Below are 55096 nucleotides of genomic sequence, written 5' to 3'. Positions count from 1 at the left end.
CTCCGTAGGGTAATTGAGAGACGTGACAGGAGGTGCGGGTGTGACCCGGCGGCGTGCACGCGGTGACGGGGGGCGGAGCCGCCGGACGGCACGCCGTCCCCGACCGCGCGCTTGCTAGGGTCGGGTGCATGGCACCGAGCAGCGCGAACCCTCCGGGACGGCTCCGGCGAGACGCGCAGCGCAACCGCGACCTGCTGCTCGCCGCCGCCCGCGACATGTTCTCCCGGCACGGCCTGGACGTGCCGCTGGACCAGATCGCCAAGGAGGCCGGCGTCGGCAACGCCACCCTCTACCGGCACTTCCCGACCCGCGAGGAACTGATCGGCGAGGTGTTCGCGGACGTCGGCGCCGGCCTGGCCGCCGCCGGGGAGGAAGCGCTCTCCGCCGAGGACGCCTGGACCGGCCTCGAACGGTACTTCGAGCAGATCTTCGCACTCGTCGCCGCCGACCAGGGCATCAACGACCTGGTCACCCAGGCCATTCCGGTCATCCCCGGCATGATCGAGATCAGTCGGCAGCACGCCACCACCGTCGGCGGCCTCATCGCCCGCGCCCAGGAACAGGGCACCATGCGCCGCGACGTGGGCACCATGGACCTGCTGTTCCTGCTGGGCCCGCTCTGCCGCGCCCTGCCCGCCACCACCGAGCTGCGCCCCGACCTCTGGCGCCGCTACCTCGCCCTCCTCCTCGACGGCTTCCGCACCCAGGCCACCCACCCGCTGCCGGTCCCGCCGATCGGCGAGGAACACCTCGACCGGATGTTCGCGGACCTCTGGGAGGCGGAGCCCCCGCAGGCCTGAGCGAGCGGCGTCCGGGGCGCGGTCCCCTCGGCACGGGGTTCTTCGGCGCGGCTTCCCTTGATGCGGGGTTCCTCGGCATCAGGGACGCGTACGGAACGGCAAGCTCCGCGTCAGGGCCTCGTCAACGGGCGGCGGGCGCGCGGTCGCGGGGCGTTTTGCTGAGGTGCGACGGAGCGCTCGCACGCGGATGGTCCGCCGGTCGGGCCGCTTCGACCGGTTCGGCCGCGGCGAGGGTGCGGCAGGAGAGGCAGGGGCGGGGCATGGCGGACAGCGCGGACGGCGTCGACAGCATGGCGGGCACGGCGGGCGTGGCCGGCGAGGCCGGCGGTGCGGACGAGGGCCGGTTCGTGGTCGGCCTCAGCGGCTCGCTCGGCAGCCTCGCCGCCCTCCACCACGCCGTCGCCGAGGCCCGGCGTACGGACTCCGAGGTGCTCGCGGTGCTCTGCTGGACGCCGCCGGGCGACGAACTCGGCTACCGCCGCACCCCTTGCCCGCCGGTCATCACCGCCGGTCGCGACGACGCCGTGGCCCGGCTGCGGCAGGCCCTCGACGAGGCCTTCGCCGGCCGGTACGCGGGTGTCCGACTCCGCTGCCAGGCCGTCCGGGGCGACACCGGCCACACCCTGGTGCGGTGCGCCGACCGCCCCGGCGACCTACTCGTCCTCGGCGCCGGGCGCGAACGCGGCCGCCTCGCCCGGCTGGTGCACCCCTCGGTCACCGCCTACTGCGTCCGGCACGCGACCTGCCCGGTGCTGGCGGTCCCGCACCCTCCGTTGCTCCGGGACCTGCGGACGCTGGAGCACGGGTACCGTCGGTGGGCGCCGGCGGCGCGGAACTGACCGGCGGGTGACGGCGGGTGGATCACAGCCGGTGGATCACAGCCGGTGACCCGCGATCCGCCGCAACGGCCGGAGCGGGCAGCCGTCCGTGCCGTACCCGCCGTCGCCCACCTCGCGGTGGCGGCGGACCAGCCGATCGTCCCGTCCGGCCACGACAGCCCCCCCGTGTCACGACAGACCGGCCGCCTCGGCGAGGACGGCGGCGGTGCGGCGGCCGGCCTCCAGGGTGTCGGCGTCAGTGGCGGGGAGGCAGCGCCGGGCCTCGGGGCTGTAGGCGGTCATCACCACGCCGGCGTGATCGGTGGGGAGTTCGAGCAGCGCGGCGGTCGGGACGGCAGCGGCCAGCTTGCGGGTGTGCTCGACGTCCACGATCTCGTCCGCCGTGCCGTGCACCAGCCAGATCGGGACCGGGGAGGGGCCCGAGGCCAGGTGGTCGATCGGGGCGTCGCCGGTGGTGACGGCCGGGTCGGTGTACTGCGAGGCGATGCCGACGGCGGCGCTGGGGCGGAGTTCGGCCGGGGTGTCCGGGTGGGTGGCGAGCGCGATCGCCTCCCGGCCGCCGAGCGACCAGCCGGCCAGCACGAGGCGCGCCGGATTCCCACCGAAATCGGCCGCGATACGGCGGGCATGGGCGAGGGAGGCGCGGAGTTCGGCGGCGCCGCCGTCCGCCTGCCGGCAACTCCAGTCCGGGACGAGCACCAGCAGCCCGCGGGCGGCGGCCTCCCGGGCCAACGGGCGCAGCACATCCCGCTCGTTCGGGCCGCTGCCGTGCCAGAGCAGGACGACGGGAGCCGGCCCGGCGGCACCCGTGGTCGGCCGGTGCACGTCCGACAACCGCCCGTGCGCGTACGGAACGACCTCGAATGGTGCGCTGTCCATGAAGGGTTTGCCTCCGATTCGGTGACTGATCACTGAGCTGGTACTGTACTTCCTGTCGCGAGGGAGATGATTTCTCGTCAGGCGTCAGTGGTGCTACCAGAGCACGTCCTACTTTCAGTAGGAAGAGTCCGTGCGATCCGGGCCTGGCGCTCTGCATTCGGATGGGGTTCGGTGCCTTTCAGGGGTGCCGGGCCCCATTCGTGCTTTCCGAGGGTGGGGTTTGCGGGTGGGTGTTTCCCGGGATTCCGTATTCGCTCGTCGGGGTGCTAATGTTTCTCCTGTCGCGAGGGAGATGATTCCTCGTCAGGCGTCAGTGGTGCTACCAGAGCACGTCCTACTTTCAGTAGGAAGAGTCCGTGCAATCCGGGCCTGGCGCTCTACATTCGGATGGGGTTCGGTGCCTTTCAGAGGTGCCGGGCCCCATTCGCGTTTTCCAGGCGGGCCAGTTCCTCGCTGCTGAGTACCAACTCCCCTGCGGTGGCCGAGTCGCGGATCGTCTCGGGGCGGCTGGCGCCGGGGATCGGGATGGTGACCGGGGAGGTGGCCAGCAGCCAGGCGAGGGCGACGCGCTGCGGGCTGACTCCGCGGTCGGCGGCGACGGCCGCGAATTCCCGGCCGGCCCCGCCGAGTTCGGCGGAGCGGCCGATGCCGCCGAGGGGGCTCCACGGGAGGAAGGCCAGGCCCAGTTCGGTGCACAGGTCCAGCACCGGCTGGTGCTTGCGGACGGCGGGGGAGTACTCGTTCTGGACGGAGACCAGGGCGTCGCCGAGGATCTCCCGGGCGAGCCGGACCTGCGCCACGTCGACGTTGGAGATGCCGGCCGCGCGGATCTTGCCCTCCTCGTAGAGCTCCCGGACGGCGCCGAGCGAATCGGCGTACGGGACGTTCCGGTCCGGGTGGTGCTGCTGGTAGAGGTCGATCGCCTCGACGCCGAGGCGGCGCAGTGAGCCCTCGCAGGCGCGCTTGAGGTGGGCCGGGTCGCCGTTGACGGTCCAGGTGCCGTCGCCGGGGCGGCCGCGGCCGCCCTTGGTGGCGACCAGGACCCGGTCGGCGTCCGGGCCGTAGGCGGCGAGGGCCCGGGCGATCAGTTCCTCGTTGTGGCCGTACTCGTCGGCGTGCCAGTGGTACGAGTCGGCGGTGTCGATGAGGGTGACGCCGGCGTCCAGCGCGGCGTGGACGGTGGCGATGGCGCGGGCCTCGTCGGGGCGGTTCTCGACGGAGAGCGGCATCGCGCCGAGGCCGATGGCGCTGGTCCGGACGGTGCCGAGGAGGCGGGTCGTCGTGGTGGTGGTCATGCGGGGAGCTCCTGTCCACGGGTGGCGGCGATCAGGCCGGGCAGCCAGTCGCGGGTGTGCGAGAGGGGGTGGCCGAGCCGGCGGGCCCGGGAGTTGTCCATGCCGTAGTAGTGGTCGAAGGAGAACGGCGAGGCCTGCTGCCCGGGTTCGGGTACGGCGGTGCGGTACGGGCGGCCGGCGGCGAGCAGGTCGCAGAGGTCGGTGGCGGTCAGTTCGCCGTCCGAGGCGAGGTTGACGGGGCCGGTGAACCGTTCGCCCGCCGCCCAGGCGAGGAAGGCGGCGGCCTCGTCCTCGTGGGTGTAGGACGAGGGCAGGTTCTCCGGGTGCACCAGTACGGGCAGGCCGGCCTCGATCCGTTCGGTGTAGTGGGCCAGCCGCCCGGTGAAGTCGGCGGTGCCGAGGACGTGCCCGAGCCGGACGGTGACGAACGGGAAGGGCGCGCCGCGGGTGAACACGGCCTCCGCCTGGCGCTTGCCCTCGCCGTACGAGGACTCGACGAACTCGGCTTCAGTCCAAGGGAGTTCGAGTCGGACCGGCCACTCGGCCGGGTCGACGGCGGACTCGGCGAGCGGGCGGTCCGCCGGGCGGGGCTCGCCGGTGTCGTAGACCTCGATCGTGGAGGTCATCAGGTAGCGGCCGGTCCGTCCGGCGAAGGCGCGGACGGCGAGTTCGGCCTGTTGCGGGGTGTAGCAGACCTGGTCGATCACCGTGTCGAAGTCCTGCCCGGCGAGTGCGCTGGTCAGCGCCGCCTCGTCCGTGCGGTCGGCGACGAGCCGGGTGACACCGGGAGGCGGCGGTGTCGAGCCCCGGTTGAGCACGCTGACCCGGACTCCGGAGTCGCGCAGCCGGGTGACCAACTGCCGTCCGAAGTAGCGGTTTCCCCCGATGACGAGCACGTTTTCCATGCCCACAAGTGTTATGGTGCGGCGCGGTTCGATGAAGGGGTGATCATGGGAGTTCAGGCGCTGCGACCGAAAGACCGACGGCAGTCCGGGGGTTCGGCCGACGATTCGTCGGTGGGCTCCCGGAGCGGCGTCGGCGGGGGTCTGGACGCGGTCGACCTGGGGCTGCTGGAGCTGCTCCAGTCCGACGGGCGGATCACGCTCAGCGAGCTGGGCCGGCGGGTCAACCTCAGCCCGGCCGCGGTCGGCGAGCGGGTGCGCCGGCTGGAGGCGAGCGGCACGATCACCGGCTACGCGGCCCTGGTCGCGCCGGAGCGGCTGGGCTACGGCATCCGCGCCTTCGTGCGGGTCTCGCCGCACGCCCGGATGACGGTGAAGTACCTGCGCAGTCAGGACCTGCTGAGCCGGCCGGAGGTGCTGGAGGTGCACCACGTGATCGGCGAGGACTGCTGGGTGTTCAAGGTCGCCGCCCGGGACACCGCCCACCTGGAGGAGCTGATCGAGGCGATCTCGGTGCTCGGCCGGACGACCACCTCGGTGATCCTGTCGTCGCCGGTGGACCAGCGGGCGCTGCTGCCTTCGGACTGACGGAGCGCCGGAGGGCACGCGTGAACGCGAGTGGGAACGCACGCGGGAACGCGCTCCGGAACACACGCGGGAACGCGAGCGAGGACGCGTTCACGACGGCTGCCGGTCGGAGCCCAGCTCGCGCGAGATCCGCAGGCCGACCTGCGCCACGACCGGCCCGAGCGCCCGCACCCGGGCGGCCGTCATCCGGGAGGTGAGCCCGGAGACGGAGAGCGCCGCCGTCACCTCCCCGGTGTGGTCGAAGATCGGCGCGGCGACGCACCGCACCTCGGGCTCGTTCTCCCGGTCGTCGATGGAGTAGCCGCGGGCGCGGATCCGGGCGAGGTCGGCGCGCAGCCGGCTCTCGTCCGAGATGGTCCAGGCGGTCATCGGGCGCAGGCCGGCCGTGACCACCTCGGTGACGGCCTCCTCCGGCAGCCAGGCGAGGATCGCCTTTCCGGTGGCGGTGCAGTAGGCCGGGGCCCGGCTGCCGACCCGGGAGGCCATCCGGACGTTGGTCTCGTCCTCGACCTTGTCCAGGTAGACGATCCCGGGCGCCTGCCAGACCGTCAGGTGGACGGTCTCGCCGGCCTCGCGCTGGAGCCGGCGCAGGTGTTCGGCGGCGACGCTGCGCAGGTCGAGGGTGGTCAGGTAGGCCTGGCCGAGCCGCAGGGAGCCGTGGCCGAGCCGGAACCAGCCGGTCTCGCGGTCGCGGTCGAGCAGGTGCTCGTCCAGCAGCGGACCGGCCAGTCGCAGCACGGTGCTCTTGTTGAGGCCGAGGGCTTCGGCGAGTTGGGCCAGCGGCACGCCGCGCCCGTCGCCGTGGTCGCGGACGTGGCCGAGGACGGCGAGCGCGCGGCGCAGCGAGGAGGACTGGTTGCGTTCGGTCGCGGGCTTCCTGGGTGCCGTCTCCGTCATGGGTCGTTTCCCTGCTGGTGTGTTCCCGGGTGTGTTCCCTGGTGGGTTCTGCCGCAGCTCCTCCGCCTTCCGTCGTCGGCGGCGCCGGCCGTGGCGGTGGTCAGAACGTACCCGTTGGCGGTCGGAACGCCGCATCCTCGACACAACGTTGTGCAGTGCAAAACTTTCGCCGACCCCCTCTTGTTGGCGCCGATCGCCCGCGCCTAACGTCCCTGCCATCGAGCAGGCGACGTCGCCCCACCCGAGCGCTGCGCCCTGCCCCACTCCCACCACTTCACCCACCATCGGCCCCGGTCAGGGCCTGCTTCGACGTGCCCGTCCCGCGGTCAGCGGTCCGCGGCGGCGCACGTCCCGGCGGCAGCTGTCGGGAGGGGAGGTCTCCACCATGCGACTCACCGGACGGACCGCAGTGGCCGCCGTGCTCGCCGCCGGTTGCCTGGCCGCCACCGCCTGCGCGCCGGGCACCGCCTCGTCGGCGGGCGACCGGGCCGGCGACGACCGGACGGGCACCCTGCAGGTCTGGCTGTACAACGAGGCGGGCAACGCGGCCAAGGAGGCCGTGATCGCCAAGGCGGTCGGCGAGTTCCAGTCCTCCCACCAGGGCGTCACCGTGAACGTCAGCTACATCGACACCGACGCCTCGGCCCGCGCCGCCAAGATGAAGGGCGCCTTCAACGACCCCGGCAGCGCCCCCGACCTGGTCGAGTTCGGCAACACCGACCTGCCCGGCTACGTCGCCGCCGGCGGTCTCGCCGAGATCGGCGCCGAGCTGGACCGGTGGAAGGACCGGGGCGACCTCGACCCGGCCATCGCGAAGACCGCCGTGGTGGACGGCAGGACCTACGGACTGCCGTGGTGGGTCGGCGTCCGGGCGCTGTACTACCGCACCGACCTGTTCACCGACGCCGGGCTCACCCCGCCGACCTCGTACGCCGAACTGGTCGCCGCCGCCCGGAAGATCCACGCCGCGCACCCGGACACCTTCGGCATCGCGCTCGGCGGCAAGTACACCTTCGGCGCGCTGCCCTTCGTCTGGGACGCGGGCGGCGACATCGCCGCCAAGGACGGCACCGCCTTCAAGGCGGCCATCGGCTCGCCCGCCTCGCAGGCCGGGATCAAGCGCTACACCGACCTGTTCGGCGCCGACGGCTGCCCCGCGCAGCAGTGCGCGGACCTGACCGGCGGCAAGACCGTCGACCTGTTCGCGGCCGGGAAGTCGGCGATGGCGATCCTGCTCAACTCCAACCGCGGCAAGGTGGACGCGGGCGCGGCCAAGGGGAAGTACGGCGTGGTGCCGCTGCCCGGCGAGAAGGCCGGCTCCATCGCCCCCGCCTTCGCCGGCGGCAACAACCTGGGCGTCATGAAGGCGGCCAGGCACCGCACGCTCGCCGTCGAGTTCGCCGAACTGCTGGCGGGTCCGGCCTACCAGGAGCAGATGTACGACGCGATGGGCAACCTGCCGACGCTGACGTCCGTCAGCGGCAGGGTCGCGGCCAAGGACGCGTTCCTGAAGCCGTTCACCGACACCATCGCGGCCGGCACCAGGTTCGTGCCGCTGGACCGGGCGTGGGCGCAGATCGACGCCCAGTCGGTGATCCCGACGCTGCTCCAGCAGGTCGTCACCGGCAAGGCGGACGTGGCCAGGGCCTCCGCCGACGCCGCGGCGCAGATCGACTCGGCCTTCGCCGCGCACTGACAGCCGCGCTGACAGTCGCGCGCCGACAGCCGAGCCATGGCAGCCGCGCCTTGACGGTCCCCCTACCGGTTCGTCACAGAGAGCAGGTCCGCACGTGTCCGCATCCACCACGACCGCGCCGCCGGTGCCGCCCTCCCCGCAGCGGCGGCGTGGGAGCAGAGCGTCGGCCGCACCCCCGGGTGGCCGGCGCCGCAGGCCCCCGTTGCTGCTGCTCCTGCCGGCCGCGGTGATCCTGATCCCGCTGGTCGGCTACCCGATCTACCAGCTCGGGCTGCTGTCCGTCCTGGACTTCGGGCAGCCCCAGGCGTCCGGCGGCGCACCGACCTCCTTCGTCGGCCTCGGTAACTACACGCAGATCCTGGAGGACGACCAGTTCTGGTCGGTGCTGCTGCAGACGGTCGGCTTCGCCGCGTTCTGCGTGCTCGCCACCCTGGCCGTCGGCGCCGCTCTCGCGGTGCTGCTCACCAAGGTCGGCCGGTGGCCGCGGCTGGTGCTGACCACCGCGGCGATGGCCGCCTGGGCGGCGCCGGCGATGACCGGCTCGACGGTGTGGAGCTTCCTGTTCGACACCAACCTGGGCCTGGTCAACCACACCCTGGAACGGATCGGGCTCTCGGGCTTTCACGAGTTCAACTGGTTCTACGACAAGTGGACAGCGTTCCTGGTCGTCGGCGCCGTGGTGGTGTGGCACTCCTTCCCGTTCGTGATGGTCACCCTCTACGCGGGCATCCGCGCCATCCCGGAGGAGGTCCTGGAGGCGGCCGCGCTGGACGGCGCCAACACCTGGACCACCTTCCGCCGGGTCACCGCGCCGATGCTGCGGCCGATCCTGACGATCGTGGTGATCCAGTCGGTGATCTGGGACTTCAAGGTCTTCACCCAGATCTACGTCATGACGGAAGGCGGCGGCATCGCCGGCCAGAACCTGGTGCTCAACGTGTACGCGTACCAGAAGGCGTTCGCCTCCTCGCAGTACGGGCTGGGCGCGGCGATCGGCGTGATCATGCTGTTGATCCTGGTGATCCCGACGGTCCTCTACATCCGCAGCCTGCGACGGACGGGGAACGAGCTGTGAACTCCCTTCGCAACGCCCGCAGTCGGTGGCGGCTCGGCGCTGACGCGGCCGCGGTCCTGCTGGCCGTCGTCACCGCCTTCCCGATCTACTGGATGGTGCTCTCGGCCTTCAAACCCAAGGGCGAGGTGCAGTCGCTGGACCCGAGGCCGTGGACCGCCCACCCCACGCTGCAGAGCTTCCGCCAGGTGCTCGGCGTGGACGGCTTCGGCCGGTACTTCGCGAACAGCCTGCTGGTGGCGCTGTCGGTGGTGGTGCTCTCGGCGGTCGTGGTGTTCCTGGCTGCGGTGGCCGTGACCCGCTTCAGGTTCAGGTTCCGCACCACCGTCATGGTGATGTTCCTGATCGCCCAGATGATCCCGGTCGAGGCGCTGACCATCCCGCTGTTCTTCATGTTCCGGGACGCCGGGCGGTTCGTCCCAGGCATCGGGCTGAACACCCTGGCCTCGCTGGTCCTGGTGCAGTTGGCGTTCTCCCTGCCGTTCGGGATCTGGATGATGCGCGGGTTCGTCGCCGCCGTCCCGGTCTCGATCGAGGAGGCCGCGCAGATCGACGGCGCCGGCCGCGCCCGCATCCTGTGGCGGATCCTGCTGCCGCTGGTGGCTCCGGGCCTCGCCGCGACCAGCGTGTTCTCCTTCATCACGGCGTGGAACGACTTCGTCTTCGCCAAGACGTTCATCATCAGCGCCACGCGGAACCAGACGCTGCCGTCGGCGCTGCTGGTCTTCTTCAAGCCGGACGAGAACGACTGGGGCGGCATCATGGCGGCGTCCACGCTGATGACCGTGCCGGTGCTGGTCTTCTTCGTCGCGGTGCAGCGGAGGCTGGTGTCGGGGCTGGCGGGGGCGGTGAAGGACTGATGCGCGCGGTGATGGGCCGCCGGCGGGCGGCGGGCTCAGCCCTCCCGGTGGACGAACGCGTACGCCTCGCGGGCGAGTCGGGACCAGGACAGCGGGGAGGCCGGGTCGAGGGCGAGCCACTCGCGCATCGGGCGGCCCTTGCCCGCGTCGAAGTTCGTGCCCTCGCCCGCCGCGACCAGCTCGTCCACCCGGGCCCGCGGCAGCTTGAGGACCAGGCGGCCGGCGGACAGCATCGCGAAGATGTGACCGTCCGCCTTCAGGGCGTCGGAGCCGAAGCGGCGGCCCGGAGCCGGCGTGGTGACACCGGGGAGGCCGGCCGTCTCCCGGACGAGGTCGGCGAAGCGGTGCTCGGGGTCGAGCTGGTCACCGGTCATCTCAGGCCGCCTCCGCGGACTCGTGGGAAGGGACGGAGACCAGGACGAACACCGCGTCGGTGTCGTCCCGGACCAGCGCGGCGCGGCCGTACGGCGTCGGCTCGGGTCCGGTGAGGACGGTTCCGCCGAGGGCGCGCAGCCGGTCGGCCGCGCGGTCGGTGTCGGTGGTGCCGAACTGGGCCAGCCAGCGTGCCCGGGTGGCGGTCGGGCCTGTCGGGCCTGTCGGGCCGGTCAGGTCGGTCAGGTCGGTCAGGTCGGTCAGGTCGGCCGGGTCGGCCGGGTCGGTCGGGTCCGCGCCGGCGGCGGACGGGCCGATGCTGCAGGCCGGATGGCCGGCGGCCCGGGCGAGGGTGTGGCCCGCCTTCGGCCGGTCGTAGGTGTAGCCGAAGACGCGGCGGTAGAAGGCGCGTGCGGTGTCGGGGTCGGGGGAGAGGTGCTCGTTCCAGGCGAGGGCGCCGGGCTCGTCCACCAGGCCGGCGCCCTCGATGGTGCCCGCCTGCCAGAGGCCGAAGGCGGCGCCGAGCGGGTCGACGGCCAGTGCGGCCCGGCCCTGGTCGGGCACCTCGTACGGCTCGCGGACGATCCGGCCGTCGGCGGCGCGGACGAGCGCGGTGGTGCGGTGCAGGTCGGCGCAGGCGAGGTGGGTGGTCCAGGCGGCGGGCCGGGCCCGGTCAGGGTCCTGTCCGACGGCCGCGACCTGGGCACCGTACCGGGTGGCGACCGACTCGGCGGGGCCGGTCGGGACGAACTCCCAGTCGAACAGCGCGCCGTAGAAGCGCTGCGCGCTCGCGGCGTCCGGGGTCGTCAGGACGACCCAGCACGGGACGCCCTCGCGGTACCTGCCCGCCTTCGGCATGCCGCCCTCCTGGTGCCACCGGTCCCACTGGTCAGCGTCCGCGCCGGGCAGGTGCGCGGCAACCGGAGGCGGACGGCGCCCGCGGCGGGGGCGGACGGACCGGGGGCTCCGGCGGACGGACGGTGCGCCGGGCCGACCGGGGGCTCAGGCGACTCCGTGCGGCCGGAACTGGATGCTGATCCGCGGACCCACCGGGCGGGCGGTCTTGGGGATCGCGTGCTCCCAGGTGCGCTGGCAGGAGCCGCCCATCACCACCAGGTCGCCGTGGCCGAGCGGGCGCCGGACGACCGTCGAGCCGCCGTACCGGGGCCGCAGTGCCAGGACGCGCGGCTCGCCGACGGACAGGATCGCCACCATGGTGTCCTCGCGCGCGCCGCGCCCGATCCGGTCGCCGTGCCAGGCCACGCTGTCCCGGCCGTCCCGGTAGTAGCAGAGCCCGAGGGTGCGGAACGGCTCGCCCAGTTCGTCGGCGTAGTGCCGGCTCAGCGCTGCCCGGGCCTGTCCGAGCACCGGGTGCGGCGGCTCGGCGTCCGCCGGGTACGAGGCCAGCAGGCGGGGGACGTCCACCGTCCGCTCGTACATCTCGCGGCGCTCGGCCCGCCAGGGCACGGTGGCGGCCAGCTGTTCGAACAACTCGTCCGCGCCGTGCAGCCAGCCCGGCAGCACGTCCAGCCAGGCGTCGTCGCCGAGCACCTGCCGCCGCAGGCCGTCGAGCGGGCCGAGGTGGACGCCCTCGCGGTCCGCGTCGTCGAACAGCGAGGGCTGGAGGGGGACGGTGCCGTGCATGGGGCCAGCGTACGCCTTCATTCGAACACATGCTCGAACCGATGGTTCCGGCGATCGCCTCGGGCCGTCGTCCCGGGTCGTAGCCTGCGGGTATGGCGATCAACGGCTTCGGGGTGACCGAGTTCCAGCTGGTCCTGCTGCGCCGGATGGCGGACTTCCGGCCGGGCTCGGTCGAGGACGCGGTGCGGCGGCTGGGCGCCGACCGGGCCTCGATGCGGGAGGCGAACAAGCGGTGGCAGGCGATGGTCCGGGCGCCCCGGTTCCCGCGCGGCGCGGCCCGCCACGCCGCCGTGCTCGGGCCGGCGGAGGCGAGCGTGCCGCGCCGGATCGGGGACCTCGCGTGCACCGCGCGGCAGTGGGCGCTGCCGCTCTGGCCGGAGCTGCGCTTCGAGGTCCTGCTCGGGCCGGCGGAGATCGGCTCACCGGTGCTGAACGAGTGGCTGGTGCGGGCGCCGGGCGTCCCGGCGCCCGAGCTGCGTACGGTGGCCGACCTGGTGCCGTGGGGCTGTGTGGTGGGGGACGTCGGAGCAGCGTTCCCGACGGCCGTACCGCGGGAGGGGAGTGCGCCGACCAGGTTCCGCCTGGACTTCGAGGCTCCGGACGCCGGCGGGCGGGTGCGGGCGTGGACGGCGGACTTCACCTGGGGGCTGCTCCAGGAGGTCCGGCGGGAGGACGGCGGGCCCGCGGAGTTTGCCGATCCTTCCGAATGATGCAAGGCGACATTCAGTTAATGCCTTCGATTTGCAGGCGAGCCCGAAAGCATGGCAGCATAATCGCAGACACTGTTGAGGCTTGACATCGGAAAGTGAAGGATCATGTCGGACGGCGCCCGCGTCATCGTCGGAGTCAACGGCTCGCTGCACAGCCTGACCGCCCTGCACCGAGCGGCGGAGGAGGCCCGGATCCGGCAGGCCGTGCTGGTCCCGGTGCTCGCCTGGACGCCGGTCGGCGGCGAGCGCAACTACCGCGCGCGGCCGTGCCCGCCGCTGCTGCGCGCCTGGCAGGACCTCGCCGACGCCCGGATGGCGGCCGTGCTGGAACAGGCCTTCGGCGGGCTCCCGATCGGGGTGCCGGTGCGCCCGCTGGTCGTGCGCGGCGAGGCCGGAGCGGTGCTGACCGAGCTGGCCGACCGCCCGGGCGACCTCCTGGTGATCAGCACCGGCGAGCAGGACGGCCTGCGGGCCCGGCTGCGCCGTATGACCGGGCGCTCGGTCGCCCGCCACTGCCTGGAGCAGGCGCGCTGCGGCGTGCTCGTCGTCCCGCCGTCCACCCTGCACGAGGACCTGCGTGCGCTGCACCGCGGCATCGACCTGCGGGAGCTGGTCGCTGCCTGACGAACAGTCAGGACAGGTGAACCGAAAGGCCGTTGACCACCGTACGGGTCGGCCGCAGGTCGCGCAGCGCCTCCACCGGGCAGTCCAGCGGGTCGAGCGGCCACACCGTGAGGTCGGCGAACGCCCCCGGTCGCAGGCTGCCGCGCACGGCGCTCTCGCCGGTCAGCCGGGCGGCGTTCACGGTGTGCAGCGCGACCGCCTCGGACCGGTCGATCGCGTGCTCCGGGCCGACGATCCCGGCCGTGGTGCCCCGGGTCGTCATGCCCCACACCGAGACCATCGCGCCGTACGGGCCGACCGGGAAGTCCGAGCCGCCGGTGAGCAGCGCGCCCTCGTCCAGCCACTCGCGCAGCGGGAAGAGCGCGGCCGTGCGCTCCTCGCCCCAGGCCCGCTGCTGGGTGAGCGCGCCGTCGTGCAGCAGCGGGTGCTGGACGGTCACCGGAATGCCGAGCGCGATCGCCCTGGCCCGCTGGTCGGGGCGGGCCAGGCCGCCGTGCTCGACCACCAGCGTGCCGGGCGGCAGGCCGGGGTGGCGCTTGAGCACCCGCTCGAAGACGTCCAGCAGCACGCGCAGACCGCGGTCGCCCCAGGCGTGCACGCCGACCCGCCAACCGCGCTCGACCACCCGGTCCACCGCCGCGAGCAGCTCGTCCGGTTCCCAGAGCAGCCGGCCGTGGTAGCAGGGCTGCCCCTGGTACGGCTCCTCCATCGCGCCCGCCTCGAAGCCGCCGTCGATGCCGAACTTGACGCCCCAGAGCCGGAGTCGGTCGTCGTCACGGCCGTCCGCGCGCCAGGCGTCCATCCGCTCCAGCAGGGCGTCGACCTGCTCGGGCGTCCGGGCGGCGAAGCCGGAGACCAGCGCCCGCATCCGGACGGCGAGGGCGCCCTCGGCCCGGGCCGCGTCCAGCACGTCGAGGTCCTCGACCGGGACGAGGCAGTCGCGGACGGTGCCGATCCCGGTGGCGGCGTAGTCCGCGGAGGCCGCGCGCAGGCCGTCGATCCGCTCGGCGAGGGTGGGGCTCGGCAGCACCGGCTCGACCAGCTCGATCGCCCGGTTGATCAGCCGACCGGTGAGCCGCCCCTGCTCGTCTCGCTCGATCACTCCGCCGGGCGGGGCCTCGGTGGCCTCGGTGATCCCGGCCAGCCGCAGCGCCGCCGAGTTGAGCACCATGTTGTAGGCGCCGCGGCGCACCAGCACCGGGTGCTCGGCGGTGGCGCCGTCCAACTCGCCGGTGGTGGGCATCCGTTGCTCCGCCAGCAGCACCTCCTGCCAGTTCACCGTGGTGTGGATCCACTGCCCGGCAGGGGTGCGGGCGGCGCGCTCGCGGATCAGGTCGAGGAATCCGGCCAGGTCACGGGCCCGGTGCACGGGCACCCCGTGGACGCTCTGGGCGGCCAGGATCAGATGGGTGTGGGTGTCGTCGAAGGCGGGCAGCACGGTCGAGCCCGGGGCGTCCACGACCTCGGTGGCCGGCCCGATCAGGGCGTCCAGGCCGTCGGGGGCGGGGGAGAGCGCGGTGATCCGTCCGTCGCTCACGGCGATCGCGCGCCGCGGCGGCTCGCCGGGGACGAGGGTGTGCACGGCGGCGGCCCGGATCAGCAGATCGGCGGGGGGCTGGGGGGTCATGACGGCTCCTGGGGGTGGGACAGACCGGTGACCTTCTCGACGTACCGCAGGCTGGGCTCGGCGAGCAGTCCGTGCAACTCGGCGAAGACCGCCCGGGCCGGGACGGCGTTCCAGTCGGCGGGCAGCAGTGGGGCGGGCAGCCCGGGGTCGAGGTAGGGCAGGCGGCGCCACTGGGTGAGCATCGGGACGTAGGCGCGGAACGCCTCGGCCGGGTCGATCCGAGGCCGGTCGCCTGCTCCCGCTGCCCGGGGCGGGCCGTCCGTGTCCGGTGTCATCGGCGGGCCGTCTGCTCCCGCTGCCCGCGGCGGGCCCGGCTCGCGCAGGTCCTCGGCCACCGGGCTCCAGGCGTCGGTGAAGGCCGCGTACTGCGCCTCGATCGCCGGGAGGTCCCACCAACCCGCCACCGCCGTCCGGAGATCGGCGAAGCCGGCGTACTCGGCGGACAGGAAGAGGTGGACGTAGGCGCTCAGCCCGAGGCGCTCCAGCAGGCGGCGGGCGTCCGGCAGCAGCCGGGCGGGGGCCAGCCAGACGCCGGGGGCGGCGTTGCCGAAGCCGAGCCAGCTCAGCCGGGAGCGCAGTTGGTGGCGGTGGGCGCGCTCGGACTCGGGCACCGAGAAGACCGCCACCACCCACCCGTCGGCGAGCTCGGCGGGTTCCAGGCTGTGGAAGATCCGGCGGTCGCCCTCCTCGAACACCGGCTCCATCGCGGGGGCGAGCCGGTAGCCGGTGCCCGCGCGGCGTTCCTGGTGAAGGGTGCCGGCCTTCTTCAGCCGGGACATCGCCGAGCGGACCGCCGGGCCGTCGACGTCCAGCTCGGCCATCAGCGCGATCAGGTCGGCGATGGATATCCAGCCGCCGAGGCGGCGGACGAACTCGCCGTAGACGGTGTGGATCAGGGAACTCGGCCGGGGCGTGGTCTCCGACATGCGTGGGCGCTCCTCCCCGGCGATCGGCGGTGACCGGGCCACCGGGTGGCGACCCGGTGACCGGTGGTGATCATAGCGTCGGTCCCCGCCGGTTCAGACCTCCGCGTAGGCGCCGGAGAGCAACTGCCCGGCCCCCGGGGCGAAGGCGGGCAGGCCGAGGGCGCGGAGCAGTTGGTGGGCGGTGCAGATCGCGGCCGACACCACCGGTTTGCCCAGCTGCTGCTCGGCCTCCTCGACGGCGGACAGCGAGGGCATCTGCACGCATGCGGAGAGCACCACGGCGTCCGCCCCGGAGTGTGCGAGGCCGCGGGCGATCGCGGGCAGCCGGGCCGGGTCGTGGGCGGCCACGTCGAGGTTGTCGGCGATCTCCAGGGCGGCGTGGTCGAGCACCTCGATGCCCTCCTCGGCGAGGTAGTCGACCACCGTCCGGGCCAGCGGCCGCAGGTACGGGGTGACCATCGCGACCTTCGCCGCGCCGAGCGTCCGCAGCCCGGCGACCAGGGCCCCGGCGCTGGTGACCACGGGCGCCGGCGCACCGTTCTCCACGGTGCGCCGGTGCAGTCGCCGTTCGGCCTCGCGGTGGTAGCCGGGGCCGGTGGCCATCACGGCGACCAGGCAGGCGTAGCCGATCACGTCCACCCGGGCGTCCGAGAGCTCGGCGGCGCAGCGGTCGGACTCGCCGTCCATGGCGCGCAGTTGCTCGGGGGTGACCCTGGTCATCCGCATCCGGCTGGAGTGGAAGGTGAACCGTTCGGGGGCGACCGCCTCGCGAGCCCGCAGCAGGGCGGGGACCTCGGTCTCCATGGTGACGTTGGAGCTCGGGACGATCTGGCCGATCCGGTACGTCGACATCGCGGGAAGGGTCCTTTCGGGCGACGGAGCGGGGCGGGGGCGCGGGCTCGGCGGACCGGGCGGCCCGGCGCGCGCGGGCTCGGTGGGCCGGGCCGGGCCGGGCCGCGCAGCGGGTGGGCTCAGCGGGCGTCGATCACGGGGTTGGCGAGCGTGCCGATCCGCTCGATGGTCGCCTCGACCAGGTCGCCGGGCTGCAGGAACTGCGGCGGGACCATGCCGGCGCCGACGCCCGACGGGGAGCCGGTGGCGATCACGTCGCCCGGTTCCAGGGTGACGCCGGAGGAGATGTCGGCGATCAGCCGGGCGATGCCGAACAGCATGTGGCGGGTGTTGGAGTCCTGCCGCAGCTCGCCGTTGACCCTCAGCGAGAGGTCGAGCCGCTGCGGGTCGGGGATCTCGTCGGCGGTCACCACGACCGGGCCGAAGGGCGCGTAGCTGTCCTGGCCCTTGGAGAAGAACCACTGGCCGGAGCGGCGTTGGTCGCGGGCGCTGACGTCGTTGACGATGCTGTAGCCGAACACGTGCCGCAGGGCGTCCCGTTCGTCGACCTGGAAGGCGGGTTCGCCGATCACCACGGCGAGTTCGCACTCCCAGTCGAGCTGCTTGGTGAGGTTCGCGTTGTGCCGGATCGGCTGGCCGGGCCCGGTGACGGCGGTCGACGGCTTGCCGAACAGCACCGGGCGGTCGGGCAGTTCGCGGTCGGTGTCCAGGGTGCGGTGGGACTCGGCCACGTGCTCCACGTAGTTGAGGCCGACCCCGACGATCTTGCCGGGGCGCAGCGGTGCCCGCAGCGACACCCCGGCGAGCGGCCGGGTGTCCGGCGACCCGGCGACCAGCCGGCGTGCGGTGGCGAGCGCCGGCTCCCCGGCGCGGATCAACCCGAGGAGGCCGTCCGGCAGTCGTTCCCCGGCGGCGCCGGCGAGGGCGGTGAGGTCGGCGACCCGCTCCCCGGCGAGCAGCGCGCCGAGGCGCGGGGTGTCGTCGCCGTCCGCGAGGTAGGTCAACAGGTGCATGGTGGCGGGTCTCCTGGTCAGGCGGGGGTCGTGGTGGGCTGGTGCCCGTCGTGCTCCGGGTAGGCCTCCTCGCGGTACAGGCCGAGCGAGTGCATCACCGGGAAGTCGTTGAAGGAGAACAGGCAGGCGTCCTCGCCCTGGTCGAGGTTCGCGTGTTCGTGCCAGGCCCAGGACGGGACGACGAAGACGTCCCCCTGCTGCCACGCGAAGCGCTGCCCGGCGATCACCGAGACGCCGCGCCCCTTGGCGGCCGTGTAGACGACCGAGCCGGTGTGGCGGTGGGCGCGGGTGGCCTGGCCCGGGCGCAGCAGCTGCAGGTGGGCGGCCATGGTCGGCATCACCGGGCCGCCGGTGGCGGGGTTGGTGTACTCCATGATGACGCCGTCGTACGGCGATCCCTCGGCGGCGCGGGCGAGTTGGCACAGCGCGTGGTAGCTGGGCTCCCAGGGCCAGCCGAGCAGCGGCGAGTACGGCCGGGTCCACTTCTCGACGCCGTACGGCAGCAGGTTGCCGCCGTGGCTGAGCAGCGAGGAGTTCACCACCGGGCCGGGGCGCTGGTACAGCTCCGGGTGGACCTCGTAGAAGTTGGCGTCGAGGGTGTTGACCAGCGGGATGTCCAGGCCGTCCTGCCAGATCACCGGGGCGTCGTCGGACTCGTTGCCGTGCTCGTGCCAGGTGTTGTTGGGGGTGATCGCGAAGTCGCGCGGGCCGACCTTGAGCTTCTGGCCGTCCACGATCGTCCAGGCGCCGGTGCCCTCGTGGACGAAGCGCAGTGCGGAGGCCTGGTGGCGGTGCGCGGTCATCGCCTCGCCGGGGCCCATGATCTGCAGGCCGGTGTACAACAGGCCCACGGCGGCGCTCAGTTCGCGGCGTCCGGGGTTCACCAGCATTACCACCCGGCGGCCGGCGTCGTCGGCCTTGACCAACGGGAGCGCCTTGTGGACCAGTGGGCGCAGGTCCGCGTAGCGCCAGAGCGCCGGGACGGACTTCGGCTGCGGGTACCAGGGCTCGATCTCGTTGGCCACCGTCCACAGCGCACCGGCCTCGTGCTTGGCCAACTCCTCGTAGTAGGCGAGGAGTTCCGGGCTGTCGGTGACGCGGGCCCGGCCGATCCGGTCGTCGCCGAGGTCATTGTCGAGGTCATTGCCAAGGGTGGTGCCGAGGTCGTCGCCGTCCTCGCGGCCGGTGCCGCGGGCACGATCGTCCTGACCGGTCATGACTCCTCCTCCTCGGGGAACACCAGGGGCCGCAGCGGTCGGTCGTTCACGTGCAGCCGGAAGACGTCGAAGCGGTTGTAGTGGCCGACGATGTCGTGCATCTGCTTGGGCTGGATGCAGCGGCCGAGGTCGATCTCGGCGTGGACGATGCCCTCCTCGTCGACCAGCGGTTCGGTGACGGCGCGCCCGTCGGGGCCGAAGATCCCGGACAGCGCGCTGCGCGGGCGGGCGAGCTGCTTGCGGACCTGCTGGTCCTCGCCGGCGATCAGGTCCACGATCTCGGGCGAGATGGTGGAGCAGGAGACCACGGTGAACAGCTTGCCCTCGAAGCAGTGCGCCGCGGCGCGCACCGCGATCGCCTCCGCCATGTCGTAGTCCTCGGGGCCGACCGGCAGGGCGATGTAGCTGGCGGCGTGGACGAGTTCGCCCTGGGCCAGCAGGGTGAAGCGGGCCAGGGTGTTGGTGTTCTCGCCGCAGGCGAGCGCGCCGAGCGGGCCGACGGCGGTGCGGTGCACCTTCAGGGTGCTGCCGTCGCCCTGGGTCCAGGTCAGCTTCTCGGCCCAGGTCGGCACCAACTTGCGGTGGACGCTGAGCAGTTCGCCGTCCGAGTCGATGATCAGCAGGGTGTTGTACAGCACGCCGAGGCTGTGCCGGCCGCGCTCGTTGACGCCTATCACCAGCACCACGCCGGCCTGTCGGGCGGCGGCGCGCAGGGTGTCGACGTACGGGCCGGGGACGTCCACGGCGGCGCGGTACAGGCGCTCGTACCAGGGCGAGCCCTGCACCGGGGTCATCGTCCAGTTCCAGTACGGGTAGCCGGCCACGAAGACCTCGGGGAACACCACCAGTTCGGCGCCGCGGCCGGCCGCCTCCTGGATCAGTGCGACGGCCTTGTCGACGGTGGCGGCCGGGTCCAGGTAGACGGGGGCGGCCTGGACGGCGGCGGCGGTGAAGCGGGGCAGACGGAGCACGGGTCCTCCTCACTCCTCGGGCGGGGTCGGCCGCCAACGGCGGTGGACGGGGGCGGGCGGCTCGCGCAGCAGGTGCAGCCGCGGGGCGACCCGGTCGGCGCCCGGGCCGGGCGGCTTGCGGCTGCCCGCCCGCCAGGGCTCGGGCCAGCGGGCGCCCGGCCCGGTGTAGCCCTGGTCCGCGGCGGCGTGCAGCGTCCAGAGCGGGTCGTACAGCTGGGCCCGGCCGACCGCGACCAGGTCGGCCCGCCCGGCCAGCAGGACGGAGTCGGCGTCGTCGGGCCCGGAGATCGCACCGACCGCGATGGTCGGCAGGCCGGTGGCGGAGCGGACCAGCTCGGCGAACGGCGTCTGGTAGCCGCGCCCGTACGGCGGGCGCTGGTGCGCCACGACCTCGCCGGTGGAGACGTCCAGCGCGTCCGCCCCGGCCTCGGCCAGCGCGCGGCAGATCGCCGCGGCGTCGGCCTCGGTGGTGCCGCCGGGCGCCCAGTCGCTCGCCGAGATCCGGACCAGCAGCGGTCGGCCGGCCGGCCAGGCGGCGCGCACCGCGCCGAGCACCTCCAGCGGCAGCCGGAGCCGCCCGGCGAGCGGGCCGCCGTAGTGGTCGGTGCGGTGGTTGGTGAGCGGGGACAGGAAGGAGGAGACCAGGTGCCCGTGGCCGAACTGCAGCTCCAGCACGTCGAAACCGGCGCGTGCCGCTCGCTCGGCGGCCGCGGCGAAGTCCGCCGTGACGGCGGCCAGGTGGACCTCGTTGGCCTCGTGCGGCACCTGGCTGTCGGCGTCCCAGGGGATCGGCGAGGCGGACAGCAGCGGCCAGCCCTCGGCGAGCGGGCGCCCGATGCCGTCCGGCCCGGGCACGGCGGTGGCGCCCCGCCGGCCGGCGTGGGTCAGCTGGATGCCGAGCGGGGTGTCGCTCACCGCCCGCACGGCCTCGACGAGTTCGCGCCAGGCGGCCTCCTGGCGGTCGCTCCACAGGCCCGGGCAGCGGTCGGTGGCCCGGCCCTCGGGGGCCACCGCGGTCATCCCGGCGAGGACCAGCCCCGCGCCGCCGAGCGCGTGCCCGGTCAGCTGGGCCCGGTCGAAGGCGCTGGGCAGCGCGTCCGGGGAGGTGAAGGTCGCGAGCGGCGGGACCACGACGCGGTTGTGCAGCTCCAGCGCGCCGAGCTTCAGCGGCCGGAACATCGGCGGCACCCCGGGCGAGCCGCCGAAGGCGGTGTCCACGGCGTCCACGAAGGCGGGGTCGCGGGCCCGGAGGTTGCCGTAGGTGACCCGGCGGCTGCGGGTGAGCAGGTTGAAGGCGAACCGGTCGGCGTCCTGCCCGGTGCGCCGCTCGACGGTCTCGAACCACTCCAGGCTGGCCTGCGCGGCGCGCTGGGTGGATTCCACCACCGGGCGCCGCTCGGCCTCGTAGGCGGCCGACGCCTCCTCCGGGGTGGGCTGTTCGCTGAGCGCCGCGGCCAGGGCGAGGGCGTCCTCCAGGGCCAGCTTGGTGCCCGAGCCGATCGAGAAGTGCGCGGAGTGCGCGGCGTCGCCGAGCAGCACCACGTTGCGGTGGCGCCACCTCGCGTTCCGCACCGTGGTGAAGCGGATCCAGCGGGAGGCGTTGGGGATCAGCCGGTGGCCGTCGAGGTGGTCGGCGAGCAGCTCCGCGCAGCGCCGCACGCTCCGCTCGTCGCTCTCGCCGCGCGCGAACTCCCGTGCCGCGAGGGCCTCGAAACCGGCGCGGCGCCAGGCGTCCTCGGCGATCTCGACGATGAAGGTGGAGCGGGTGGCGCTGTACGGGTAGGCGTGTACCTGCAGCACGCCGAAGTCGTGGCGCTCGACGATGAAGGTGAAGGCCTCGAACACCTTGTCGGTGGCGAGCCAGATGTAGCGGCAGTGCCGTTCGTCGAGTTCGGGGCGGAAGGCCTGCGGGTACGCCGCCCGGGTGCCGGAGTGGATGCCGTCGGCCGCCACCACCAGGTCGTACTCGGCCGCGAGTTCTTCGACGGGTGGCGCCGGCGTGCGGTAGCGGACGTCCACCGCCAGCTCGGCGCAGCGCTGCTGCAGGACGGCGCGCAGCCGGTTGCGGTCCAGGGCGGCGAAGCCGTGCCCGCCGCTGGTGCGGACCTCGCCGGCGTAGCGGATGTCGATGTCGCTCCAGCGGGCGAACTCGGCGCTGATCGCGGCGAACACCCGCGGGTCGGCCCGGGCGATGCCGTCCAGGGTCTCGTCGGAGAAGACCACGCCGAAGCCGAACTCGTCCTCCCGGCCGTCCCGTTCGAAGACGGTGATCTCCCGGTCGGGCGCCAGCTGCTTGGCCAGGGCGGCGAAGTACAGCCCGCCCGGCCCGGCGCCGATCACCGCGATGCGGCGGGCGCCGGCGGGCGCCGGGTGCGGGGTGCCGCTCATGCGACCACCTCCGGCTGCTGCGGACCGGCCTCGGTCAGCGCCCGGCGCACCGGCGCGGGCCACGGCTCGGCGCCCTCGGTGTGCGGTGCGGCGTGTACCACCGACATCCGCCCGCTCGCGGCCAGGCCCTGCGGGCCGTGCACCTCGAAGGCGTAGTGCAGCGAGGAGCCGCCGACCCGGACGACCCGCAGTTCGGTGCGCACCACGTCCCCGAACCAGAGCCGCTCGCGGTAGTCGGCCTCGAAGTGCACCCGGGGGATCCGTCCGAACAGTTCCGCCAGGCCGAGGCGGCGCAGCAGCGCGGCCTCCGCCGCCTCGGCCCAGCGCTGCACGGCGGAGAAGTGGTAGTGCCCGGCCGCGTCGGTGTCGGACCACTCGACCCGGCGCTCGATGGCGACGCTGGCCGGGGTGCGCGAGGCCCGCCGCCGCAGTTCGGCGCGGTGCAGCTTGCCGGTCGCGGTGCGCGGCAGCTCGGTGACGAACTCGACCGTCCGCGGGTACTTGTAGGGGGCGATGGTGCGCTTGACGTGCTCCTGGAGGTCGCGCACCGTGTCCGGCCCGGCAGGGACCCCCGGGCGCAGCACCACGTACGCCGTGACGACGCTGCCGCGCCGCTCGTCCGGTGTGCCGACCACCGCGCAGTCGGCCACGTCGGGGTGGGTGGCGAGCGCCTGTTCGACCTCGGGGCCGGCGATGTTGTAGCCGGCCGAGACGATCATGTCGTCGTTGCGGGCCTGGTACCAGAAGTAGCCGTCCCGGTCGCGGACGTAGGTGTCGCCGGTGAGGTTCCAGCCGTCCCGGACGTAGCTCAGCTGGCGCTCGTCGTCCAGGTAGCGGCAGCCGGTCGGGCCCTTGACGGCGAGCAGCCCGGGTTCGCCGTCCGGCACCGGGCGGCCCTGGTCGTCCAGTATGGCGGCGCGGTAGCCGGGGACGGGCAGGCCGGTGGAACCGGGGCGGACGGCCTCGTCGGCGGCCGAGATGAACACGTGCAGCAGCTCGGTGGCACCGATGCCGTCGATCAGCCGCTGCCCGGTGGCCGCGTGGAAGGCCTGCCAGACCGCGGCGGGCAGCGGTTCGCCCGCCGAGACGCAGCGCCGCACCCCGGCCAGCCGGTCGGCCAGCCCGGCGGCCAGGATCGCCCGGTAGGCGGTCGGCGCGGTGAACAGCACGCTGACCCGGTGCTGCCGGACCTGCTCGGCCAGCTGCTCGGGCGTGGCCTGCTCCAGCAGCAGGCTGGCGGCGCCGGCCCGCAGCGGGAAGACCAGCAGGCCGCCGAGGCCGAAGGTGAAGCCGAGCGGCGGGGTGCCGGCGAAGAGGTCGTCGGGGGTGGGGCGCAGCAGGTGGCGGGAGAAGGTGTCGGCGTTGGCGAGCACGTCGCGGTGGAAGTGCAGGGTGGCCTTGGGGCGGCCGGTGGTGCCGGAGGTGAAGGCGATCAGGGCGACGTCGTCGGCGGCGGTCGGGACGGCGGTGAAGCCGGGCGGCTTGGCGGCGCAGCGGGCGGTGAGGTCCTGCGGATCGCTGCCGCCGTAGGCGAGGATCCGCAGGCCAGGGGTCCGCGCCTGCCGCAGTTCGGCGAGGAAGCGGTGGTCGCAGAGGGCGAGCACGGGCTTGGCGATGCCGGTGAGCTCGGTGAGCTCGGTGGCGCGCAGCAGCGGCATGGTGGTGACGACCACCCCGCCGGCCTTCAGCACGCCGAGCCAACAGGCCGCGAGCCAGGGGGTGTTGGGGCCGCGCAGCAGCACCCGGTTGCCGGTGGCGAGGCCGAGGTCCTCGGTCAGCAGGCGGGCGATCCGGTCGGCGCGGTCGCGCAGTTCGCCGTAGGACCACTGCTCGGTGGGGGTGAGCAGGCAGCGGCGTTCGGGTCCGAGGCGGTCGATGGTGTCGTCGAGCAGGGCGGTGGCGCAGTTCAGACGGTCGGGGTAGGCCAACTCCGGTAGTTCGAAGAGGAGTTCGGGCCACTGCTCGAAGGGCGGGAGGTGGTCTCGGCAGTATGTGTCCACGTGCGCTGAGGGGGAGAGCTCCATGGGCGGGCACCTCGTCGTGCGAGCGGGAGTGAGGCCAGTATGGCGCGTCGGTGACGCCAGTCAAGAGAGCGATACATGCATTCGGGCGACGGCCCCGATCCACCCCGTCCCCGGCGGCGGTGCGGGCCCCGGCCGGACGGCCGAGTGGGCCCCGGGACGGACGGGCGGGTGCGCCCCGGGTGCAGGCAGGGGTGGGCGTGGACGCACCGAGGGGTGGGGCCGGCCCCACTTCTGCGCTGACCAGCGCCGCGGCGGGCTCCGCTTGGTGCAGAGTGGGGGCATCGAACGGAGGTCGAGGAGCGGGGATGATCGGACAACTGGCTTCGTGGGGGGTGCGCGCCGGAGTGGGCTTCGCCCGGGCGTGCGCGGTGGCGGTCGTCACCCTGCTGATCCCGGCGGTGTGGGCCGCCGCCGTGGCGCTGGGCATCGGGTGGGGCCCGGCGAACCCGTGGTCGTGGCTGCTGCCGGTGGTGCTGGTGTGCACCGGCTCGCCGGCCCTGGCCCGGCCCGTCTGCCGGGCCGTGCGCTTCCTGGTCGAGCGGTGGACCGGCACGGTCGTTCCCGCCGGGTACCGCGAGCCCGGGCCGGTCACCCGGATGTCCACCGGCTACTGGTGGAACGGCCACTCCTACGAGCGCAGCCGCCGGGACGCCGTGCTGGACCAGTCGTGGCGGACCTGGTGGGGCGACCCGGCCACCTGGCGCGACCTGCGGTTCACCGGGATCGCGCCGTTCACGGCGGGCCTGGCGGCGGCCGTCCCGCCGGCCGCCGCGGCCACGGCGGTCCTCGGACTGGTCCGGCCGGAGCCGGTCGCCAGGCTGGTGGGGGTGCTCGCCGCGGTCGCGGCCGTGGCCTGCGCCCCGTACGCCTGGCGGCTGGTCGAGCCGGTCGCGGTCCGCTTCCTCGGCCCCTCCGCCGCGATGCTGCTGGCCGAGCGGGTGGACGAACTGACCTCCCAGCGGGCGGACGTGACGGTCGCCCAGGCCGCCGAGATCCGCCGGATCGAACGCGACCTGCACGACGGTGCGCAGGCCGGCCTGGTCGCGCTCGGGCTCTCGCTGGCCACCGCCGAGAAGCTGATGGAGACGAACCCGGAGCGGGCCCGGGCGCTGATGCGGTCGGCCCGGGCCGGTGCGGCGAGCTCGCTGGCCGAACTGCGGGACCTGGTGCGGGGGATCAACCCGCCGGTGCTGACCGAGCGCGGCCTGGTGGACGCCGTCCACGCGCTCGCCCTGAACAGCCCGCTGGAGGTGACCGTCAGCGCGGAGCGGCGGTTCCGGCTGGAGCCGCCGATCGAGTCCGCCGTGTACTTCGGGGTCGCCGAACTGCTCACCAACGCCACCAAGCACGCCCGGGCGACGGCCGTACGGATCGCCGTCGCCCACAGCGAGACCGGCATCGTCGTGGACGTCGAGGACGACGGCCGCGGCGGCGTGGTGGTGCGCGAGGACGGCGGACTCGCGGGCCTGCGCCGCCGGCTCGCGGTGTTCGACGGCACCCTGGAGATCACCAGCCCCGAGGGCGGGCCGACCCGTGCGACGATGATGGTGCCATGCGAATCGTTGTAGCCGAGGACCTCTACCTGCTCCGGGACGGCATGGTCCACCTGCTGGAGGCCTACGGGCACCAGGTGGTCGCCACGGCCGCCACCGGACCCGAGACCCTGGACGCCCTGCTGACCCACCGTCCGGACGCCGCCGTCGTCGACGTCCGGATGCCGCCGACCCAGTCGGACGAGGGCCTGCAGGCGGCCCTCGCCGCCCGCCGCGAGGTGCCCGGGCTGCCGGTGCTGATCCTCTCCCAGCACGTGGAGCAGCTGTACGCCCGCGAGTTGCTGGCCGACGGCGCGGGCGGCATCGGCTACTTCCTCAAGGAGAGCGTGTTCGACGGTGAGCAGTTCGTCGACGCCCTGGAGCGGGTGGCCGGGGGCGGGACGGCCATGGACCCGGCGGTGATCGCGGCGCTGGTCTCCTCCGCCCCCTCGAACCGGCGGCTCGACCGGCTCACCGCGCGCGAGTCGGAGGTGCTCGCCCTGATGGCCGAAGGGCTGTCCAACCAGGCCATCGCGCAACGGCTGTTCCTCAGCGACAGCGCGATCGGCAAGTACACCACCTCGATGTTCGGCAAGCTCGGCCTCACCGACGACGAGAACGGCAACCGCCGGGTGCTCGCGGTCCTCGCCTACCTCAACAAGCCCTGACCGTCAGTCGGTCGTGTCCCGGGCGACGGCGTCCGGGGTGCGGCCGTCCTGGGCCTGCCGCGCGCGGTCGGCGAGCAGCCGGGCGAACACGGTGAGCACGGGCGCGGTGGCCGCGGCGCCGATCCCGGTGTCGTGCACGAGGAGCACCACGCTGCCGACCCGGACCAGCGCCACCGCCGACGAGGAGCCGCGGGTACGGGTCGCGCTCTGGTCACCGATCCGGGGCAGGTCCACCGCCCCGGAGGCCTCGCCGGCCGTGCGGTCGAGTGTGGTGTCGAAGGCCCGGGCGGCCGTCTCGGGGGAGTCGAAGGTGACGACGCTGAGCTCGACGCTCTGGACGGCTGCGGCGAAGGTCACGGTGGCGTAGGCGAGTTGCCGGTCGCAGGAGTCCGGCAGCAGGCACGGCACGTCGCCGCCCGTCCCCTTCCCCGACTGCGGCCCGCTGCGCACCTGCCAGCCGCCGGGCACCGCCCGCGCGTCCGGCAGCACGCCCTGCACCAGCGCCGGGTCGCGCAACGGCTGCGCGGCGTGCGCCAGACCGGGCCCGCCCGGCTTCAGCAGCGGGCGGGATCCCAGGTGGATCCCGATCGCGACCAGGGCGGCGATCAGGACCACCACGAGCGCCAGCACGATCCCGGTGTTGCTGCGCCGTGCGGCGAAAGCCGCGGCCCGGGCGTCCACCGGATCGACCCGCAGCTGGACGGTGGTCGGGCCGGACGGCGGCGGGGTGGCGCCGGTCCGCAGCTGCACGGTGGTCGGGCTCGCCGGGGGCGGTGTGGGGCCGGTCCGCAGCTGCACGGTGCCGGGTTCGTTCCGCAGCTGGACGGTCGGCGGATCGGCGGGCCGCCCCAGCCCGGTCGTCGCCAGGTACTGCGCGAACGCCTCGTCGGAGGCGAGCAGATGGGCGACCGCGGCGGTCAGCTGCGTACGCGCCGGCCCGTCCTTCGGGTCCGCCTCGGCCGCGTCCAGTGCCCGCGCACCTTCCGGCACCAGCCGCAGCCGCGCCCGCACCACGTCCGCCACCGCCCGGTGCGGCCCGTCGACCAGCAGCGCCTCCACGACGCCGGGTACCATCGCGCGGCCGTCCCCCATGGCAACTCCCCTTGCCGGACCAGTCGTTAGCTTCCACGATCCCGGACCGGCCGGTACTTCGTACCCCCGCCGAGACGGAACGGAGACGCAACTGCAACCACTCCCGGACGTAGCCGGTACGGAAGGGGAAGGCGGGGCTGCGGGCCGATCGGGCGTCCGCAGGACCGGAACCGCGTTCGAGGCGCTCGGGGAGCCCCCACCGGCCGCGCTCCGGCCACCGGTTGCTCCCGGGTTCCGGCTGCCGGTTCCTCCCGGGCTCCGCTTACCGGTTGCTCCCGCTCCCCTCGGTGCCGGCCGACCAGGCCTCCCGGGCCAGCGCGGCGATGACGTCCGGCGGCAGCGCCGGATTGCCCGCCGCGGCCTCGGCGGTGCGCCGGTCCACGGAGGCGAGGCCGCGGGCCAGCGCCTCCGGGCCGGCGTGGGGGTGCGCCGCGATGGCGCGCAGGGCCTTGGCGGGCACCGGCTCGGTGCTGGCGATGCGGTCGAGCAGTGCGGTCGGGGCGTCCGGGTTGGCGGCCACCGCGGTGGCGAGCTTGGTGCCGAACCGGTCGAGCAGCGCGGTGAGTTGCCCGGTCGTGAGGCCGGGGTGCGGGGCGACCGACGTCGCCACCGCGGCGTCCGCGTCGGCGGCGAGCGCGTCCCGTACGGGGGCGGGCAGGTCGCGGTGCCGGGCGACGAGCATGCGTACCCGGGGCTCCGCCGATCCGGCCAGCCGGGAGAGTTCGGCCGGCTCCGCGCCGGCGATCCGGGGCAGCAGGGTCGCCCCGATCCGGACGGCGACGGCCAGGCGTTCGAGCAGGTCGAGCGGGACGGCCGGGTGGTGCGCGAGCCGGCGTCGTACGTCGTACCCGTCGTCCTCGGCGAGCCGGTGCATCAGCGCCAGGTCGATCCCGGGGTTCTCGGCGAGGTTGCCCCGGACCCAGGGGGTGGGGTCCTCCGCGAGCCGGTGGTAGGTCCCGGCGGGCAGTCCGGGGTGCTCGGAGAGCTGCTGGCGGACCAGCGGGTGGTCGTCGACGTGCCGGGCGGCCGCCGTACCCGGGGTCGCGGGGTTGCCCGCCGCCTGGCGGCGGACCTGGACCTCGTCGGCCAGCAGCGCCGTCAGCAGCTCCGGCGGCGCGGCCCGGTTCGCCGCGACCCACCGCCGCACCTCGGTCTCCGGGTGGCCGGCGAGCCGGGCCAGCAGGTCCGTCCGGCCGGTGTGCAGGCCGAGTTCGCCCACCACGTCGGTGTCCTCGTCCTCCGCGAGGAGGTCGGCGGCCTCGTCCGGCAGCCCCGGGCACGCCCCGAGCCGCATCCGGACGTACGGGTCCGGGTGCCGGGCCAGCGCCGTTGCCCAGGCCGGATCGCCGCGTCCCTCGTCCAGCAGGGCGAGCGCGACGAGCGGCCGGGCGACCGGGTCGACGTCCTCCGCGCGCAGCAGACCACCCCAGGCGAGCCGGGCGGCGGTCTCCCGGTCGCGTGCGGCGAGCCGCCGGACCTGCTCCGGCCCGAGGTCCGGCCGGTCCGCGAGGGCCAGGGCCAGCTCCTCGTCGGCGTCGGCTGCGTCGATCAGCCGGCCGAGGAGGCCGCTCGGCAGCGCGGGGTTGAGGGCGACGGCGTACAGGAGCTCCGGCATCCGGGCATTGTGCCCGCCCACCGGCCGGGCCCGCCGCCGATTATCGCGGCGGACCGGGCAGGGCCGGGCAGGGCCGGACTGGACCTGGTGGGACCAGGCAGGCCCGGACTGGACCGGACTGGACCGGGCCGTGCAGTCGGGCCGGAAGGCGGCCCTCAGTCCACCGGCATCGACATGTACACCGCCCGCCGCCCGTAGCACTCCGGCACCGTGACCTCCCGGTGCGCCCGGTAGCCGAGCAGCCGCAACAGGATGTCCGCCCCGCGCACCGCGACCATCGAGATCCGCTCGTACCCCTGCCCGACCGCCTGCTCCCGGAAGTGCCGCATGAAGCCCAGCGCGACCTCCCGTCCGCGCAGCTCCTCGGCGATCACCAGGTCGTGCACGTGAAGGTTGCGCGACTCGTAGGCCGTCACCTCCGGCCGGCCGAGGTCCGGGCAGCGCAGCGGCGGGTACGGCAGGCTCAGCAGGTAGCCGCGCACGAGGCCGCGTTCCTCCAGCACGAAGCAGGTGGCGGGCGAGCTGCGGGCGCGGGACTGCAGCGCCTCCCGGCCCTCGGACAGGCCGTCGGCGGCGTAGGCGGCGTGCTCCAGCTCGGCCACGGCGTCCCAGTCGTCGTCGACCAGCTGCCGGATCCGGAGCCCATCGCTCACCGGGCCGTTCACCGGGCCGCTCACCGGACCGCCCACCGCGCCGCCGCTCACCGCGCCGTCTCCGTACCCGCGGCCGGCCCCTCCGCAGCCGGGGGCAACCCCTCCGCGCGGGCGGCGGCCACCAGCGCCGCCCAGGCCTCGATCAGCACCGCCCACCGCTCGACGTCCTGCTGCGCCTCGTCCAGGAGCCGCTGCCGCCGCCCGGCCACCACGTCCGCGAGCTCGGCGTACTTGCCGCCCAGCTTGCGGTAGGAGCGGTCCAGGACGTCCAGGCAGTGCTCGTTCCGGGACCGGTCCCAGTGGGCGCTGCGCCGCACCGAGTCGAGGATCGGCTCGACCCGCAGCCCGTGGCGGTCGTCCAGCAGCGCGCCGCCGAGGTCCATCATCTCGCCGTAGACCGGGTAGAGGTACAGCATCGAGAGCAGGAACTTGACGAACCGCAGCTGGTAGGCGACGAAGCCGGGGCCGGTGCGGCGCTCGGGCGTGTAGTAGTTGACGATGTGGCGGTTGTGGACGACGCCGGGCAGGCCGGCGTCGAGCACGACGTGCGACAGGAAGTAGTCGCTGCCGATGGTCTCGGTCGACGGCAGCAGCGGCAGCAGTTCGTAGACCCGGCGGTCCAGGGCGATGTTGCACATGTCGACGTGCCAGATGTCGGGCACGCCGAGCACGGAGTCGTCGGCGGTGAACGGCTCGGCGCCGGCACCGCTGAACGAGGCCTCCACCACCGCGTTCCTGTCCTCCTCCGACCACAGCGGCGGGGCCCACAGGCCCACCACGTCGTGGTAGACGGCCGGGTCCAGTTCGCGGATCTCGCCCACGTCCACGGACAGTTCGCCGATGAAGGAGCCGCCGACCAGCACCACCGGCTTGTCGGCGTCGGCCGGGTCGAGCTCGGACCGGGTCACCACGGCCGCCGCCTCGCCCGCGGGCCGTCCCAGCGAGAGCAGCTCGTGGTGGATCGGGAAGACCTTGCGGCCGTCGACGGTCTGGAAGTCGGCGTCGTCGTTGCGCTGGTGCACGGAGGTGCAGCCGAGGGCGGCCGCGGCCAGGAAGAGCCGGTTCGTGCAGGCGCCGTACGCGACGGCCGGCGGGAGCATCAGGTCGAGCAGCAGGTCGGGGTCGGGGGCGCCGGAGCGCTCGGTCACCCGCCGCAGGAACGTCCGCTGCCGCGCCTCGCCGAGGTGGTGGACGACCACGCCGGGGGCGGGGGCCAGTGCGGCCACGGCGCCCGCGTTCTCCGCGAATCCGGCGGCGTCGTTGGTGTCGAGGACGAGCAGGTGCACCTCGACCCCGAAGTTCGCGACGGCGTGGGCCGCCTCCTCGGCCAGGTCCGCGATGGTGCCGGCGCAGGGCCGCATGGTGGGCAGGGCGAGGCAGATTCTCCGCATGGCTGGGGTTCTCCGTCGAGTCGTCAGATGTGATGCCACGATGGCGAGTTGGATGCACACGGATGCCCGGGAAAGGGGTTCGGCCGGTCCGCTGGACTACCGTGGACTAGACCATTTGTGATGTCAACGATTGACAGCGCGGCTCCGGTGGGGCTCGCACGCGCCCTCCTCCGGCGGCTGCCCGCCCCGGCGCGGCCCGACCCCGGCGCCCCGGCGCTCTTTTCGCACGTGAGGACGAGCACCCCCCGTGTGGTCGAACGTCCGGGCGAGCGGGAGGGGTTCAGTGCCGCGCATTGCGCCGTAAGGGTCAATCCGGACCGCGGACCTGCCGATACCGGATGCGACGCCCTCACGTCGTTCGGAGGAGACCGCAATGCCCGACCTGTGGCTTCCCGGTGCCGAGGTCCACGACCTCGGCGACCACGCACCGACCGATCAGCAGTACCCGCCGAAGGCCATCGCCCACATCACCTGGGACCGCAACGCGACCGCCGCCGCACCGCAGGACTGGTGCCCCTACGAGGACCTGGTGAGCTACTTCACCGGCAGCGGCGCCGGCGACGCGCCGCACCTGGTCTGGGACCCGTTCAGCGGCCGCACGGCGCAGCTGTTCCCGGCCGACTCCCGCTCGAAGAGCCTGCTCAGCCCGACCGCGAGCCCGACCCGCACCAACCGGGCCGGGCGGGTGGTGATCCAGATCGAGGCGGTGTTCTTCCCGTACTGCCGCTACCAGGGCCGGGTCTACCCGCGGCTGGTCGACACCCCGTGCGCCGGCTGGGGCCGGATCCACGCCTGGATCGCCTCCTGGGGCGTCCCCGACGTGTGGCCGATGGGCCGGCCCGTCGACTTCTCCGGCCACCGCGACGAACAGGTGTGGGAGACCCGCGGGGGCTGGTACGCGCACGCCCACGTGCCGTTCAACGACCACACCGACCCCGGCTCCTGGCCCGACCTCACGGCCGGCTCCGGAACCCCGGACCCCCCGCCCTCGCAGCAGCACCCGGTGCCCCCGCAGGCCCCGGCGCCCGCCCGCTACCAGGTCTCCATCAACGGCCTGTCGTACGGCTACGGCGCCCAGGGCTACCAGGTCACGGCGGTCGGGCGGGCGCTCGTCTCACGCGGCTTCGGGGCCCACTACCACTCCGGCCCCGGGCCGACCTGGACGGACGCGGACACCGAGAACTACGCGGACTACCAGGGGAGTCTGGGCTACTCCGGGCAGGCGGCGGACGGCGTGCCCGGCGAGGGTTCGCTGAACCGGCTGCTCGGCTACGTCCCCGGGCAGCGGACGGTGTCGGTCGCCCACGTGGTCTCCGCCGCGCGCACCGACCCGGGCGCCGAGCAGGGCCACCGCACGTACGGGGCCGAGGTGGCGATCGTGGAGCAGGCGCTGGTGGACGAGGGGCTGCTCGACCAGCGCTGGGCGGACGGCTCCTTCGGCACCCGCACGGTCGCCGCGTACGCGGCCTGGCAGCGGCGCTGCGGGTACCAGGCGGGCGCGGCGGACGGCATCCCCGGACAGGCCTCGCTGCAACGGCTCGGCGCGGCGCAGGGCTTCTCGGTGGCCGACTGAGCGGCGCGGAGCTCCGGGGGAGCGGCTCGGGTACTCCCGGGGGAGGTGTGTCGGCGCGTCCGGAGTGGGGACGCCTACTCGCCCGGGAGTAGCCGATGTTACTTCCGTCGGCAGATGCCCGATGAGGGGCGAGCGGGACAGTCTCGGGGTCGTGTCCGTGGCCACGACTCGAAGGAGGTACCCCGTGCGCTCGTCCACCGGAGCCGGTGAGGCCGGCAGGGCCGTCGGTGCGACCGCTTCCGCTGCGGCCGGCGCTTCCACCGCGGCGGTCGGAGCCGTCGCGACGTCCGGAACGGCCCTCGGCGGCAGGCGGCGATCGGCGGATCGCATCCTGCCGCCGAGGGCGCGCAAGGCCCTGCTCGTCCTGCACGTCGTCGCCTCGGTGAGCTGGCTGGCGCTGATGCTCTGCCTGCTCACCCTGGCGGTGACGGCGCTGACGACGGGGGACGCCGACCGGCTGCGCACCGCCTACCGGGCGATGGGTCTGCTCGGCGACGCCCTGGTGCTGCCGCTCAGCCTGCTCACCTTCCTGAGCGGGGTGGTGCTCGGGCTCGGCACCTCCTGGGGCCTGTTCCGGTACTACTGGGTGAGCACCAAGTTCTGGCTGACGCTGGCGGCGATGACGGCCTCGGTCTTCGCCCTCACCGCCCGGCTGCACGACGCGGTGCGCGCGGTGGACGTGCATCCGACCGGCCCGATCCGGGCGTCGGAGCTCGGCGTCGTCCGCTACACCACGGTGATCGTTCCGGCGGTCGCCCTGTCGCTCTACCTGTTCGCGGTGGTGCTGTCGGTGTACAAGCCCTGGGGCCGCCGCCGCGCGGCCGGGAGCACGCGTCCGCGAATACCGCCGGGCGGCCCCTGAGGCCGGGGGAAGGGGGAATGCCCACCCGGCAGGCAGGCGTTGTCCACCCACGTGACCAGCACCGCGCCCACCACCAGGCTCTCCGTGCTCGACCGTTCCCGCACCCGCCAGGGCGAGGAGCCGGCCCGGGCGCTGCGGGACACGGTGGACTTCGCCCGCGAGGCCGAGCGGCTCGGGTACCACCGCTTCTGGGTCTCCGAGCACCACGGGGTGCCGGGGGTGGCCGGTTCGGCACCCACCGTGCTCGCCGCCGCGGTGGCGGCGGCCACCTCGCGGATCAGGGTCGGCACCGGAGGGGTGATGCTGCCCAACCACCAACCCATGGTGGTGGCCGAGCAGTTCGGGGTGCTCGCGGCCCTGTTCCCCGGCCGGATCGACATGGGCCTCGGCCGCTCGGTCGGTTTCACCGACGGTGTCCGCCGGGCGCTCGGGCGGGAGAAGGGCGCGGCGGACGACTTCGGCGCCCAGCTGGCCGAGCTGCTCGGTTACTTCGACGGGTCGCAGCAGGCGCACCGCGGTGTCCATGCCCGGCCCGCGGAGGGACTGCACGTTCCGGCCTTCGTGCTGGCCACCGGGGCCGGCGCCGATCTGGCCGCCGACGCCGGGCTGCCGCTGGTCATCGCCGCCGCGCGCGGGGAGGAGCGGATGCTCGCGGCGATCGACCGCTACCGCACCCGGTTCCGTCCCTCCGTGCAGGCCGCCGAGCCGTACGTGGTGGTCTCGGGCACGGTCGCGGTCGCCGGGACCGCCGAGCGGGCCCAGGAGCTCCTCGTCCCGGAGGCCTGGTCCGGCGCGTACTCCCGCACCCACGGCGAGTTCCCGCCGCTGGCCCCGGCCGCGGAGATCCGTGCGCGGGCTATGACGGCGCGGGAGCGGGCCGCGTACGAGCAGTCGCTCAAGGGCCACATCGCGGGCACCCCGGACGATGTCGCCGCCGAGCTGGCCGCGCTGGTCGAGCGCAGCGGGGCTGACGAGTTCCTGGTCACCACCAGCACCTACGACCGTGCCGCGCTGCTCGACTCCTACCGCCTGCTCGCCGAGGCGGTCGGCCAGGCCTGAGCCGGTGGCACCCCTCGGGCGGTACCGGGCCGACCAGCCACGATCCGTCCGGCTCGATTTCTGAGCAGGCCCGATGACCTGCTACTGTTCTGTCCGTCGAGAGGAAGTGATCTTCCGGAGAGCGAATCTCTCGAACATGCGTCAGCGGTGCTACCAGAGCACGTCCTACTTTCAGTAGGAAGAGTCCGTGCGATCCGGGCCTGGCGCTCCACTCGAAGGGGCTCGTTCCGTCCAGCGGAACGGGCCCCTTCGTCATGCGTGTTGCTCATGGCCGCTGCCCATGAGCCTGCCTCATCGCGGTTCCTCATGAGGGCCGCCATGAGCGCCCCTCATGGCGCTGCCCATGAGCGTGCCTCATCGCGTTCGACATGAGCGCCGCTCATGGCCAGGGCTCAGGTGTTCGCCTCCCGCGCGTTCGTCCCTTTATCGCATTCCTGGGCTCGAAACCCTCCCCGTCGGCCCGGTATCGGCCAAGGTCCCGTGCCAGGTGGCCGATGAGCACCGTTCCCGAACGGTGGGCGGGCCAGCGGGTTTGCGCACCCGGGCCGGTCTGATGAATCGTCATACCTTGGCTGGAACCAGCCGCTAATGATGTGAATATGCCATTGGAACGTTCGTCAGACTGAACCCCGGCAGTAGCCTTCCGTGTCGAACCTGCCACTGCTGGTGGCGATCCGGTCGGTGCCGCAGAGCGCCCGGCCGCCCAGACCCCGCGAAGGAGCCGGTGTGCCGGGTATCGACGAATGCCTCTCCGGAGCGATGGAAATCGCCGGAGCCCGCGCCGCGAGCCTGGTCGACTGGAGTAGCGGGCTCGCCCTCGGCAGCGTCGGAGAAAGCCCGACGGGCGAGCACGAGACCTCCGCCGCCGAGGCAACGGACCTGGTCCGAGCGGCCGTCGAGAGCCAGACCTTCACAGCGGCGGAGAACCGGCGGTCCCCGCTGGAGGACATCATCGTCACTGCCGGCCGGAGTTACCACCTGATCCGCTTCATCGACACGGTCTTCGACAGCCGGCTCGTCCTCCATCTCTGGCTGGACCGTACGGCGGGCAACCTCGCCGTCGCCCGCTTCCGCCTCCAGGCGCTGGCCGAGGAGCTGGTGCTGGGGTGAACCCGACGTCCGTGACACCCGAGCCCCTCCGGCTGCCCGTCGCATTTCGGCCGCCGACGCGTCCTGCCGCCGCCTCCGGACCAGTCTCCGCACCCGCACCCGCACCCGGATCCGGATCCACCTCCACCTCCGCACCCGCATCCTCCTCTGAAGCCGCCTCCCGGCGGTGGCCCGCGTGACCGCCGCCATCGGCACCGTCCCGCCCCCGACGGAGTACGCCGCACCGAAGACCCCGGGCGAGGCGCTCGCCCTGCTCGCCGGCCGTCGCGCCACCGGCGCCCTGCACGGTCCGCTCGGCACCCTCCACCTCGTCGACGGCGCGGTGGCCGGCGCCGAGTCCCCGCGCGCACCCGGCCTGGCCGACCTGCTCACCGGCTGCGGCCGGATCACTCCCGAGGACTGGGCGGACCTCGTCCGCGTCCACGGCCCGCAGGCCCGGGTCGGCGACGTCCTGGTCGAACGGCGGTTGCTGACCAGGGGAGAGCTCGAACTCGGCCACCTGGGAACGCTGTTCGACGCCGCCTTCTTCGTCCTCGCCGATCCGGGCGGCGGCCTCTGGCGGTTCGAGTCGGACGTCCGGCACTGGCTCGGACCGGTCGCGACGGTCGAGCCGGACCGGCTCCGCCGCGAGGTGGAGCGCCGAGGCCGGCTGCTCGACCGGATCTGGCCCTGGGCGCAGCTCGACACCGCCCCGGTCCGCCCGGTGGAGCACAACCGCCTGCCGTCCCACCGTCCGCCCGGTCGGCGGCGCCGGGAGCTGATCGACCACGCCGACGGCCGAAGAACCCCGGCGGACCTGGCCCGCCTGCTCGGCCGCTCCGGCTTCGGCGTCACGGCGGACGTCCGCCGTCTGGCCGCCGCCGGACTGCTCGACGCGCCGGGGCCCGTCGCCCCGGGGCCCGTCGCGCCGGGGCCCGTCGCCCCGGGGCCCCCAGCGCCGGGCCCGCCGCCCCCCGCGCCGCACCCCGGCGCGCTGTACGGCGGTGTGTCCCACCCCGGTGCACCGCACGGTGGTGCGCCGCATCCGACCGCACCGCACACCACGGTGCCGGGTGCCGCCCGGTCGGCGACCGCGCCGCCGGCCGTCGCTCCCGCCGCGAGCGGGAGAACGTCCGGCGGCCTGCACCGCCGGATCCCCGGCGCCACCCTGCGCGGGGTCACGAGGAGCGGTGCCGTCGTCGTCGGTGCCGTGCAGGTCGGCACCCCGGGCGCGGCGTACTCCGCCGCGGCCGCCCGGCCTCCGGCGCAGTACACCGCGCAGGCCGACGCCGGCACCCCCGCCCGCCCCGACTGCCAGCCCACCCCGGCAGCGGCCCACCCGCTGACCGTCCCCGACCCGGACATCGCGCTGCTGACCCGGGTCCGAGACCTTCTGGAGGCCCGACTTTGACCCACTCCCCGCCCGCGACCCCGCCGTTCCGGCCATGAGGCGGGCGCTCAAGCAGCGTGTCGGAAGGAGACAACTGATCGCCTTGGAGACCGAGCTGCTCGCCGAACTGCGTGCCTGCAAGCACCGCGTCCCGCACCTCGCAGGCGGCCTGGTGGCCAGTGTGGACGGCCTGCTGGTCGCCCACGACACCCACGGGACGGAGCCCTCCGGCCTGGCCGCGATGACGGCGGCCTCGCTCTCGCTGGCCCAACGGCTCGCCGATACCACCGGCCAGGGTGAGTTCCGGGAGTCGCTGGTGCGCGGCGAGCACGGCTACGTCGCCACCTACGCGGCCGGCGGCAGCTGCGTGCTGACCCTGCTGGCACATCCGGACGTCAACGTCGGCCGCCTGCACCTGGAGGCCCGTCGCAGCGCCCAACGCATCTCCGGGCTGCTCAACGACGCCCTCCTGCCCAAGGATCCGCGCGACGTGGGCTGACCGGGGCCCGCCCGCCCCCCTACCTCACTGCCGCACCACACCACCCACCACCCACCACCACGACACCACACGTCACGACACCACACGCCACAACAGCACACACGACACACCACAACATCAGCCACAACCCAACCACCGAACGGGAGTTACCGAGATGACCGACGCACCCGGCGCACTCAAGCAGGCCATGACCAGCATCGAGGGGGCCATCGGCGCCGCCCTGGTCGACTACAACAGCGGGATGGCGCTCGCCACCCTCGACGGCCCCGGCGGCCTGGACCTCAACGTGGCCGCGGCCGGGAACACCGACGTGGTCCGCGCCAAGATGCGCACCATGGACATGCTCGGCCTGGGGGACGGGATCGAGGACATCCTGATCACCCTGTCCAGCCAGTACCACCTGATCCGCCCGCTCACCAGCCGCACCGGCAAGGGTCTGTTCCTCTACCTCGCGCTGGACAAGGGCCGCGCCAACCTGGCCATGGCCCGCCACCAGCTCCTCAAGATCGAGGCCGACCTGGAGGTCTGACGGCCCCCGGGCGCCGGAGGGGTCCCCGGCGGTGGCTCAGGCCCCGCCGGGCTCTTCCCCCGGCGTCCCGTCCGGCTCGGCCCAGCGGACCTCGCCGCCGGGCAGCCCCGCGCACGCCACGTCCCCGGCGGCCAGCACGGTCCACGGGGCCAGCTGAGCGTGCGGCGGGACGGACAGCGCGCCGCCGCCGGCGAAGCCCAGCTCCAGTCCGCCGGCCAGGGTGATCCGGGCGGTGTCGACGGTCCGCCCGACCAGCGCAAGGAGCGTGCTGCTCGGCTGGAAGGTCAGCGCCGGGAAGAAGTGCCCGACCTCCTCCGGTGCGGCGAACGACGGTGCCGCGAAGCGGAATTCGTGCGCCACCTGGACGCTCACCCCGCCGTCCAGCAGCAGGTCCAGCCGCCCGCCCCCGCTGACCGACTCCACCCGACGGCCGGCCAGCACCTCCGTGATCGCGTTCTGCATGCCTTCAGTCTGTCCCAACCGGCCCCCGGCGACTCACCGGTCCGGCCGCCCGCTGCAGTCTCCCGCCGGCAGCCCGTCGGCAGCCCGCCGGCAGCCCGCGTGTGGGCCCGCCGCCCGCCCGGCCGCTACCCCGCTGCCCGGCCGCGCACCAGCTCGACCGGCCCGCCCGCTCCCTCCCGGGCCGCCAACGCGGCGGCCGTCCGGTCCCAGGACGGCCCGGTCAGCAACGAGCGCGCCTCGGTCGGATCGCAGAGCCGCCACTCCACCAGCTCCGCCTCCTGCAGCACGATCGCGTCGAGCATCGCGTCCGTCACCGTGCCCCCGTCGTAGACGTACACCAGCACGGCCGTGTCCCGCCCGGTCGCCGGGTCCGGCCCCGGATCGGCTGCCGCTCCCGGCTGCCAGTCCAGTGCGAGCAGCGGTCCGGGCTCGACCTCCAGGCCCAGTTCCTCGCGGATCTCCCGGCGGGCCGCCGTGCGCGGCGTCTCCCGGTCCGCCTCGACCCCGCCGCCCGGCAGCGTCCAGTACGGGTCCCGCCCGCGCGGCCCGTCCCACGGCCGCAGCCGTACCAGCAGCACCCTCCCGGCGGCGTCGGTGAACAGCGCCCGTGCCTTGGCCCGGATCCGCGGCCGGGTGGCGTAGAAGGTGTCCCGGTCCAGCGGCGGAGCCGGCCGCTGCGCGGTCGCCGGGTTCAGCTCCGGGGCGGCGGCCAGCCCGAGGTACTCGGGCACCGGGCCGTCGGCCGGCAGTGCCCGCAGGGTGTGCCCGGCGGGCCGGCTGCCCTCCAGTTCCAGCGGTCCGGCCGTCCGCGGCGCCCGCAGACAGGCCGTCACCCGGCGCGACAGCAGGGGTGGCAGCGCGTGGCCCGCCTGCTCGGCGGTCAGCCACGTCCACCCGCCGACCTCGGCCGCGTCCGGCCGGATGGCCGCGGTCTGCTGCTCCGTCAGCGGCTCGGCCCAGTAGAGGTACGCCACGATCGGCGGGCGGCCGTGGTCGACCGCCCAGTCGACGCAGGCCAGCGGCCCCAGCCGGGGCGTGAACCCGAGCTCCTCGGCGATCTCGCGCAGCGCGGTCTCCCGCGGTGACCGGTCCGTCGGCTCCCACCCGCCACCGGGAATCGCCACCGGGCGCTTCCGGTCGTACGGCAGCCGCACCACCAGCAGCCGCCCGTCCCGGTCCGGGAACAGCACCCCGGCCGCCGCCAGGATCCCCCGACCGTCCGCGCCCGCGCTCTCCACCCCGACCGCCTCCACCCCGACTGCCTCCACCCCGGCTCCCTCCGCCGCACGCTTCCCCGGTCACGACAGCCCGGGCCACCTCCATGGTTCCCGTCCGGCCGCGGCACCGATCACCACCGTCGGGTGACCGTGGCCACTCCGCCGGACACCCGACCACGCCACCCACGAGTGCGCGCCCACGCCCGCTCAACGTCCGGCCACGCCCGCTCAACGTCCGCCCACGCCGACGCGCCACCGCCCGCACCGTCCCCGAACACTGCTGCCGCCACCTCGGGCGATGGCGGGGCATCGCCACCCGCTGCCCTGCCCGGCCTGGATACGGTGACGGCATGACGACGATCCTGCGGCACCCCCGACCCGGATTCACGTGGGATTGGTGGGCAGTGGACGCTCAGGGCTTCCTGGTGCAGTTCAGCTGCGGACCCGCTCCCGAGCAGCTACTGGTGCACGTGGACCGTGTCGACGCCGCGGCGGCGTGGGCCGAGGAGAACCGCCCTGCATGGTTCGACTCTGCTCCCGCATCGCTTCACGCTTTCAGCTGCAACGGCGAGCTGCCGGTCTACACCCGCAAGGGCGTGCCGGACTCCCCACTGTGGCTGTCCGACGCTCCGGCAGTCGTCGCGGACGTTGCGGCCCTGGTCGAGCTGCGCAGGGCGGTGGGAGACACCTGGACGGTCCACCTCGACGAGGGATGGGTCTAGGCAGCCCCCCGCCGCTCCGCGCGGCTCCGGCCGGGTGCCACGCCGCCCCTCACCCCAGGGAGGCCAGTGCCTGTGCCGCGGCCCGCGCCATCTGCTCGTCGTGCCGGCTGCTCGCGCCGCGCAGCCGGGCGGCGGATTCGGCTGCGGCGAGTGCCAGCAGGCCGGGCAGCAGGTCGGTGCTGCGGGCGACGACCCAGCGGGTGCCCTGGGTGGCCATCCACCACAGGTCGGCGGCCGGGCTCGGCGGGGGCTCGGCCGGTGCGGTGGCGGGTGGTGGGCCGAGGGGGTGCCCCGCCTCGGCGAGCAGCGCGTGGAAGCGGCGGGCGATCAGATGGTGGCCCTCGGCGCTGGGGTGCAGGCGGTCCACGCTCAGCAGCCGCCGTTCCTCCAGCCACGGCAGCTCGGCGAGGTGCAGGTGGATCGCCCGGTGACGTGCGGAGAGGGCGTGCACCACCGTGTTGACGGCCCGCATCCGCCGTGCCAGCGGGCGGGCGAGCGCGGTCGGGAGGCGGAGCAGGGTGCCCGGGTCGGGCAGGCAGGCGGTCAGCAACACGGCGCCGTGGCCGGACAGTTCACCCAGTGTGGCGTCCAGTTCGAGGGTGGTGCGCTGGATGTCGAAGCCGGCCCGCAGGGTGTCGTTCCCGCCGACCACCACCGCTGCCAACTGCGGCCGCAGTGCCAGCGCGTCCGGTAGCTGACGTGTCGTCAGTTCGCTGCTCAGTGCGCCGCTGTACGCCAGGTTGGTGAACTCGACGTCCCGCCCCCCGGGCGCCAGCGACCGGGCCAGGACGGCCGCCCAGCCGCGCCACGCCTCGCCCACCGCGTCCCCGACTCCTTCGGTCAGCGAGTCCCCGAGCGCGACGAACCGCGTCAGCTCGCCGGCCGGTGACCGGTCCTCCGCCAGCCGGTCAGGGCCGGTGCCGAGCATGCTCATCCCGACCCCCTTCCCTCGTGCCGCCGTTCCGTACGCCGTGCGCCGCGAGGAACGCGGCCACCGCCGCGGGCCAGCCGTACCGCTCGGCCTGTGCGCGGGCGGCCGCCCGCCGGACGCCCTCCGGCCGGTCCAGCAACTGGCGGACCGCGGTGGCGAATCCGTCTCCCGTGTCGGCGGCCGCGACCCCGGCGAGACCGATCAGGCCGGGCAGCGCGGAGGACCGGCTCGCCACGACCGGTGTCCCGCAGGCCAGCGCCTCCATCGCGGCCAGCCCGAAGGTCTCCACCGGCCCGGGCGCGAGCACCACGTCGGCGCAGCCCAGCAGCCGGGCGAGCGCCTCGCGCCCGCTCAGGTGTCCGAGGAAGCGCACCGGGAGCCCCAGCCGGGCGGCCCGGTCCGCCAGCCGCCCCCGCAACGGGCCGGTCCCGGCCACGACCAGGACGGCGGGCACCCGTCGGGCCCGCAGCGCGGCCAGGGCCTCGATCGCCCGCTCCGGCCGCTTCTCCGCGGACAGCCGCGAGCAGAGCACCAGCAGCACTTCTGCCGGGGCGGCGTACCGGGCCCGCTCCGCCGCCCGGTCGGCCGGTGGCAGCGGCCGCATCGCCTCCAGGTCCACCCCGAGCGGCGCCCGGGCCAGGTTCGGCGTGCCGATCCGCCGGAACTCCGCGGCGGCCCAGTCGGTGGTGCACAGCACCGAGTCGTACGCGCGGGCGGTTGCCGCGTTGAGCCGGTCGGCGGCGGCGTTCGCCAGTGGCCCGGGCACTCCCCGGGTGCGCAGCACGCCGGCGGCGCTCTCGTGCGACACCATCACCGAGCGCACCCCGTGCCGCAGTGCCCACGCGCCGGTCCAGCGCAGTGTGGTGCGGTCGGACACCTCCAGCCGGTCGGGGGAGAGCCGGGTCAGTTCGGCGGCCACCGCCCGGCGGTCGGTGAGCAGCCGGTACCCGCCGCTGGCCGGCAGGACCGGTCCCGGCAGGGTGACCACCAGGCCCTGCTCGGTCTCCTCCTCGGTGCGCCGCTTGCCGGGCACGATCAGCACCGGCCGGTGCCCGGCGGCCCGGTACCCGCTGCCCAGGTGCCGCAGCGCGGTGCGCAGGCCGCCGGAGACGGGCGTGACGAAGTTGGCGAGCCGCACGATCGTCAGGGCCTCGCCGTTCGGGACGGGGATCATGCCGGCAACTCCTCCGGCATGCTGTCCGCGGCCGCCGGGTCCTTCGCGGCGGTGATGTCCGTCGCGCCGGCCGTCATCGGCCCCAGCATCGCGGAAGCCGGCACGACCGTCCCCGCCGTCACTGTCCCCGCCGTTACCGTCCCCGCCGTCACCGTCCCCGCCGTCACCGGTCCCGGCGTCCCCGACACCCCCCGGTTCTCCGCCAGCACCTCGGCGTAGTGCCGCAGCAGCAGGTCCCCGACCGCCTCCCAGGTGCGTGCGGTGACCTCCGCCCGTCCCGCCCGCCCGTACGCGGCCCGCCGCGCCGGGTCGCCGGCCAGCTCGGCCACCGCCCTGGCCACCGCCGCAGCGTCCCGGGGCGGTACGAGCAGGCCGGTGCGGTGGTGCGCGACCAGGTCCAGCGGACCGCCCGCCGCCGGGCCGATCACCGGCACCCCGCTCGCCATCGCCTCCTGGATGGTCTGACAGAAGGTCTCCAGCGGGCCGGTGTGCACGAACACGTCCAGCGTCGCGAAGCAGCGCGCCAGCTCGTCACCCGTCCGGCGGCCCAGGAACACCGCGCCGGGCATCGACGCCTTCAGCCCGGGCGCGGACGGCCCGTCCCCGACGACCACCACCCGTACCCCGGCCAGCGCCGAGGCTGCCGCCAGCAGGTCGACCCGCTTCTCCGGCGCCAGCCGCCCGACGTACCCGACCAGCACCTCCCCGCCCGGCGCGAGCGCCCGGTGCAGTGCCTCGTCCCGGTGCCGGGGGTGGAAGCGCGCCGAGTCCACTCCGCGCGGCCACAGCTGCACCCGGGGCACCCCGTGTGCCGTGAGGTCCTGCGCGGCCGGGGTGGACGGCGCCAGGGTGCGGGCGGCGGCCCGGTGCACGGCCCGGATCCGCCGCCACGCGGCGGCCTCCCCGAGCCCGCGTCCGGCCCGGTAGGCGTGCGCGTACCCGGCGAGGTCGGTCTGGTAGACGGCGACGGTGGGCACTCCGAGCCGCGCCGCCACCTGCCCGCCGCGCGCCCCGAGCACGAACGGGCTGGCCAGGTGGACGATGTCCGGCCGGTGTCCGGCGATCGCGGCCGCCAGCTGCCGGCTCGGCAGGGCGATCCGCACCTGCGGGTACCCCGGCAGCGGCATCGACGGGATGCGCACCACGGGGATCTCGGCCGCCTCGGCACTCCCGAAGGTCTCCGGCGGGCACTCCGCCCCCCGCGCCGGCGCGGGAGTGACGACAAGGGGCTGGTGGCCCCGGCGGACCAGATGCTCGGCCGTCCGCAGCACGCTGTGGGCGACCCCGTTGACCTCGGGCGGGAAGGATTCGGTGACGATGACGACACGCATGCCAGTGTTCTGTCCGTGTCCGGCGTGCTCCGGGCCAAAGGGATCTGTCGTACAAGCGAACGCGGGTCGGCGATTTGCACCGCCGGCCCGCGTCCTCTTCCAGCTGCTGCCACCCCGGCCTCACATCGACCCGGCAGCCTCCTTGAGCTCCGCGTACGGCGCGAGCTTGCGGATCGACTCGATGCTCTTCAGGCAGTCGTCCTTGCTCTCCTCCGGGTCCCCGGTCACCACGACCGACCCGTTGCTGGCCTTGAGCCGGAACCGGTGCATCCCGCTCTCGTCCACGTAAAGTTCGAATCTACCCGCCATGCCGGTAACAGCCTTCCGCTCGGATGACCCCCTGGGCGCACCGTAGGCGCGCGGGCACCGCAGGGCGCGCGGGGAGTGGCGTTCGGGTGGCGGGGTCGGCACCTCGTCGGCCCGGCCGGTGGGTTCGCCGTTGTCGGCGCGCGGTGGCCGGGGCGGCGAGTGGGTCGGGCGGCCGCCGGGATGTCCGAGGCCTCGGCTGACGGGGCGTCATGGAACGCGACGGCGCCCCGCGCCGGACCCGGTGGGGTCGGAGCGGGGCGCCGCCGGGCGGGGTGCGGTCAGCAGCCGTTGAGGATTCCGGTGAGCGCGGTCTTCTCCGCGCTGTCGACGCTGAGGCCGTAGTACTGCTTGACCTGCACCCAGGCGCGGGCGTAGGTGCAGCGGTAGGAGGCCTGGGGGAGCCACTCGGCGGGGTCGCGGTCGCCCTTGGAGCGGTTGCTGCCGGCGGAGACCAGGAGCAGCTGGGGGCGGGTGACGTCGTTGGCGAAGGCCTGGCGCTGGGCGTCGGTCCAGGACCAGGCGCCGGAGGCCCAGGCCTCGGAGAGCGGCACCAGGTGGTCGACGTCGAAGGACGAGGCGTTGGTGGTGGTCGCGTTGTCGTACGGCGAGGTCCAACTGCCGCTGGTGGCCTTGCAGGAGGTGTCGGTCGCGACGTTGGTGCCGTCCCGCTTGACGACCCACTCGCGGGTGTCGCAGGTGCCGCTGATGGTGATCCAGATGTGGAACAGCGTCCGGTCGTAGGTGTCCCCGTGGGTCTCGGCGGTGGCGGGCATCGCGGCGAGGTAGGTCCGGGCGGTGGCGGCGGAGATCGGGGTCGGCAGGGCGGCCTGGGCGGGGGTGCCGGTCGTGAGCACGGTGGCGGCGGCGAGGGCGGCGGCGGCCGGTATGCAGGACAGGAACCGGCGTATGGACGCGGCGGTGGCCATGGCGAACGCTCCATCATCAGATCGGAAAAGATGCTGAGTTGCGTGCGCCAGTGTGGCGAGCTTGGGGCTACGCGGGTAGACCCCGGACGTGAAATCCTCGTGGACATCGGCCCGTTACCGGGGACTACCGGACAAGTCCGGCATCCTGCACGGGTGTTCATGACCTCCGGCCGCCGCCGAGCGGGCCTCGCCGACGGAGGTCACGGGGAGGCCGCAGCGAGGACACCGTCGCCGGGAGGTTGCGTCCGGCCTCAATCGGCAGCGACCTCCCGAGCAGGCCCGAGCCCAGCCGAGCCGAGCCGACCCGACCCGAGCCGGGCTGACCCGAGCCGAGCCGACCCGGGTCAGCCCGGGCTCAACCGCGCCCTCCCGGCTCAGCCGCGGCGCCGCCCCGCCATCCAGACGTAGACCAGGATCCCCGCGAACAGGAACAGCACCCCCTGGTAGACGGCGGCGTAGCCGGCGCCGGCGAGGAGCCAGAGCGAGAAGGCGAAGGCGCCCAGCCCGAGGACGGCGTCGCGGACGAGCCGGCCGTTGTCCACCTTCTCGGTGGCGCCGCGGACCAGCCAGTACAGCTGCGCGGCGGTGGAGAGCAGGTACGGGACGGTGGCGGTGAAGGTGGTGACCAGCACCAGGATGTCGAAGGCGCCCTTCGCGCCGCTGGCGAAGTTGAGGACGGTCAGCACCGAGGCGAGACCGACGCTCACCACCACGCCGAAGACCGGGACGCCGCGCCGCTCCTTGGCGAAGGAGGCCGGGAAGAGGCCGTCCCTGGCGGCCGCGTACGGGGCCTGGGCGGCCAGCAGCGTCCAGCCGTTGAGGGCGCCGCCCATCGAGACCAGCGCGGCGACGGCGATCGCCGTCCCGCCCCAGGATCCGCCGAACATGGCGTTCACGGCGTCCGAGAACGGCGCGGTGGAGTGGACGAGCCGCTCGTGCGCGACGCTGCCGAAGACCGCCACCGTGCCGAGCAGGTAGACCACCGCCGCGCCGGTGGTGCCGAGCACACTGGCCCGCCCGACGTTGCGCTCCGGGTCGCGGACCTTGCCGGCGCTCATCGCGGCCGACTCCACGCCGAGGTAACTGAACAGCAGGATCGCCGCGGCGGCGGTCATGCCGCCCGCCCAGCCCTGGCCGCTCCCGTCGAAGGGCCCCAGGTTCTTCGGGTCGAAGAAGAACAGGCCGCCCACCGAGACCAGCAGCAGCGGGACGAACTTCAGGACGGTGGAGACGAGTTGGACGGCCCCGACGTAGCGGGTCCCGGCCAGGTTGGCCAGCGCGGGCAGCCACTGGAAGGCCAGCGCGGCGGTGATGCTGAACGCGGTGGAGTGCCCGACGGGCAGCAGCACGTCGAGGTAGCCGACGGCGGCGACGGCCAGCGCGGCGTTGCTGACCCAGGTGGTGATCCAGTACGACCAGGCGGACAGGAAGCCGGCGAAGTCCCCGAAGGCCTCGCGCGCGTAGACGTACGGCCCGCCGGTGCGCGGGTTGCGGCGCGCCAACTGCCCGAAGACCAGCGCCAGTGCGATGGCGCCGACGGTGAGCACCGCGAAGGCGAGCAGGCTGACCGTGCCGTAGGGCGCGACGGCGGCCGGGATCATGAAGATGCCGCCGCCGATGATGTTCCCCATCACCAGCGCCGTGGCGGTCGCCAGCCCGAAGCGGCCGTTCCTCGGCGGGGTGGGGTCGGCCGGGGCCGGGGTCTCCGGGCCGTTCGGTCGGGTCGCCTGCCGGGGTGCGGCGGGACTGGTCTGCATGAGGGTGGTGCGCCTTTCGTGGTGCTGCCCGTGCTCCGACGCGCGCTCGGTGGAGCGTCGGGAGCGTGCGGAGCGACCGTTCATGCTCGGACCGGGCGACACCTTGCACCAAATCGACGGGATTTGTTCAGTTCGCCCGGCGATTCACCGCAAGTCTTACGGCGGCGCGGCAGCCGGACGGGCACTCGTCCGGCCCGGTGAGCGCGCTCTCCCCCCAACTCTTCGACCCGCCCCTCGCCGGGCCGCCCGTTCGTCCGGGAGGGGGAGTTGTGTCACCCGGATGCCGCAGTCGGCTTGCGATGAAGGCGGGTTCGTGCGCGTTCGTGTGCAAACCTGTGCCGGTGTCGCGGGGTGGCCGGGTGTGCTGGTGGCCGGCCCCGGGGCGCTCCTTCATGCCAGAGACCACCCAAAGGACATCTGATGTCGCTTCGTGGAAACATCCGCAAGCTCGCCGTTGTCGTCACCGTGACGGGCGCTGCCGCTCTCGCGGCGCCGGTGCCGGCGATGGCCGCTTGGCACGCGTCGGACTCGTCGACCTCGGCGAGCCTGGAGACGGGTTCGGCCGGTGTCGGCCTGTTCGGCCCGCACGCCCAGTGGCTCAACGCGCACGAGCACACCGACGACAAGTGCATCGGCGACTGCTGATCGACGGGTGAACGGGCCCGGGTGCCGCCACGGCGGCACCCGGGCTCACTGCCGCCCGCTCACTGCTGCCCGCTCACCGCTGCCCGCTCGGCGCGGTCTCCGCCACCGGGGCGGGCCGGGACAGCTGCCCGGGCCACCACATGTGCCGGTCGAGGTCCATGGTGAGCGCGGTGACCAGCACCGAGCGCACCACCAGGGTGTCCAGCAGCACGCCGAGGGCCACCGCGAAGCCGATCTCGGCGAAGCCCACGACCGGCAGGGTTCCGAGGACGGCGAAGGTGCTGGCCAGGATCAGACCGGCCGAGGTGATCACGCCACCCGTGGCGGACAGCCCGTTCAGCGCTCCCTGCCGGGTGCCGACTTGAGCGGACTCCTCCCGCACGCGCGTCATCAGGAAGATGTTGTAGTCGATCCCCAGCGCGACCAGGAACACGAAGACGAACAGCGGGAACGCGTTGTCCTGGCCCTCGAAGTGGAAGACGTGCGCGAAGAAGAACGCGCTGATCCCGAGCGCCGCCGCGTACGACAGCACCACGGTCGCGATCAGCACCAGCGGCGCGGTGACGGCCCGCAGCAGCAGGGCGAGGATCAGCAGCACCACGCCCAGGACCAGCGGGATGATCGCCCGGTTGTCGTTCCCCGCGGCGCGCCCGGCGTCCAGGATGACGGCGGTGTTGCCGCCCACCTTGGCGTCCGCGTTCGGCACGGCGTGCACGGCGTCCCGCACCCGGTCGACGGTGTCCTTGGCGGCCTGACTGTCCGGCGGGTCGGTGAGCGTCGCCTGGAAGAGGGCCTGCCCCTCGTGCACGACCGGCGGCGTGGTGGCCGCCACCCCCGGAGTCGTCCCGGCGGCCTCCCGTACGGTGGGGGCGCCCTCGGCGGTGGAGATGATCGTCAGCGGCGCGCCCGTACCGCCCGGGAAGTGCTGCTCCAGCACCTGCTGGCCGACCACCGAGTCCGGCTTGCCGGTGAAGGTCCCGGCCGTGCTGAGGCCGTTGGCGTCGAGCCAGACCAGCCCGATGCAGCAGACGCCGAGCGCCAGCGCCGTCGTCACCCACACCTTGCGGGGCTTCCCGCCGATCCACGCCCCGATGTGCGCCCAGCGGCCGGTCCTGGTCGGCTCCGGCGTGCCGTACCCGGGCCGGACCGGCCAGAACACCCAGCGGCCGACGATCACCAGCAGCGCCGGCAGCAGGGTCAGCATGGCCACGAGGGCGACCAGCACGCCGATCGCGCACACCGGGCCGAGGCCGCTGGTGGAGTTCATCTCGGCGACCAGCAGGCAGAGCATGGAGGCGATCACGGTCGCCGAGGAGGCGAGGATGGCGGGCCCGGCCCGGTGCAGGGCGAAGGCCATCGCCTCGTGCCGGTCCTGGTGGCGGCGCAGTTCCTCGCGGTAGCGCGCGGTCAGCAGCAGCGCGTAGTCCGTGCCGGCGCCGAGCACCAGGACGATCAGGATGCCCGCGCTCTGCGCGTTGACGGTCAGTCCGGCGTGCTTGGCGAGCAGGTAGATGAGCGCCTCGGCGACGGTCAGCGCGCCGGCCGCCGAGACCAGCGGCAGGATCCACAGCACCGGGCTGCGGTAGGTGAGCAGCAGCAGGATGATCACCACGCTGACGGTGGCGGCGAGCAGCGAGCTGTCGATGCCCGCGAAGGCCGCGGCCTGGTCGGCGCCGATGCCGCCGGGGCCGGTCACATGGGTGGTCATGCCGTTGCTGCCGTCGGCGGCGATCCGGCGCAGCTGCTCGACGGCGGGTTTCAGGTCGTTCCAGCCGTTGGTGCCGATGTCGATCGGCACGATGGTCTGCATCGCCTGGCCGTCGCCGGAGAGCACCGGGCCGGTGACCGTCCCGGCGACGTGCGGCACGGTACGGAACTCGGCGGCGTCACGGGCGGCTTCGGCCCGGTCGGCGGGGGTGATGCCGGAGGGCCGCTGGTAGACCACGACGGCCTGGGCGGTGTCCACCGGTTGGAAGGCCCGCTGCTCGTCGAGCACCAGGGTGGACTCGGCGCTGCCGGGCAGCCAGCTGGACGCCTGGTTGTCCTCGGCACCCATGAGCTTTCCGGCCAGTGGGCCGAGGGCCACCAGCAGCACCAGCCACAGTGCGAGCACCACCCACTTGCTGCGGTGGCCGCAGGGCAGTGCGGCGAGTTTCCGGGTCGGAAACATCCAGGAACCCCCTGGGGGCCGGCGGCAACGACTCGTCCAGATTCGCACCGGCCCCGCGATCCGGCAGCTCCAGCGTCGGCGGCCGCCGGGCCCCGTGGCGGGGACTCAGACGCGGACGGCCGCGCGCTCCCGCAGCTCCTTCAGCACCGCGATGTCCATGGCGTGTCCGGTGCCGTCCCCGCCGTGCTTGCGGTCCGGGGTTTCGACCAACAGGGGTACGCCGGCCGTCTCCGGGTGTTCGAACAGCTCGCGGAACGGCTCCGCGCCGATCATCCCGGCGCCGATGTTGGCGTGCCGGTCCTTGCGGGCACCGACCACGTCCTCGGAGTCGTTGGCGTGGATCAGCCGCAGCCGGCCCGGCCCGGCGGCGGAGGCCAGGGCGTCGAGCGCGGCCGTCACCCCGCCGGGGGCCGCCAGATCGTGTCCGGCGGCGAAGGCGTGGCAGGTGTCCAGGCAAACTCCCACCTTCGGGTGACGGTCCAGCGCCTCCACGTACTCGGCCAGTTCCTCCATCCGTGAGCAGAGGGAGCTGCCCTGACCGGCGGTCGGCTCCAGCAGCAGCCAGGGCGCGTCCTCGCCGAGTGCGTCGAGCTCGTCCAGCAGCGGCCGGACGTCCTCGCGGACCTGCGCCATCGCCTCCGCCCGGCGTGAGCCGCCGCCGGGCGCGGTGCCGACCGCCGAGCCGGTGTGCAGCACGACACCGAGTGCGCCGATGGCGTGGCCGCGGTGCAGCGAGTGGCGCAGCGAGTCGGCCGAACGCTCGCGGGTGGCCGGGTTGTCCGAGCCGAAGTTGATCAGGTAGGGCGCGTGCACCCAGGCCGGGACGCCCTGGTCGGCGCAGGCGGTGCGGAACTCCTCGTCCTGCGCCGGGTTGCCCGCGGGCGTCGCCCAGCCGCGCGGGTTGGCCACGAAGACCTGCACCGTCTCGGCGCCGACCCGCCGCGCGTACGCCAGGCCCGTCCCGGCCAGCCCCCGGCCGGCCACCGGCACGTGGGCGCCGATCGGGTTGCGGACGGTGGCGGCGGGGGACGGCGCGGGCACGGTGGTCATGGCCCCGAGGATGTCACGCGGCCGGACGGCGGCGGCGGGCAGGTCGGCCCGGGCCTGCGGAGACGGGGTCCGCCGCGCCCTTCCACCGAGCCCTGAGGAAACGATCCTCTGTACTCCATCGAGTGAATGGCACCCGGAAACCCCGGATCCCGGCACCCGCCTCCGTCACGATCCGTGACCACGAGGAATCCGTGTCCCCGAGGAGGCAGCCGTGACCACCGCCGACCCCGTCGAGACCGTCGACCTGCGCGCCGACCACCTTGTCCGTGACCCCTTCGCCGCCTTCGCCGACCTGCGCGAACGCGCCCCGCTCGCCCGCGCCACCATCCCCGGCGTGGACCCGTTCTGGATCGCCGTCCGCTACCAGGACGTCCGCACGGTGCTCTCCGACCCGCGCTTCGCCAACGACGTGCACTCCGTCCACGGCGGGCCCCGTGCCGAGGCGCCCACCGGGGCTGCTGCGGCCGCCACCGCCGACACGTCCACCCCTGCGGCCGCCCCCGCCGAGGCGCCCGCCCCCGCCCACCGCACCGAGCAGGTCTGGCGCGCCCGCGGCATGCCGCCGGAGTGCGCCGCGTACCTGCGCGCCGGCGTCTTCGACGCGGACGGCGCCCGGCACCGCCGGATGCGCGGCCTGGTGCACCCGGCCTTCACGGCCGGCGCGGTCGAGCGCCTGCGGCCCCGGATCGAACGGCTCGCCGAGGAGTACGCCCGCGGGCTCGCCGGGCACGCCGACCGGGACGGCGTGGTCGACCTCGTCGCGCACTTCGCCTACCCGCTGCCCGTGACGGTGATCTGCGAGGTGCTGGGCATCCCCGAGGCCGACCGCCCGCAGTGGCGCCGCTGGAGCTCCTACCTCGGCCGGGGCGCCGGGCCCGGCCTGGACGAGGCGCTGCGCGCGATGGTGGCCGCCGCCCGCGAACTGATCGAGCGGCGCCGCGCCGAACCGACCGAGGACCTGCTCTCGCGGCTGGCGGCCGCCGAGGGCGACACCCTCGCCCCGGTCGAGACGGTCTCGCTGATCCTCAACCTGATCGTCGCCGGGCACGAGACCACCGCCACGCTGATCGGCAACGGGACGGCCGCGCTGCTCGCCCACCCCGAACAGCTGGCGCTGGTCCACGCCGACCCGGGCCTGCTGCCCGCCGCCGTCGACGAGCTGATGCGCTGGTGCGGCCCGACCATCGGCGGGGTGCCGCGCTACGCGACCGAGGACCTCACCCTGGCCGGCACCCTGATCCGCAAGGGGGAGGCGGTGATGCCGATCCTCGCGGGGGCCAACCACGACCCGCGGGTCTACGCCGAGCCGGAGCGCCTGGACATCTGCCGGGCCGGCGCCCCGGACCGCGACGGGCACCACGACGCGCACCTCGGCTTCGGCCACGGCACCCACCGCTGCCTGGGCGCGGCGCTGGCGCACGAGGAGGCGGTGGTCGCCCTCGGCGCGCTGCTCCGCGCGTACCCGCAGCTCGCCCTCGCGGTCGGACCGGAGGCCGTCGAACGCGGCCCGAACCCGGCCGCCTGGCACCTCGCTGCGCTGCCCGTGCGCCTCGGCCCGCAGGCCCCGGCCGGGGGCTGAGCCGGAGCCGGCAGGAAACACACCGCCCCCGACCGCACCCACATCCGCACCCGCGCCCGACCGCACCCGCACCCGCGCCCCACGGCGCCCGACCGCACCCACATCCGCACCCGCGCCCGACCGCACCCGCGGTCGGGCGCGTCGTCATGTCCGCCCCGCACGCGCCACGCCGGGCCGTCCCACGCCCGGCCGACGCCCCGTCAGTCCCGCAGCCCAGCCCTGGTGGCGGCCCCACCCGGGCGACCGTACCGTCGACTCGGCCGCACCCACTGGCCGTCACCGCCCGCACACAGCGCGTCAGTCCACACCGCCGGACCGGGCCGGACACCCCGACCCACCCACGAGCACCGCGCACGCCGAAAGAACAGGTCACCACTCATGCCCACGCGACGGGTCCACCACCTGGCCGCGGCCACCGCGGCCGCCACCGCCCTGACCACCGTCCTCACCACCCTGGCCGCCGCGCCCGCGGCCCACGCCACCGACATCGGCCGGCTGCACCTCGTCCAGCCCGGCGAATCGATTCAGCAGGCCGTCGACGCCGCCCAACCCGGCGACACCGTCCTGCTGCTCCCCGGCACCTACCGGGGCAGCGTCCGCATCACCACCCCCGGCCTCACCCTGGTCGGCTCCGGCCCCGACAGCGTCATCACCCCCGGCACCGGCACCGAGAACGCCTGCGCCACCGCCGGGCACGGCCTCTGCGTGGTGGGCACCGAGGCCGCCCCGCTGCGCGACGTCACCATCGAGGCCCTCGCCGTCACCGGCTTCGCCAAGAACGGGATCGACGCCAGCGGCACCACCGGCCTGACCGTCCAGGGCACCTTCGTCCACGGCAACGCCCAGCAGGGCATCAGCCAGGAGATGTCCACCAAGGCCGCCATCCTCGGCAACCGCTCGACCGACAACGGCCAGTCCGGCGTCTTCCTCGCCAACTACGCCTACCGCGAGGGCGGCGCGCCCGACACCGGCGGCACCGTGGTCGAGGGCAACGAGCTGACCGGCAACCGGGTCGGCGTCACCGTCCGCCGGCTGCGTGGGCTGGCCGTCCAGGACAACGACATCAGCGGCAACTGCGCCGGCGTCTTCGTGGTCGGCGACGAGGGCGTGCCCCGCGCCGGGGACCTGGACGTGCGGCGCAACAAGGTCGTCGCCAACAACAAGTTCTGCCCGGCCAACCCGCGCCTGGGCGCCATCCAGGGCGCCGGCATCGTGCTCACCGGCACCGAGGACGCCCGGGTCACCGACAACGAGGTCCGCGACAACACCGGCACCTCGGACTTCTCCGGCGGCATCGTCCTCTTCAAGAGTGTCGTCGGCGTCTCCAACGCCCGGGCCCAGGTCACCGACAACCGCCTGAGCGGCAACGGCCCCGCCGACCTCGCCGACCGCGACGCCGGGGCCGACAACACCTTCGCCCGCAACACCTGCGAACGCTCCGAGCCCTCCGGCCGCTGCTGAGCACCCCGACCCCCTCGCCGCCCACCCCCAAGGAAGCGCCCATGACCACCGCACCCGCCCACTCCAGCCCGCAGGCCGCGATGCGCCTGCGCGAGCTCGTCTTCGGCGCCGCCTGCGCCGCCGCCGTCCGGGCGGCCGCCCGGCTCGGAGTCGCCGACGCGCTCGGCGACACCCCGACCACCGTCACCGACCTCGCCGCCGCGCTCGACACCGAGCCCCGCCAGCTGCGCCGCCTGCTGCGCGCGCTCACCTGCTACGGCATCTTCGCCGAGACCGGGGGCGACCGCTTCGAGCACACCGAGATGTCCCGGCTGCTGCGCGAGGACGCCCCCAACTCGCTCCGCTACATCTCCCTCTGGTGCACCGAGCCGTGGACCTGGGAGGCCTGGCCGAAGCTGGACGAGGCGGTCCGCTCCGGCCGCAACGTCTTCCCGGAGCTGTTCGGCAAGGAGTTCTTCGACTACCTGCACACCGACGGCGGCGACTCGGCCAAGGTCTTCGACAAGGCGATGACCACCTCCAGCCGGCAGTCCGCCCAGGACTTCGCCGACTACCTGGACCTCACCGGCATCGACTCGGTGGTCGACATCGGCGGCGGCCAGGGCCACGTGCTCGCCAGCCTGCTGGAGAAGCACCCGGCCCTGCACGGCACCCTGCTCGACCTGCCCAAGGTCGTCGCCGGCGCGGACTCCCGGCTGCAGGACGGCGGCGCCTTCTCCGCGCGCGCCCGCATGGTGCCGGGCGACTGCCGGGTGGACATCCCGGTCCGCGCCGACCTCTACATCATCAAGAACATCCTGGAGTGGGACGACGAGAGCACCCGCCGCACCCTCGCCAACGTGGTGAAGGCGGCGCGCCCCGGCGCCCGCGTGGTGGTCGTCGAGAACCTCGTCGACAACAGCCCGTCGATGCGCTTCACCACCGCGATGGACCTGCTGCTGATGCTCAACGTGGGCGGCGCCAAGCACTCCGAGGAGAGCATGGTCCGGCTGATGGAGGAAGCCGGTCTGACCGTCACCGAGGTCTGCCCGGTCAACCCCTACCTGCACGCCTTCGAGGCCACCGTCCGCGGCTGACCCGACGGCTCCGCACCGGACGACCGCCGGCCCCCCCCGGGCCCGGGCCCGGGGGGGCGGGGGGGGCCCGGGGGGGGCGGCCCCCCGCCGCGCGCGGCCGCGGGGCCCCCCCCCCGGCACGCCGTGGGCGCGGGCACC

At 74.3% G+C, this 55096-nt stretch carries 49 protein-coding genes and 3 pseudogenes; 22 read left to right on the top strand and 30 right to left on the bottom strand.

The genetic code is table 11. The features are described 5' to 3' along the window. Positions 1-128: 128 nt before the first annotated feature. Both ACIRST_RS28370 and ACIRST_RS28365 read left to right on the top strand, forming a co-directional pair. The gene (locus tag ACIRST_RS28370; protein ID WP_350524759.1) at positions 129-800 is read left to right on the top strand and encodes a helix-turn-helix domain-containing protein; all 672 of its coding nucleotides are present in this window, start codon (positions 129-131) and stop codon (positions 798-800) included. Positions 801-1060: 260 nt separating this feature from the next. Further along, the gene (locus ACIRST_RS28365; RefSeq protein ID WP_402805315.1) at positions 1061-1639 is read left to right on the top strand and encodes a universal stress protein; all 579 of its coding nucleotides are present in this window, start codon (positions 1061-1063) and stop codon (positions 1637-1639) included. Between the two features lie 168 nt (positions 1640-1807). On the opposite strand, the gene ACIRST_RS28360 is transcribed toward ACIRST_RS28365, so the two are convergent. The 3 genes from ACIRST_RS28360 to ACIRST_RS28350 form a co-directional block, all read right to left on the bottom strand. Further along, positions 1808-2518, bottom strand: coding sequence for an alpha/beta hydrolase (locus tag ACIRST_RS28360; protein WP_402805312.1), 711 nt, complete (start codon positions 2516-2518; stop codon positions 1808-1810). A gap of 404 nt (positions 2519-2922) precedes the next feature. Further along, entirely contained in the window at positions 2923-3813 is an 891-nt protein-coding gene (locus ACIRST_RS28355; RefSeq protein WP_350524756.1) for an aldo/keto reductase, read from the bottom strand. After that, the gene (locus ACIRST_RS28350; RefSeq protein ID WP_402805309.1) at positions 3810-4718 is read right to left on the bottom strand and encodes an NAD-dependent epimerase/dehydratase family protein; all 909 of its coding nucleotides are present in this window, start codon (positions 4716-4718) and stop codon (positions 3810-3812) included. The genes ACIRST_RS28355 and ACIRST_RS28350 overlap by 4 nt, the downstream gene beginning before the upstream one ends. 45 nt (positions 4719-4763) lie before the next feature. On the opposite strand from ACIRST_RS28350, the gene ACIRST_RS28345 reads away from it, so the two are divergent. Then, positions 4764-5303 (top strand): Lrp/AsnC family transcriptional regulator, encoded by a 540-nt coding sequence (locus tag ACIRST_RS28345; RefSeq protein WP_350524754.1) that lies wholly within the window; start codon positions 4764-4766, stop codon positions 5301-5303. Positions 5304-5393: 90 nt separating this feature from the next. Here the strand turns inward: ACIRST_RS28345 and ACIRST_RS28340 are convergent, their stop codons facing one another. Continuing rightward, complete coding sequence (locus ACIRST_RS28340) at positions 5394-6200, bottom strand: IclR family transcriptional regulator (protein WP_350524753.1); 807 nt, start codon at positions 6198-6200, stop codon at positions 5394-5396. A gap of 385 nt (positions 6201-6585) precedes the next feature. Between ACIRST_RS28340 and ACIRST_RS28335 the strand changes: the two genes are divergently transcribed. The 3 genes from ACIRST_RS28335 (at position 6586) to ACIRST_RS28325 (ending at position 9828) form a co-directional block, all read left to right on the top strand. Then, on the top strand, positions 6586-7896 hold the full coding sequence (locus ACIRST_RS28335) for an extracellular solute-binding protein (RefSeq protein WP_402805306.1): 1311 nt from the start codon (positions 6586-6588) through the stop codon (positions 7894-7896). Positions 7897-7990: 94 nt separating this feature from the next. Beyond that, on the top strand, positions 7991-8971 hold the full coding sequence (locus tag ACIRST_RS28330; RefSeq protein ID WP_402805303.1) for a carbohydrate ABC transporter permease: 981 nt from the start codon (positions 7991-7993) through the stop codon (positions 8969-8971). Then, positions 8968-9828 (top strand): carbohydrate ABC transporter permease, encoded by an 861-nt coding sequence (locus tag ACIRST_RS28325; RefSeq protein WP_402805300.1) that lies wholly within the window; start codon positions 8968-8970, stop codon positions 9826-9828. Before ACIRST_RS28330 ends, ACIRST_RS28325 begins: the two co-directional genes overlap by 4 nt. Before the next feature lie 35 nt (positions 9829-9863). Here ACIRST_RS28325 and ACIRST_RS28320 read toward each other — a convergent pair whose 3' ends face one another. The 3 genes from ACIRST_RS28320 to ACIRST_RS28310 all read right to left on the bottom strand — a co-directional run bounded on the left by ACIRST_RS28320 (position 9864) and on the right by ACIRST_RS28310 (position 11844). Then, positions 9864-10202 (bottom strand): hypothetical protein, encoded by a 339-nt coding sequence (locus ACIRST_RS28320; protein WP_402805298.1) that lies wholly within the window; start codon positions 10200-10202, stop codon positions 9864-9866. Between the two features lies 1 nt (position 10203). After that, complete coding sequence (locus ACIRST_RS28315) at positions 10204-11058, bottom strand: VOC family protein (protein WP_402805295.1); 855 nt, start codon at positions 11056-11058, stop codon at positions 10204-10206. A 144-nt stretch (positions 11059-11202) separates the two neighbouring features. Beyond that, entirely contained in the window at positions 11203-11844 is a 642-nt protein-coding gene (locus tag ACIRST_RS28310; RefSeq protein ID WP_402805293.1) for an alpha-ketoglutarate-dependent dioxygenase AlkB, read from the bottom strand. A 92-nt stretch (positions 11845-11936) separates the two neighbouring features. Here ACIRST_RS28310 and ACIRST_RS28305 point away from each other — a divergent pair, with 92 nt between their 5' ends. Together ACIRST_RS28305 and ACIRST_RS28300 are read left to right on the top strand one after the other, a co-directional pair. Further along, positions 11937-12554 carry a hypothetical protein gene (locus tag ACIRST_RS28305; RefSeq protein WP_402805290.1) on the top strand — a complete coding sequence of 206 codons (618 nt, stop codon included), beginning with the start codon at positions 11937-11939 and terminating at the stop codon, positions 12552-12554. A gap of 105 nt (positions 12555-12659) precedes the next feature. Continuing rightward, positions 12660-13178, top strand: coding sequence for a universal stress protein (locus ACIRST_RS28300; protein WP_350524745.1), 519 nt, complete (start codon positions 12660-12662; stop codon positions 13176-13178). A gap of 7 nt (positions 13179-13185) precedes the next feature. Here ACIRST_RS28300 and ACIRST_RS28295 read toward each other — a convergent pair whose 3' ends face one another. From ACIRST_RS28295 to ACIRST_RS28255, 9 genes and pseudogenes are all read right to left on the bottom strand, one after another. Further along, positions 13186-14805, bottom strand: coding sequence for an amidohydrolase (locus ACIRST_RS28295; protein WP_402805287.1), 1620 nt, complete (start codon positions 14803-14805; stop codon positions 13186-13188). Continuing rightward, positions 14802-15731, bottom strand: a complete 930-nt coding sequence (locus ACIRST_RS28290) for a PaaX family transcriptional regulator C-terminal domain-containing protein (protein WP_402805285.1) — start codon at positions 15729-15731, stop codon at positions 14802-14804. Before ACIRST_RS28290 ends, ACIRST_RS28295 begins: the two co-directional genes overlap by 4 nt. 93 nt (positions 15732-15824) lie before the next feature. Further along, the gene (locus tag ACIRST_RS28285; protein ID WP_350524742.1) at positions 15825-16583 is read right to left on the bottom strand and encodes an Asp/Glu racemase; all 759 of its coding nucleotides are present in this window, start codon (positions 16581-16583) and stop codon (positions 15825-15827) included. 119 nt (positions 16584-16702) lie between these two features. Continuing rightward, entirely contained in the window at positions 16703-17596 is an 894-nt protein-coding gene (locus ACIRST_RS28280; RefSeq protein WP_350524741.1) for a fumarylacetoacetate hydrolase family protein, read from the bottom strand. Positions 17597-17613: 17 nt separating this feature from the next. Further along, complete coding sequence (locus ACIRST_RS28275; protein ID WP_350524740.1) at positions 17614-18813, bottom strand: cupin domain-containing protein; 1200 nt, start codon at positions 18811-18813, stop codon at positions 17614-17616. Continuing rightward, the gene (locus ACIRST_RS28270) at positions 18810-19784 is read right to left on the bottom strand and encodes a carbon-nitrogen hydrolase family protein (RefSeq protein ID WP_350524739.1); all 975 of its coding nucleotides are present in this window, start codon (positions 19782-19784) and stop codon (positions 18810-18812) included. The genes ACIRST_RS28275 and ACIRST_RS28270 overlap by 4 nt, the downstream gene beginning before the upstream one ends. A gap of 9 nt (positions 19785-19793) precedes the next feature. Then, positions 19794-22172: an FAD-dependent monooxygenase gene (locus tag ACIRST_RS28265; protein ID WP_402805280.1), complete on the bottom strand. Its 2379-nt coding sequence runs from the start codon at positions 22170-22172 to the stop codon at positions 19794-19796. After that, a pseudogene (locus ACIRST_RS28260) lies at positions 22169-22492 on the bottom strand (acyl-CoA thioesterase); the annotation flags it as partial. The pseudogene ACIRST_RS28260 and the gene ACIRST_RS28265, both read right to left, overlap by 4 nt. Before the next feature lie 93 nt (positions 22493-22585). Then, a pseudogene (locus ACIRST_RS28255) lies at positions 22586-24196 on the bottom strand (AMP-binding protein); the annotation flags it as partial. 305 nt (positions 24197-24501) lie between these two features. Here ACIRST_RS28255 and ACIRST_RS28250 point away from each other — a divergent pair. Then, positions 24502-25764 carry a sensor histidine kinase gene (locus ACIRST_RS28250; protein WP_402805278.1) on the top strand — a complete coding sequence of 421 codons (1263 nt, stop codon included), beginning with the start codon at positions 24502-24504 and terminating at the stop codon, positions 25762-25764. Continuing rightward, on the top strand, positions 25749-26396 hold the full coding sequence (locus ACIRST_RS28245; RefSeq protein ID WP_350524736.1) for a response regulator transcription factor: 648 nt from the start codon (positions 25749-25751) through the stop codon (positions 26394-26396). The genes ACIRST_RS28250 and ACIRST_RS28245 overlap by 16 nt, the downstream gene beginning before the upstream one ends. Before the next feature lie 3 nt (positions 26397-26399). Here the strand turns inward: ACIRST_RS28245 and ACIRST_RS28240 are convergent, their stop codons facing one another. From ACIRST_RS28240 to ACIRST_RS28225, 4 genes are all read right to left on the bottom strand, one after another. Continuing rightward, complete coding sequence (locus tag ACIRST_RS28240) at positions 26400-27488, bottom strand: hypothetical protein (protein ID WP_402805275.1); 1089 nt, start codon at positions 27486-27488, stop codon at positions 26400-26402. A gap of 262 nt (positions 27489-27750) precedes the next feature. Beyond that, positions 27751-29103, bottom strand: coding sequence for a hypothetical protein (locus tag ACIRST_RS28235; RefSeq protein WP_402805274.1), 1353 nt, complete (start codon positions 29101-29103; stop codon positions 27751-27753). Positions 29104-29258: 155 nt separating this feature from the next. Then, positions 29259-29756, bottom strand: coding sequence for a GNAT family N-acetyltransferase (locus ACIRST_RS28230; protein ID WP_402805272.1), 498 nt, complete (start codon positions 29754-29756; stop codon positions 29259-29261). A 47-nt stretch (positions 29757-29803) separates the two neighbouring features. Further along, positions 29804-31147, bottom strand: a complete 1344-nt coding sequence (locus tag ACIRST_RS28225; protein WP_402805270.1) for a DUF6271 family protein — start codon at positions 31145-31147, stop codon at positions 29804-29806. 373 nt (positions 31148-31520) lie between these two features. Between ACIRST_RS28225 and ACIRST_RS28220 the strand changes: the two genes are divergently transcribed. The 7 genes from ACIRST_RS28220 (at position 31521) to ACIRST_RS28190 (ending at position 38148) form a co-directional block, all read left to right on the top strand. Beyond that, positions 31521-32720: a peptidoglycan-binding protein gene (locus tag ACIRST_RS28220; protein WP_350524731.1), complete on the top strand. Its 1200-nt coding sequence runs from the start codon at positions 31521-31523 to the stop codon at positions 32718-32720. A 184-nt stretch (positions 32721-32904) separates the two neighbouring features. Then, positions 32905-33582, top strand: coding sequence for a DUF2269 domain-containing protein (locus tag ACIRST_RS28215; RefSeq protein WP_402805267.1), 678 nt, complete (start codon positions 32905-32907; stop codon positions 33580-33582). 51 nt (positions 33583-33633) lie between these two features. Continuing rightward, the gene (locus ACIRST_RS28210) at positions 33634-34641 is read left to right on the top strand and encodes an MsnO8 family LLM class oxidoreductase (protein WP_402805264.1); all 1008 of its coding nucleotides are present in this window, start codon (positions 33634-33636) and stop codon (positions 34639-34641) included. Positions 34642-35367: 726 nt separating this feature from the next. Beyond that, positions 35368-35751, top strand: a complete 384-nt coding sequence (locus ACIRST_RS28205) for a hypothetical protein (protein ID WP_350524811.1) — start codon at positions 35368-35370, stop codon at positions 35749-35751. Positions 35752-35926: 175 nt separating this feature from the next. Beyond that, a complete protein-coding gene (locus tag ACIRST_RS28200; protein ID WP_402805262.1) occupies positions 35927-37141 on the top strand; it encodes a hypothetical protein in 1215 nt (404 codons plus the stop codon). Between the two features lie 82 nt (positions 37142-37223). Next, positions 37224-37619, top strand: coding sequence for a roadblock/LC7 domain-containing protein (locus tag ACIRST_RS28195; protein ID WP_350526655.1), 396 nt, complete (start codon positions 37224-37226; stop codon positions 37617-37619). 154 nt (positions 37620-37773) lie between these two features. After that, positions 37774-38148 carry a hypothetical protein gene (locus ACIRST_RS28190; RefSeq protein ID WP_350526656.1) on the top strand — a complete coding sequence of 125 codons (375 nt, stop codon included), beginning with the start codon at positions 37774-37776 and terminating at the stop codon, positions 38146-38148. Between the two features lie 36 nt (positions 38149-38184). Here the strand turns inward: ACIRST_RS28190 and ACIRST_RS28185 are convergent, their stop codons facing one another. Both ACIRST_RS28185 and ACIRST_RS28180 read right to left on the bottom strand, forming a co-directional pair. After that, positions 38185-38610 (bottom strand): DUF6188 family protein, encoded by a 426-nt coding sequence (locus ACIRST_RS28185; RefSeq protein ID WP_402805260.1) that lies wholly within the window; start codon positions 38608-38610, stop codon positions 38185-38187. Positions 38611-38735: 125 nt separating this feature from the next. After that, entirely contained in the window at positions 38736-39878 is a 1143-nt protein-coding gene (locus ACIRST_RS28180; protein WP_402805257.1) for an NUDIX hydrolase, read from the bottom strand. Between the two features lie 299 nt (positions 39879-40177). On the opposite strand from ACIRST_RS28180, the gene ACIRST_RS28175 reads away from it, so the two are divergent. Further along, positions 40178-40549, top strand: coding sequence for a hypothetical protein (locus ACIRST_RS28175; RefSeq protein WP_402805255.1), 372 nt, complete (start codon positions 40178-40180; stop codon positions 40547-40549). 49 nt (positions 40550-40598) lie between these two features. Here ACIRST_RS28175 and ACIRST_RS28170 read toward each other — a convergent pair whose 3' ends face one another. The 6 genes and pseudogenes from ACIRST_RS28170 to ACIRST_RS28145 all read right to left on the bottom strand — a co-directional run bounded on the left by ACIRST_RS28170 (position 40599) and on the right by ACIRST_RS28145 (position 46977). After that, the gene (locus tag ACIRST_RS28170) at positions 40599-41477 is read right to left on the bottom strand and encodes an SGNH/GDSL hydrolase family protein (RefSeq protein WP_402805432.1); all 879 of its coding nucleotides are present in this window, start codon (positions 41475-41477) and stop codon (positions 40599-40601) included. After that, positions 41458-42654 (bottom strand): glycosyltransferase, encoded by a 1197-nt coding sequence (locus tag ACIRST_RS28165; RefSeq protein WP_402805253.1) that lies wholly within the window; start codon positions 42652-42654, stop codon positions 41458-41460. Before ACIRST_RS28165 ends, ACIRST_RS28170 begins: the two co-directional genes overlap by 20 nt. Before the next feature lie 185 nt (positions 42655-42839). Beyond that, positions 42840-43985 (bottom strand): annotated as a pseudogene (locus ACIRST_RS28160) (glycosyltransferase family 4 protein); the annotation flags it as partial. Between the two features lie 120 nt (positions 43986-44105). Then, complete coding sequence (locus tag ACIRST_RS28155; protein WP_350630945.1) at positions 44106-44294, bottom strand: DUF1508 domain-containing protein; 189 nt, start codon at positions 44292-44294, stop codon at positions 44106-44108. Positions 44295-44572: 278 nt separating this feature from the next. Beyond that, complete coding sequence (locus tag ACIRST_RS28150; RefSeq protein ID WP_402805250.1) at positions 44573-45220, bottom strand: HNH endonuclease family protein; 648 nt, start codon at positions 45218-45220, stop codon at positions 44573-44575. Between the two features lie 374 nt (positions 45221-45594). Beyond that, the gene (locus tag ACIRST_RS28145; RefSeq protein WP_350526664.1) at positions 45595-46977 is read right to left on the bottom strand and encodes an amino acid permease; all 1383 of its coding nucleotides are present in this window, start codon (positions 46975-46977) and stop codon (positions 45595-45597) included. 420 nt (positions 46978-47397) lie between these two features. Here ACIRST_RS28145 and ACIRST_RS28140 point away from each other — a divergent pair, with 420 nt between their 5' ends. Next, the gene (locus ACIRST_RS28140) at positions 47398-47622 is read left to right on the top strand and encodes a hypothetical protein (protein ID WP_350526665.1); all 225 of its coding nucleotides are present in this window, start codon (positions 47398-47400) and stop codon (positions 47620-47622) included. A gap of 73 nt (positions 47623-47695) precedes the next feature. Here ACIRST_RS28140 and ACIRST_RS28135 read toward each other — a convergent pair whose 3' ends face one another. Together ACIRST_RS28135 and ACIRST_RS28130 are read right to left on the bottom strand one after the other, a co-directional pair. Beyond that, on the bottom strand, positions 47696-49792 hold the full coding sequence (locus ACIRST_RS28135; protein ID WP_402805246.1) for an MMPL family transporter: 2097 nt from the start codon (positions 49790-49792) through the stop codon (positions 47696-47698). 105 nt (positions 49793-49897) lie between these two features. Next, the gene (locus ACIRST_RS28130; protein ID WP_402805243.1) at positions 49898-50842 is read right to left on the bottom strand and encodes a deoxyribonuclease IV; all 945 of its coding nucleotides are present in this window, start codon (positions 50840-50842) and stop codon (positions 49898-49900) included. Between the two features lie 211 nt (positions 50843-51053). Here ACIRST_RS28130 and ACIRST_RS28125 point away from each other — a divergent pair, with 211 nt between their 5' ends. The 3 genes from ACIRST_RS28125 (at position 51054) to ACIRST_RS28115 (ending at position 54958) form a co-directional block, all read left to right on the top strand. Continuing rightward, a complete protein-coding gene (locus tag ACIRST_RS28125; protein WP_402805240.1) occupies positions 51054-52421 on the top strand; it encodes a cytochrome P450 in 1368 nt (455 codons plus the stop codon). Between the two features lie 378 nt (positions 52422-52799). Continuing rightward, positions 52800-53882, top strand: a complete 1083-nt coding sequence (locus ACIRST_RS28120) for a right-handed parallel beta-helix repeat-containing protein (protein WP_350526669.1) — start codon at positions 52800-52802, stop codon at positions 53880-53882. Between the two features lie 41 nt (positions 53883-53923). Continuing rightward, on the top strand, positions 53924-54958 hold the full coding sequence (locus ACIRST_RS28115) for a methyltransferase (protein ID WP_350526670.1): 1035 nt from the start codon (positions 53924-53926) through the stop codon (positions 54956-54958). Positions 54959-55096: the final 138 nt, after the last annotated feature.

Source organism: Kitasatospora sp. NPDC101447, assembly GCF_044767225.1.
Classification (GTDB): Bacteria; Actinomycetota; Actinomycetes; order Streptomycetales; family Streptomycetaceae; genus Kitasatospora.
Note: the sequence above shows the minus strand (reverse complement) of the source record. Positions and strands in the feature narration are given on the sequence as shown.

Excerpts from the sequence above, each read along its gene's own strand:
- ACIRST_RS28130 (WP_402805243.1), bottom strand. The coding sequence starts at position 50,842 with ATGACCACCGTGCCCGCGCCGTCCCCCGCCGCCACCGTCCGCAACCCG.
- ACIRST_RS28295 (WP_402805287.1), bottom strand. The coding sequence starts at position 14,805 with ATGACCCCCCAGCCCCCCGCCGATCTGCTGATCCGGGCCGCCGCCGTG.
- ACIRST_RS28310 (WP_402805293.1), bottom strand. The coding sequence starts at position 11,844 with ATGCACGGCACCGTCCCCCTCCAGCCCTCGCTGTTCGACGACGCGGAC.
- ACIRST_RS28285 (WP_350524742.1), bottom strand. The coding sequence starts at position 16,583 with ATGTCGACGTACCGGATCGGCCAGATCGTCCCGAGCTCCAACGTCACC.
- ACIRST_RS28115 (WP_350526670.1), top strand. The coding sequence starts at position 53,924 with ATGACCACCGCACCCGCCCACTCCAGCCCGCAGGCCGCGATGCGCCTG.
- ACIRST_RS28280 (WP_350524741.1), bottom strand. The coding sequence starts at position 17,596 with ATGCACCTGTTGACCTACCTCGCGGACGGCGACGACACCCCGCGCCTC.
- ACIRST_RS28365 (WP_402805315.1), top strand. The coding sequence starts at position 1,061 with ATGGCGGACAGCGCGGACGGCGTCGACAGCATGGCGGGCACGGCGGGC.
- ACIRST_RS28135 (WP_402805246.1), bottom strand. The coding sequence starts at position 49,792 with ATGTTTCCGACCCGGAAACTCGCCGCACTGCCCTGCGGCCACCGCAGC.
- ACIRST_RS28185 (WP_402805260.1), bottom strand. The coding sequence starts at position 38,610 with ATGCAGAACGCGATCACGGAGGTGCTGGCCGGCCGTCGGGTGGAGTCG.
- ACIRST_RS28155 (WP_350630945.1), bottom strand. The coding sequence starts at position 44,294 with ATGGCGGGTAGATTCGAACTTTACGTGGACGAGAGCGGGATGCACCGG.
- ACIRST_RS28225 (WP_402805270.1), bottom strand. The coding sequence starts at position 31,147 with ATGCGGAGAATCTGCCTCGCCCTGCCCACCATGCGGCCCTGCGCCGGC.
- ACIRST_RS28220 (WP_350524731.1), top strand. The coding sequence starts at position 31,521 with ATGCCCGACCTGTGGCTTCCCGGTGCCGAGGTCCACGACCTCGGCGAC.
- ACIRST_RS28320 (WP_402805298.1), bottom strand. The coding sequence starts at position 10,202 with ATGACCGGTGACCAGCTCGACCCCGAGCACCGCTTCGCCGACCTCGTC.
- ACIRST_RS28335 (WP_402805306.1), top strand. The coding sequence starts at position 6,586 with ATGCGACTCACCGGACGGACCGCAGTGGCCGCCGTGCTCGCCGCCGGT.
- ACIRST_RS28240 (WP_402805275.1), bottom strand. The coding sequence starts at position 27,488 with ATGGGGGACGGCCGCGCGATGGTACCCGGCGTCGTGGAGGCGCTGCTG.
- ACIRST_RS28150 (WP_402805250.1), bottom strand. The coding sequence starts at position 45,220 with ATGGCCACCGCCGCGTCCATACGCCGGTTCCTGTCCTGCATACCGGCC.
- ACIRST_RS28275 (WP_350524740.1), bottom strand. The coding sequence starts at position 18,813 with ATGACCGGTCAGGACGATCGTGCCCGCGGCACCGGCCGCGAGGACGGC.
- ACIRST_RS28290 (WP_402805285.1), bottom strand. The coding sequence starts at position 15,731 with ATGTCGGAGACCACGCCCCGGCCGAGTTCCCTGATCCACACCGTCTAC.
- ACIRST_RS28245 (WP_350524736.1), top strand. The coding sequence starts at position 25,749 with ATGCGAATCGTTGTAGCCGAGGACCTCTACCTGCTCCGGGACGGCATG.
- ACIRST_RS28350 (WP_402805309.1), bottom strand. The coding sequence starts at position 4,718 with ATGGAAAACGTGCTCGTCATCGGGGGAAACCGCTACTTCGGACGGCAG.
- ACIRST_RS28250 (WP_402805278.1), top strand. The coding sequence starts at position 24,502 with ATGATCGGACAACTGGCTTCGTGGGGGGTGCGCGCCGGAGTGGGCTTC.
- ACIRST_RS28305 (WP_402805290.1), top strand. The coding sequence starts at position 11,937 with ATGGCGATCAACGGCTTCGGGGTGACCGAGTTCCAGCTGGTCCTGCTG.
- ACIRST_RS28145 (WP_350526664.1), bottom strand. The coding sequence starts at position 46,977 with ATGCAGACCAGTCCCGCCGCACCCCGGCAGGCGACCCGACCGAACGGC.
- ACIRST_RS28345 (WP_350524754.1), top strand. The coding sequence starts at position 4,764 with ATGGGAGTTCAGGCGCTGCGACCGAAAGACCGACGGCAGTCCGGGGGT.
- ACIRST_RS28235 (WP_402805274.1), bottom strand. The coding sequence starts at position 29,103 with ATGCCGGAGCTCCTGTACGCCGTCGCCCTCAACCCCGCGCTGCCGAGC.
- ACIRST_RS28175 (WP_402805255.1), top strand. The coding sequence starts at position 40,178 with ATGACGACGATCCTGCGGCACCCCCGACCCGGATTCACGTGGGATTGG.
- ACIRST_RS28360 (WP_402805312.1), bottom strand. The coding sequence starts at position 2,518 with ATGGACAGCGCACCATTCGAGGTCGTTCCGTACGCGCACGGGCGGTTG.
- ACIRST_RS28265 (WP_402805280.1), bottom strand. The coding sequence starts at position 22,172 with ATGAGCGGCACCCCGCACCCGGCGCCCGCCGGCGCCCGCCGCATCGCG.
- ACIRST_RS28190 (WP_350526656.1), top strand. The coding sequence starts at position 37,774 with ATGACCGACGCACCCGGCGCACTCAAGCAGGCCATGACCAGCATCGAG.
- ACIRST_RS28120 (WP_350526669.1), top strand. The coding sequence starts at position 52,800 with ATGCCCACGCGACGGGTCCACCACCTGGCCGCGGCCACCGCGGCCGCC.
- ACIRST_RS28315 (WP_402805295.1), bottom strand. The coding sequence starts at position 11,058 with ATGCCGAAGGCGGGCAGGTACCGCGAGGGCGTCCCGTGCTGGGTCGTC.
- ACIRST_RS28340 (WP_350524753.1), bottom strand. The coding sequence starts at position 6,200 with ATGACGGAGACGGCACCCAGGAAGCCCGCGACCGAACGCAACCAGTCC.
- ACIRST_RS28355 (WP_350524756.1), bottom strand. The coding sequence starts at position 3,813 with ATGACCACCACCACGACGACCCGCCTCCTCGGCACCGTCCGGACCAGC.
- ACIRST_RS28300 (WP_350524745.1), top strand. The coding sequence starts at position 12,660 with ATGTCGGACGGCGCCCGCGTCATCGTCGGAGTCAACGGCTCGCTGCAC.
- ACIRST_RS28140 (WP_350526665.1), top strand. The coding sequence starts at position 47,398 with ATGTCGCTTCGTGGAAACATCCGCAAGCTCGCCGTTGTCGTCACCGTG.
- ACIRST_RS28170 (WP_402805432.1), bottom strand. The coding sequence starts at position 41,477 with ATGCTCGGCACCGGCCCTGACCGGCTGGCGGAGGACCGGTCACCGGCC.
- ACIRST_RS28165 (WP_402805253.1), bottom strand. The coding sequence starts at position 42,654 with ATGATCCCCGTCCCGAACGGCGAGGCCCTGACGATCGTGCGGCTCGCC.
- ACIRST_RS28370 (WP_350524759.1), top strand. The coding sequence starts at position 129 with ATGGCACCGAGCAGCGCGAACCCTCCGGGACGGCTCCGGCGAGACGCG.